The sequence below is a fragment of the uncultured Imperialibacter sp. genome (assembly GCF_963974565.1).
Classification (GTDB): Bacteria; Bacteroidota; Bacteroidia; order Cytophagales; family Cyclobacteriaceae; genus Imperialibacter; species Imperialibacter roseus.
The window spans coordinates 1-53,642 of the sequence record NZ_CAXBCJ010000030.1; the positions used below are offsets into that span (position 1 = coordinate 1).

The window sequence follows — 53,642 nt, forward strand, 5'->3', positions numbered from 1 at the left end:
AAAAGTCCCGTAGGGACGGAACATGGGTAACACCACCGGTGGCACCCCAAGCAGGTCTGCAAGTGCCGTAGGTACGGCATATAAAAGCACCAAGGGTACGGAGCCACTAAGACACCAAGGCGCAAAGAAAAGAGAAAGGTTGAACACTTGAAGAAGTGTTTCAAGGCGCATGAAGACACAGTACCTAAACTCAAAATGCGTAAGAAGAAGCAAGAATACTTTACGATAGACAAAAAAACTCTGACCACCGCAGAGAAAGGGAGACCACAGAGAAAAGTCCCGTAGGGACGGAACATGGGTAACACCACCGGTGGCACCCCAAGCAGGCCTGCAAGTGCCGTAGGTACGGCATATAAAAACACCAAGGCTAAGGAGCCACTAGGACACCTAGGCGAAAAGAAGTGAAGAAGACTAAACCCGTGAAGAAGTATTTCAAGGTGCGTGAGGCACGACACCTAAACTCGAGATAAGTAAGAAGAAGCAAGAAGACTTTGTGAGCGACAAAAAAGAAGAGACTATGGCCACCGCAGAGAAAGGGAGGCTACAGAGAAAGAGTCCCGTAGGGACGGAAAGTGGGTCACACCTACGGTGGCAACCCCCAACAACACTAAAAGTACCGTAGGTACGGCATATTAAAACACCAAGGCTACGGAGCCACTAAGACACCAAGGCACAAAGAAGAGAGAAAGGTTGAACACTTGAAGAAGTGTTTCAAGGCGCATGAAGACACAGTACCTAAACTCAAAATGCGTAAGAAGAAGCAAGAATACTTTACGATAGACAAAAAAACTCTGACCACCGCAGAGAAAGGGAGACCACAGAGAAAAGTCCCGTAGGGACGGAACATGGGTAACACCACCGGTGGCACCCCAAGCAGGCCTGCAAGTGCCGTAGGTACGGCATATAAAAACACCAAGGCTAAGGAGCCACTAGGACACCAAGGCACGAAGAAGAGAAGAAGACTGAACCCGTGAAGAAGTGTTTCAAGGTGCGTGAAGACACCACACCTTAACCTAAAGGTGTGTGAAGATACAGCACCTTAACCTTTGGGTGTGTGACGGCAACGCACTCTAACGTACAGCCAAAAAAAATCCCGACAGGTGTTGACCCATCGGGATTGCAAGTAAAGAGGTGAGTAATTTAGATTGAAGTGTCAAGGTAAAAAGACTACCGCACACTTCAAAGACAATTATCAGTGGCTTAGCGTGTCAGTGCCATCAAAAGATCATGCTCAGTGATGATGTGCACCTTATTCGTCTCATCTCTCACCAACAGCGCCTTATTGTCCTTGTTGATCAGAGAAGAAAGCACATCGACGGTGTTGTCCATGCCTACAAACTGAAACGACGGATCCATTACCTCACTTACAGGTTTGTCCTTAATGCTCGGATCCTGGATCAGGCTATTGAGCAGCTTGGTCTCGTGTACACTGCCTACAAAATGATCTTTATCCGCCACCGGAAGCTGTGAAATGCCATCGATATTGAAAACGCCAATCACATCGCCCACTTTCATATTCTTGTTGACTGTTGTGAGTTTGGTATAGCCATTGCGGCGTTTGATGATGTCTCTGGCGGTTGCAAAAGTTCTTTCCTCCAGGAATCCATGGTTGCGCATCCATGCATCGTTATACACCTTACCCAGATAGCGTGTCCCGTGGTCTGGCAGAATGATCACCATGACATCGCCGTCTTTCAGATGCTCTTTTGCATACTCAAGCGCTCCATATGCCGCCGAGCCACACGACCAGCCCACAAAAAGTCCCTCTTCCCTCGCCAGGCGCCGGGTCATGATCGCCGCATCCTTGTCTGTTACTTTCACAAAATGATCGATCGTTGAGAAATCCACATTCTTAGGCAGGATGTCCTCGCCAATACCTTCCGTGAGGTAAGGATAGACTTCATTGGGGTCAAAAATGCCTGTCTCTTTGTATTTTTTGAACACTGACCCGTAGGTATCGATACCTACTGTGACAATATCTGCCTTTTGCTCTTTCAGGTATTTGCTCGTTCCGCTGATGGTGCCGCCTGTGCCCACACCAGCTGCATAGTGCGTTATTTTACCGGCTGTGTCTTTCCAAATCTCCGGTCCCGTTGACTCGTAATGAGCCTTGTAGTTGGAAAGATTGTCGTACTGATTGGGGTAAAGCGAGTTTGGAATCTCTTTGTTCAACTTTTTCGCCACAGAGTAGTACGACCTCGGATCGTCGGGTTCTACATTGGTGGGGCAAACGACCACTTCCGCCCCTACGGCTCTCAGGATGTCTATTTTTTCCTGCGACTGCTTGTCGGCCATGGTAAAAATGCAACGGTAGCCTTTGGCAATAGCGACGAGAGCAAGGCCCATGCCCGTGTTTCCGCTAGTGCCCTCTATAATGGTGCCTCCGGGCTTGAGCAGGCCTTCCTTCTCCGCATCTTCAATCATTTTCAATGCAATCCTGTCCTTCACAGAGTTACCAGGATTCATGTACTCGACCTTCACCAGAATGGTGCCTTTTATGCCCGCCGACACCTTGTTCAGCTTCACCAAAGGGGTGTTTCCTATGGTCTCAACGATATGATTATAGTAGTTCATCAATTTTGGATTTGTTGAACAAAGTTAGGCAAAACTCATCGGGTTGCGAAAAAGAAATCGGTAACAAATGGTTAAATTGGATAGCGGCACGTGCTGTCTGCTCATTCTTTATATTTGCATACAGAAGCGACAAATATGCGACAAACTTTGACTATCGCCGTGGACTTTGACGGCACCATTGTAGAACATGCTTACCCAAAAATTGGCAAGCCCATCCTGTTTGCTGTAGAGACACTCAAAGCACTGCAAAAACGCAATCACCGGCTAGTGCTTTGGACAATTCGGGAAGGCAGGTATCTGGAAGAAGCGATCGCCTACTGTGAAAAACAAGGCCTCACCTTTTATGCTATCAACGAAACCTTTCCCGGCGAGGGGTTTGAGGAAGGACAAAGTAGAAAAGTGAACGTGGATCTTTTTATCGACGACCGAAATATTGGCGGACTGCCTCCCTGGGGCGAAATATGGAAAATGATTGAGGGGGATGAGATGGAAATGGCTAAGGAAGCTTCAAAGAAAGGGTTTTTGCAACGAATTTTTGGCGGGTAGTGGTGAACCTACTCCCTCAGGGCCCATTGCAGGATACCCCAAGGGGATTCTCTTATATACAAGCTTATCATGAAACGATATCCTTTTGGTGTCTCTCGAAGAGGACACCGAAAGGGTTGGATAGCGCTGATGCCCTTTGTGAGATACATGGAGCAGGCTACTGTAGCCTTCTCAAGCATAAGAATGAAAAGTAGTGAGACTATCTCCCTCAGGGTCCCTACCGGAGACCCCAAGGGGAAGTGATGTAGCTAACTCCCTCAGGATCCCTGCCGGAGACCCCAAGGGGATTTTTCTCCAAACAACCTTATCCCGAAAACCATATCCTTTTGGTGTCTCTCGAAGAGGACACCGAAAGGGTTGCCTAGCGCTAATGTACTTTGTAAGATACAAGGATTGGACTTCTGTAGCCTTCTCAAGCCTGAGAATGAAAAGAAGTGAAACAATCTCCCTCAGGGCCCCTACCGGAGACCCCAAGGGGAAGTGATGTAGCTAACTCCCTCAGGGTCCCTAGCGGAGACCCCAAGGGGATGGTTATCCGAACAAGCTTATTGAAAACGACACCCTTTTGTTGTCTCTCGAAGAGGACACTGAAAGGGTTGGTCAGCGCCAATGCTCTTTTTCAGATACATGGAGCAGACTTCTGTAGCCTTCTCAGGAATGAGAATAAAAAGTAGTGAGACTATCTCCCTCAGGATCCCTACCGGAGACCCTAAGGGGAAGTTTTGTGGAGGCTCTCCGATCACAAGAGTGCAAGAGGCACAAATAGGGGCCATTACTGCACAAAAAAAGGTCAGCGTTGTGCTGACCCTTCATTCCAGTATTTTTGTGCGACTATCCGGTTTTATCTCCTGCGGCCTACTTTGTAGTTGCCTCTGTATCTTGATGAAGCGCTTCTTCTGCGGCCTCTTGGCTCAAAGCGGAGGTTCACCTTCAACGACACAATCGGGCCAGTAATTGACACTGTTTCCACAGTAAAGCTATTTGGATCTTCTGTAACTGTCGAAAAGGCCTGCTTATAGCTCCCTATCGGAAATCTGCCCTCAAGTCCAACATCTATATAGTTGGTTACATTGTAAGATACCCCAACCAGTGGGTAAAACGAATTGGCCCGACCTGTGTCAGAGCCCTCTTCGTCAAGGCCTGTATTGGCACTTCTTTTATAGGTTCTTTGGATAAAGTTGATCGAGGCTCCTGCACCCACATATGGGAAAATTTTGTCTTTGGAGAGTGTTTGGAATTCATACAAAAAGTCCAGCGATACCGGCATGATCTTGATCTTCAGGTACTCCTCTCTGGTGAGCCCTCCAAGGTTGATGGGCTCAGATTTGTCGCTGGTAGAGAATTGCCCCACAGAAAGTCTGCCAAAATAACTATCATACACCCGGAAACCCACACCTCCACCATAGTACAAACCCCCACCCAGCTTCATATCGAAGCCAGTTAGATAGGAGTCATTGTTCCAATAGCCGAGTGAAGGCTTATAGTATCCTCCTTCCACATTGAGGTAGGTAAGTGAGGCCTGCCCAAAGGCAGCCTGCCCCGCAAAAATAAAAAGCACTAGTAAGGCTGGTATAAATCCACGCATACATTTAAGAGTAAGTGGTTTCAATATCTTCTTATCCATTTCGAATCTAATATCAATCACCTCCAGAGGCTCCGCCCTGGTTGTGGCAAGTGTTCAGGCCATCGTTCAACCGATCCGTGGCGGCTTTGACAGCGGTGTTTCTCAATGCATTTGCCTCATTCGTCATCCTCGTCTTTGCAGCGGCCGCTTTCGCCAGGTTAGCTGCCAACTGGTTGGAAATAGCTGTTAATTCGAGGTTAAGCAGCAATGTACTGTTGTACAAATCGATGGCGTAGATCAACGTATTCAGTATATTCAACAATTCAATCTCAGCTGGAGTAAAGACAGTAGAGCTGGCTATGCTGGCAGCAAAAGCATCGTACTGAGCCCTAAACACCAGGTTTCTTTCTGTGTAGCGGGTGTTTGCCGCTGCAATGCTGGTTGTACGCAGGGCAATAGCCGCTTGAATATTTTCCGAATCTTTGTTACTGATCAACACCAACTGGGCATTGTAGGCTGAGTCGATCTCAGCTACAGTCGTATTGTACGCCCGTCGTGCTGCTGCCTCGCAATCAAGCTCTAAGGCATTTACTGCAAATACTTTCGTTTCGATTAACGGAACTGTAACTTCTAATGTCCGGCCCCCATCGTTCAATACCCGGCCACCAGTAGGCAAAGTCATGGTTGGCACAAGCGGAGCCAGCTGAGGATAGTCTTTCAGCAGCCCCTGAATAGAAGCGATCAACGATATCAGGTTACTGTTGGGGTCGCTCACGCCATTTTTTATTTGCGTAGGCAGTGAGTTGACATTCAAGCCTTTGACGGCGTTCTTTTGAGAGGTTGACAGCGCCTGAGTCAATGCTGTGAGCTGGTCTCGCACCGCCGCCAATGCTGCAGGGTTGGTGTTAACATTGGCCAGATTGCTACCGAAGGCTGTTTGGCCATCTGTGTTCATGCTCCCCGGTGTGATATCATCGGGCGTTACATCTTCCAATGTCACATCACCAACATCAATCCCTCCAGAAGGAAATTCGTAATCAAAATTAGGTACGGGTCCTACGATCTGCTGCTCGCAGTCCGAAAAAATAAGCAGCATTGCCACCAGTACCGAGCCTTTTAAAAGTATTCGTTTCATTGACTTTGAATTTTGACCCAAACTGACACCCCTACCGAAGAACAATTGGTTGAGCCAGTTGATAATAACAACTTTCAATGCGCAATTTACTAGTAATTTGCTTCTTAAGTTGCAATCTTATCGGATAAATTATAATATTTTAAGTAATGATAATAAATGATTTTTAATAAAAGAAGGATGCAAAGCCCTAAGTGACCTGTCTGTTTGCCGGTACTTCATCAGGCTTTCCCCATCGTTTTGGTTGCGAAGGTATTCGTAGGTGAATAGAAATTGGTTAGCCGGGCGCACCTGAAGGTATTTGTTTTTATAAAATGCTTTTGGAAAAAGTGGCATGGCCCATTGTACCCCCCCGTTGAAGCCTCTGGCAGAGGCTGTCATGTACAGCCCCATCTCATTGTTGCCAAACTGACGAAACAACTCAATTCTGGAACCATAATCCTCGTAGAGAAACCGTTCGAAGGAAACCTTCGTCCAAAGGTCGTGCTGTGGAAAGGAATGCATCCACCAAACTCCTCCGCTTACATACTCCAACGGTTCCCGGTACAGCACCCGATCCTCGTAGGCATAGGTAGCGGATAAAGTGGCTGCTACTCCAAAATAATTCCTTCCTGCCCTGATGACATAGTCAACGCTGGCTCCATACTGCCTGTTGAGGAAGGTACCGGCGGAAGCAACGAAAATGTGGTTAGGGATAAAAGATTTGGTATAACTCAGGCTGATCTGACCCGGCCTGCTGCTGAAACCGAAGCGGCTTTCAAAATCGTTTTGAATGGGGAATATCCATTGCACGTCGGCACTCAGCCCAAAAGGTAACAAATAATTGATTTTGGGGGCCAGCGCCAGCTGCGTGCGAAATATATCGAACTCGTCACCAAATTCAGCAAAAACTACCGGAGCAACAGAAATATCGAGTTTATAGGGCCATCCCCCAGCAACCGATGGCTTTATTCTTCTCGACGGCCTATCATTGTTTGTAGCGGCCGTCACATTGCCGCCACTCAGTGTGGTCCATGGGCTGCCATACCACATCAGCGTGAGGGCTACCGTGTCTGACTTTGCCACCCAATCAGGCAGTTCATTGAGTAATACCACCGGATTGCGGTGCAGGCGGTACTCCAAAGTATAGTGCCCTCTTCCCTGCTCGTCTTTGAAATATTGAATGTTCTCCGCACCTTTGGATTGCAACAGCTCTCTGAGGGAATCAGCAGGCTGGGCCAGCGCCTCCGAAAAGGCAAAGAGCGTAACCAAACCTATTGTGATAAAAATACTGTTTGCAAAAAGGCGCATGAAAATTGGATTTCTACTCACAAGTATACTGCTTTTTGCAGGAACCCTGCGCCCCTGCCTGGCACAATTTACCCTTACCGGGCAGTCGGGCAACTTCCTCGTGCCGGAAGCCCGGGTGATTGGGGACAAGAAAATAGCCTTTGGCAGCAGCTTCAACCCACAAAAAGAGGCCCTCATTCTTTATCCCAATAGACGAGGGACGCACGAAATTCACAATTTTGTGACCCTTGGTTTTCTCCCATTTATGGAGCTTACTTTTAACCTCACTCCTATCCTTGAAGCTCCCCTGGACTATGGTATCGGCGATCGTTCCGGGAGCATGAGGTTCCTGCTCAAAAAGGAAACCGATAAGTTTCCAGCTTTGCTTTTCGGCATGTATATCCCGCTGGGCACGAGCAATTTTGTGGATTCCAACTTTATTACCGGCACCAAGCATTTTAAGCTGGGTGTTAAAGATTTGACAGTTAATCTTGGCGTAGGAATTCCCTGGGTTTTACGAGCTACTATTAATAGAGGTTATCACTTTAGTGGATTTGTAAGAAAAGAGAATGACTACCAGGTAGGCGTGTTTGGTTCGGCCAGGTTGTCCCTAACAAAATTTCTGCTAGCCTCGGCTGAGTATGAATCTCGCAATGTGAATGTGGGCCTGATAGGGAAGCTCTTTCACGACAAATGTTCTGCCAAGTTTTATACTCTTAACTTTCAAACAGTGGGCATTGGGGTGAGTTATAGTGGGGTGGTGAAGTGATAGGATGGGGTCGGAAGACCGGAGACAGAAGACCGGAGACGGGAGGAAGGCGTCGGTACGGCGAGGGGCATTTTGAGTTGGGGCCGTCAGACGCCCAGGGCAGCGAAAGGTTAACGACAGAGGGGGAACAGGAGTCTATGGTTGTCAATTCAGAATGTTTCGACGAGTGAGGAAGTGAGGAGCGGGGGAACGGAGTCTGGAGACGGGAGAAAGACGACATTCGGATATTCGGACGCTGGGGTGGTCAGACAGTCGGATGCTCAGACAGGGGTCGGGAGACGGGAGACCGGAAACGGGAGGAAGGCGTCGATACGGCGAGGGGCATTTTGCGTTGGGGCCGTCAGACGCCCAGGGCAGCGAAAGGTTAACGACAGAGGGGGAACAGGAGTCTATGGTTGTCAATTCAGAATGTTTCGGCGAGTGAGGAAGTGAGGAGCTGGGGGAACGGAGTCTGGAGACGGGAAAAAGACGACATTCGGATATTCGGACGCTGGGATGGTCAGACAGTCGGATGGTCAGACAGTCGGATATTCAGACAGGACATGTAAGTGAGCAGTGAGCAATGAGCAGTTGAAGAACGAAGTTAGAAGACAGAAGAAAGACGACATTCGGATGTTCGGACTGTCGGATATTCAGATTGGAGATGGAAGTGAGCAGTGAGCAGTTGAAGAACGAAGTTGGAAGACAGAAGACAGACGCTCGGATGGTCGGACAGTCGGATATTCAGACAGGAGTCGGGAGACAGGAGACAAGACCAAGAAGCGGCGGTACAGTGGCGGCCCCTGATAGTCAAATGCTGAGAGGGTAGGTAAAGCCCCACAACTTCATCATTAAACATACGCCAGGGTTGATAGCAGCTGCCTTACACAAGAAGATCAGTAACGGGCAGCCCCCTATAAGATTGCCCGACTAATTGGCGCTCAAAGCCCGACGGCCATTGGGGTATGACAGGCGAATGCCTGCTGTGGGGGCAATGGTTTGGCTGATGAAGTCCTTGAGCCTGGCTACCAGTTCGTGTCCTTCCAAATACACCCTTTCTTCTTTCAACTGCTCCAGGAAGGCGAAAACCCCCTGGATGTCGAACTCGGGCATTTTCGTAATCAGAATCTGTGGGTGGTGAGTGACTATGTGTTCTTCCGTTTCGTAGTGAAGTTCTTCATACAGCTTTTCGCCATTTCTCAAGCCAATAAAGTGGATCTCAATGTCTCTTTCAGGCTGCAATCCCGACAGTAATATCATTTTTCGGGCCATGTCAACAATCTTCACAGGTTGCCCCATATCGAAGGTGTACAACTCTCCTCCCTTGCCCATCACGCCGGCCTCCAGCACCAAATGGCACGCCTCAGGTATGGTCATAAAAAAACGGGTAACTTCCGGGTGCGTGATAGTAATAGGCCCACCCTCGTTGATTTGCTTTTCAAACAAAGGAATCACTGATCCGTTTGATCCCAACACATTACCAAAACGGGTAGTAATAAAGCGTGTATTGGAGTTGTTCGTTCGCTGGATACACTGCACATATACCTCTGCCATCCTTTTGGTCATGCCCATTACACTGCTGGGATTGACCGCTTTGTCAGTGCTGACGAGTACAAACTTTTCAACATCGTACTTACAAGCCTTGTCTACCATTATCTTGGTTCCAAATACGTTGGTTTGAATGGCTTCGGTAGGATGATCCTGCATCATCGGCACATGTTTGTAGGCCGCAGCATGGTAAATAACTTCTGGCTTCTCGTCCCGAATGATCCGATCAATCCTGGCTTCATTCAACACACTGGCCACATAAGGTACTACCTTTGTGCGGCTCTTCGTGGTTTGTTGCAGTTCGTAGTTGAGTTCGTACAGCGGTGTTTCAGCCTGGTCTAATAAGATAACCTTCGACACATGGTTGAGTACCAGTTGACGGGCTATTTCACTACCAATCGAACCTGCGGCACCTGTCACCATCACTACTTTTCCACTCAACTTCGATTGCAGGTTCTCGGTTCTCAACTGAATGGGCGCCCGTTGCAAAAGGTCTTCGATTTTGACCTTTCGAATACTTTTCGCTTCCAGTTGTCCATTGAACCAGTCTTTTACCGGCGGTGTTTGCTTCACATCCACCTTGGCCCGAAGGCAGTATTCCACCAATTGGTTTTTCTTTTCAGACGGCAGATTAGGAATGGCAATGATCAGCGAGTCAATTTTGTTTCTCTCCAAATAATCCGTTTCCAACACGTTGCCATCAATCACATGAACTCCCTCCAGAAGTTTACCAATTTTATTGTGATCGTCATCAAGAAAAGCGACCAGCTTGTAGTTGACACGAGCGTCCCTCATCAAAGAGCCCTTTGTTAACATACCCGTAAGATCCGCTCCGTATATGACAACCCTTTCGTATTTCATATTCCCCTTTACCAGGCGGAAATACACTATTTTCACAAAGAACCGGAGGCTGATTAGCAAGATGACTGTTAAAAAGAAATGAAGGGCTATCGTAGAATAGGAGAATCTCCTGATCAGTTCTCCGCCTCCATTTTCAGCCATCACTCTCAATAAAATCATCAAACTGCTTCCTAAAAATGCAGCTCCAAAAACCTTGATCGCATCTGCCAGGGAAGTATGCCGGATAATCCCTTTGTGCGACTGGAACATCAAAAAACTTAGCAGGTACATAGGAATTACCTGCAAAGAAAAGTAATAAATTGTTTGTAGGTTAATCTCACTCAACTTGAGGTTTGACACAATGAGGTAGGCAAATGGTATAGCTACTACTACAATCATCAAGTCAATCGCTAATATGAGCCAGTGCGAGATGAACTTCGAAGAGTTGCTAATAATGAACTTTCTTAACATATGGCTTAGTCGATCATTCTCCCCTTAACATTGAAAAGGGAGATAAAGATACAAATAATACTTTGAATAGTTCAATTATCCAAAAAATAATGAGGCAGTTGCTACAATGCCTCAAAGGTAAAGACTCAAAAAAAATTGCCCTAGAATGCTCAGCAACAGGTTTTACAGTTTCAATCAATGGTAGGCATACAGGCTGACACCAGCTGTTGAGCGGCAAAGATCGGATGAAGAGTACATATTACAATTAAAAAACTATTAAAAATTTGTTTTTATTATAAAAAAAGGCGCTTCGATACAGGTAAATAGAAATTTTCAGTTTCAAATACTCACCTCATTGCTAAAGAATGACTATTGACACTCAGATAGTCAGATGGTCAGACAGTCAGATGGTCAGATGTTCAGATGTTCAGATGTTCAGATGTTCAGATGTTCAGACAGGAGACGGGAGACAGAGGTCGAAAGACGGGAGTTGGGTGGTGTGCAGTGATATTCGCACGATCAGACAGTCAGATGTTCAGACAGCCATACAATCGGATATTCAGAACGGCGGCTCCAAGGTGATTTAAAAAAACTGCTCTTTCCGGAGCCCGAGCTAAACCTTTAAATATACCACCCTGATAACCTGTTTTAGTGTGTGCTGTTCTTCCCTTTCTTCATTACCCGATGAATAGCCGTGATCACTTTTTGTTTTTGCTGCCCGGTGAGGTTGGATCCGGAAGGCAGGCAGAGGCCATCTCTGAAAAGCCGCTCGGACGTTCCGTTCAGGTATTTTGGCGCCCCGTTGTACACAGGCTGCATGTGCATAGGCTTCCAAAGTGGGCGACATTCCATGTTCTCTTTCTCCAGGGCCAGCCTAATATCCTCTCTGCTCACTCCTTCTCCTTTTTCCGGATTTACCAATACAGTGGTCAACCACCGATTTGACAAATGGCCGGAAGGCTCAGGAAGAAATGAAATACCCGGGTAGCCGGACATCTCTTCTCTGTAAAAATCATAGTTGGCTCTTCGCTGTTGCACCCTTTCTGCCAAAACTTCCAGCTGTCCTCGCCCAATACCGGCGCAGATATTGCTCATGCGGTAGTTATATCCCACCTCGGTGTGCTCATAGTGGGCGGCAGGCTGGCGTGCCTGAGTGGCCAGGTAGGTGGCTTTCTCCACCCACTTCTTTTGAGGAGACAGCAATGCGCCCCCGCCGGAAGTAGTAATAATCTTGTTGCCATTGAAAGACAATACGCTGATGTCTCCCAAACTACCGGTGGGCCGGTCTTTGTAAGTGGAACCAAGGGCCTCGGCCGCATCTTCTATCAGGAATATATCATACTTGTCGGCCACTTGCCTGATTTCATCTGCTTTGGCTGGCATGCCATACAAATGCACATAAATAATGGCTTTGGGCTTTTTCCCCTGTTTGACTCTGTCTATTATCGCTTCCTCCAATAAACTTGGATCCATGTTCCAGGTAGCCGCTTCGCTGTCCACAAACACAGGTGTGGCGCCCTGGTAGAGAATGGGATGCGAAGACCCACAAAAGGTAAAAGACTGACAGATCACTTCATCGCCACGCTCCACTCCCGCTATGATGAGCGCCAGGTGAATAGCTGCGGTGCCTGAGCTAAGTGCTGCTGCAGGGATGCCCACCAATTGCTGAAGGGACGCTTCAAAGGCATTCACGTGAGGCCCCAGCGGCGCAATCCAGTTGGTATCGAAAGCTTCTTTTACATAGTTCAACTCATTGGCACCCATGTGCGGAGAGGAAAGCCAGATTTTTTCGGAGGGGTTTGACATGGTTGTCGGAAAACGGATAGTTTTAAAAAATCGCTCAAAGGTAGTGATTGTTTTGGAAGAATGAAGACGGGTGACCGAAGACCGGAGACGGGAGATCGGAGACGGAAGACCGGAGGCGGGAGGCGGGAGACAGGAGACAGGAGACGGAAGATGAAAGGAAGGCGTCGGGACGGCGAGGGGCATTTTGCGTTGGGGCCGTCAGACGCCCGGGGCAGCGAGGGGATAACCGCAGAGGAAGAAGAGGAATCTTTGGCTGTCAATTCAGAATGTTTCGGCGGGTGAGAAGGTGGGAGACGGGAGAAAGACGACATTCGGATATTCAGACGCTCGGATGTTCAGAATGGAGTCGAGAGACCGAAGACAGGAGACAGGAGACCGAAGACCGGAGGAAGGCGTCGGTACGGCGAGGGGCATTTTGCGTTGGGGCCGTCAGACGCCCAGGGCAGCGAGGGGTTAACCGCTGAGGGAGAAGAGTCGATGGCTGTCAATGCACAAAGCTTCGACAGACCAGGAAGTGAGGAGCTGGGGGAACGGAGACGGGAGGAAGGAGACATTCGGATATGCGGACGCTCGGATGTTCAGAAAGGAGTCGAGAGACCGAAGACGGGAGACTGGAGTCGGACCGAAGGCGTCGGTACGGCGAGGGGCATTTGCGCTGGGGCCGTCAGGCGCCCGGGGCAGCGAGGGGATAACCGCTGAGGGAGAAGAGGAATCTTTGGCTGTCAATGCAAAATGTTTCGGCGGGTGAGAAGGTGGGAGACCGGAGTCGGAAGACCGGAGACAGGAGAAAGACGACATTCGGATATTCAGACGATCGGATGTTCAGAATGGAGTCGGGAGACCGGAGTCGGAAGACCGGATCGAAGGCGTCGGTACGGCGAGGGGCATTTGCGTTGGGGCTGTCAGACGCCCAGGGTAGCGAGGGGTTAGTCTCTGAGGGAGAAGAGTCGATGGCTGTCAATGCACAAAGCTTCGACGGATCAGGAAGTGAGGAGCTGGGGGAACGGAGACGGGAGGAAGGAGACATTCGGATATTCGGACGCTCAGATGTTCAGAAAGGAGTCGAGAGATCGAAGACGGGAGACCGAAGACGGAAGGAAGGCGTCGGTACGGCGAGGGGCATTTGCGCTGGGGCCGTCAGACGCCGGAAAGGTTAGTTTTTTGCTAAAGCCCCTGAGAGGGTGACCCGCCTACGCCGGAGATTTCGGTCTGGAAACACTGACAGGCCAATGGTTATGGCAGGTAACCCTGCTGGGCCGAAGGTTTCGGCGGGTAACCCGCCTTCGCTAAAGCTTCGGCGGGTAAAAAAAAATCCCGCTGACGTCAGCGGGATTCAGGTAACCATGGTTAAGGACTTCAGGTACTTCATGCAGCTTGATTTGGTTCAACATCAGCGGGCAACACGAGTTTGTCGTTGTCCACCTTTACGAACTTCGCCAAAGAGATTTGATCCTTTAGCTCATTGCCAGGGGTAAACAGGATCCTGATATTTCGGATGCTGTATACATTTACCTCCTCAGGCAACTCGTGCCCGGTGCTGCTGATACCGATGCTGAACTTACCCAGCGGCCCTAGTTCGATGGGTCTGCCATCGAGCAGGTATTCCGGGATGAGCTGAAGAAAGGTTTCGATGACCGCATATACATCAGCCATGTTGACGGTGCTTCGTGCCCATATCGCTTTAATGAACTGACGCATCTGAACCTGACGGTCTCTCTCGATGGCAGCATAGTACTTGAATTGTCCACCTCCGGCCACTCCCGGCTCGGCACGGCGAACTGTTTTAAATTGAATTGACATAATTGAAAATTGTTTAAAATGTGAAACGAAAATTTAAGTTTGAGCCGGGTACCGGCGGCTCAGTGAGGAGTGCATTGTTCTTCGAAATGAGGCCTCAAAAGGAAGGTGAATTTACTCTTCGTGTACACTAAAAAACATTTCAATATTGATGCCAAAAAATTCTCTCTCAGGAAAAATTTGGAGAAAAATATAAATTATTTTCACATACGTTATTTTTTATTTGTGAATCGAAGGAGTTTTAGCATTTAATTGCCTTTTTGTTCACCCATTTACATTTCAATCGATTGAACTACCAATATATCCTGAAAATTAATTTTCATTCATTTTGATGTATTAGGAAATTTATGTGCCTGCTAGTTATAGAAACGGATTAATTAATTCAATGAGAATTAATTGATCGTCGCAACGTTGGTGGGGTTAGTAGGGCACCGGAGGGCGGCGGTGTGACATGGCAGAATGAAGGGAAGAAGTGGAGTCGAGTTTGCTGGCCGAACAACCTCACCCCGTTCCCCTCTCCTTAAAAGAGAGGGGTGGCATCCGTGACAGCTAAAAGATCTCATCAGCTTACAACCTTCTGACCTGCTACTACCCTATGCACAACGTCATTCCGCCGGGAGCCAACGGATTGGCTCGGGCATTGACGATTGTTCGGCGACCGGAGGAATCTACGGTCTCCGATGCAGACTGTCTCAAAATCTTCATCTGGCTAACACGCCTCTCATCAGTTCGCTGCTTTTAGTGGGGGATGGTGACTCCGCCAGCTGGCGGATCACCATGACGTTGTGGTCATGCAACGGCTGGTTTGGGAAGCAGTGCAGTAAGGCGTGGTGCCCACAGCGATAGCTGGTGGCAATACCTCGGTGTGATGGGAAGGTTGGAGGCTGAGAAGAAACACCTCACCCCAACCCTCTCCTCATAGGAGAGGGCGAATGACCTTCAGTGGTATAAAGCCAGCGCTACCCCTACACCCCTAAGCCGGGCACGGCATCAGCATCAAGTTAGCGGGGCAGACTTTCAGATGTTCTGATTGTTCGGACGAGTCGGATGTTCTGATGGTAAGGAGCGGAGATTAATTTAACCGCAGAGAACACGGAGGAAGCTACGCCAAACATGAGTGTCAACTTCGCTTGCTGAAGTATTCTCCTCCCAGTTTTTTCGGTTTGCGGCTTTGTGTGAGGTGTATAAAAAAAACCTCAAAATGAGGCCAAAAATGAGCGGATTGAAAAACATAGCTATAATTGATGTCAAACATAGCTAACATTGGCCTGAAACATAGCTATAAATGGAGGCAAACATAGCTATGATTGGGATGAAACATAGCTAGAATTGAAGTGGATTATAGCTATGATTTGGGAAGGGGGTGAAAATGAGGTAAAAGAAGGCTGAAATAGATGACCCTCCCGGGTCGGATGGTTCGGATGTTCGGATGTTCGGACACTCGGATATTCCGATGGTTCGGACTGAAGGATGGTGAACCTGGCTAAAGCTTTGATTGACGGGTCGGATGTTCAGATAGTTCGGACTGGGCCAGGAAAGGGCAAGAGCCTAAGTGAACAAAACTTTCGGCTGACGACAACACAGGCTGAAGCCTGAGATGTTGGCCCGCAGTGACATCAGGAGTGCTGAGGAAAGAGTCCCATAGGGACGACATATGGGTAACACCAAAGGTGGAACCCCCATCATGGAGCGAGTGCCGTAGGTACGGCATATAATAGGACCACGAAGGCGCTGAGGCGCAGAGGAAGGGTTAACCACAGAGGAGCACAGAAGGGCGCAGAGAGAAGAAAGAGAGGGCAGGCTGAAGCCTGGAGAAGGTGATTCTACAGCTCCTGATGTTCCGATGGTTCAGATGGCAGGACGTTTCGGACACTCGGATGGTTCTGATGGTTCGGACTGAAGGACGGTGAGCCTGGCCAAAGCTTTGGTTGACGAGCGGACTTTCGGATGATCCGGACACTCGGATGGTTCGGATGGCAGGCTTGCGGAGACGAAGTAGCGCAAAGAGTCCCATAGGGACGACACGTGGGTAACACCATAGGTGGCACCCCACATAATAGAGCGAGTGCCGTAGGTACGGCATATAATAGGACCACGAAGGCGCTGAGGCGCAGAGGAAGGGTTAACCACAGAGGAGCACAGAAGGGCGCAGAGAGAAGAAAGAGAGGGCAGGCTGAAGCCTGGAGAAGGTGATTCTACAGCTCCTGATGTTCCGATGGTTCAGATGGCAGGACACTCTGATGTTCGGATGGTTCCGACTTTCCGAAAGTCTGAATGTCTACAACAAAACCCACCTGGCCCAGAGCATACCAAGGTACTCGTGCATGACGAGTTCGGTTTTTTTCAGGCTGCTGGTGGACGGTAAAAAATCAAATAGCGTTAATCGGATTTCTGTTTTGATGAGGTGATTGGTGGGGGCGGCAATGGGCTGCAAACCCCTGGCCTTAAACAGCATCATGGCCCGGGGCATGTGGATGGCATCGGTGGCTACGACTACCCTACTGCTTTTGCCAAAGCGAGCTGCAAATTTCCCAGCTTCCTCCCAGGTATTGAGGGCTCCTCTGAGCTGGAGGGTATCCGAGGGCGGCACGCCCAGAGCCAGGGCACCCTCTGCTATCGCTTGTGCCTGGTTGATCTTTTGACGAACCAGACCGGCCGAGCCGGCTACTTTGGCATTTGGTAACTGTTGGTAAATGCGGACAGCCTCAACAAGTCTGCCTAAAGTAGTTGTGCTCAACCGGTTCAAGGGAGGTAGCTTTTCGTTGTAGCCATACCCCGCTCCCAGCACAATAATAGGTATCGGTTTATCAGAAAGCGTGAGCTGACCCGGATCACATGCCGGGTAACTGCTTTCCAGATGACGGATCAGGTAGTTGGGGACGAGGGATGTGGAAGCGGCAAAAAAAAGACTCGCTGACAGAAAGAAACTTACCAGGGCACTCTTTTTCCTGCCGTTAAAACGAAAAAAAACTCCCAGGAGCAGGAGTAAGATGGAGATGAAGACCGGGTGGATGAAATAGGTAAGGAGGGCTTTCACAGATGGGGTAGTGATCGGATTGATCCGCTATTTAGTTTGATGGTGCAGAATAAACTGAGCTACTTTGTTTGTGAATACCCTGGCACCGGTGCCATTAAGGTGAGCCGGATCGGCAAACCATTCCGGGTGTGCTAAAAACTCGGGAGACTGATTCAGCATTAGATGCGGTATCCGATTTGATTTCAGTATTTTTGTCAACTCTTCATAAACACCTTGTTCACTCGTCTGGATCCGAAATACTGGCGAAATTGTCACAATCAGTTCAACATTATTTGATCTGGCAACATCTATGAATCTTTGCAAATAGGTTAATTTGGTGGAATCAATTTGATAGTCTATTCTCTCCAATTCCTCTAGCCCCCCCTTCCAATTTCCATTTAAAGGGTTGTAGCCCTTGTCTATTTTGTAAGGAATCGTGTAACTCCCTATGAGTTGAGCCAACTTGGAATTGTACCTGAAAAGTCTTGATTGGACTTTCAACACCTCTGAAAACCCTTGCATCGTAATTAAAGTATCAAGTGAATGTACTTTTCCGTAATAGGGCAGTAGCTGATTGAGGGCATCAAATCCAAAATCGCTTGAAACCGTTAAATCCTTTCCCGAAAGATCTAAAATTATTATTTCTGGTTTATACCTCTCTAAGATACCGGTTAGCACTACATAGTGGTAATAGATTCCCTTACCATCCATACCAGCATTAAATGCTGACATATTTAGACTGTCTTGCAAAAGGTAAGAAACAAAATGATGCCTGGCCTTGGAAGACCCCATAGCGATGAGTTTTTCGTTTGATTCTGACATTACATAATTAATGTCATGAATATCCCCGTAAGGCGCTTTAAAAAAGTAACGCTGAAAAACAGGAGAAAGGCCTTGATCCACTAAGAAAAGGACTGCGATAATTAAAACAGCTTTCGCTATGAATGTAACGCTCTTACACACTGCTAGAATTGAAAGTAAATAAATTGACCTCCGTCAAAAACGCCGATCAGAAGGATCAGAAGTGAAAGGCAGACATAAGCAAAGAACCTGACTGGATAATGCTGCTTCCATATGGACACTAGCCTGGGAGCAAATTCCTGAATTGCCTCAACTCCCACTAAAACCAAAACGCCTACAAACAAATAAAATAAGGTCGTTTTGTCGAGAAATACGGTGGTTTTCAAATGAAAGAAGCTTCGGAAGATAAGCAAAGCATCACCTATGCTATTGGCTCTGAAAAACACCCAAGCGATCATTACCAGTGCCATGGTGATCACATAATATATGAATCGCAGCAGGGGCTGTTTTGAAGGCGTATTGGTTTTGAAAAACTTTTCTACTACCTGATAAAAGCCATGAAGGCCGCCCCATATCACAAATGTCCAGTTGGCTCCATGCCATAGTCCGCTAACCACAAACGTAGTAAAAAGATTGAAATAGGTGCGGGCACTGCCCTTCCGGTTGCCGCCCAGGGGGATGTAGACATAATCCTTGAACCAGGTAGAAAGAGAGATGTGCCACCTTCTCCAGAAATCTGTGATGGTGGGAGCAAAGTAAGGGCGCCGAAAGTTGATCATTAGCGAGAAACCCAATATTTCGGCACAGCCGATGGCGATTAGGGAGTATCCGGCAAAGTCGCAATAGATCTGAATGGCGAATATGAACGTAGCCAGTATAAAACTTAGACTTGTGTGGAATTCCACATGATTGTAAATAGCATCGACATAAATAGCGGCCCTGTCGGCGATCACCAGCTTGATAAAAAAGCCCCACAGTGCTTTTTGCATGCCCGAGGAAATATTGTCCACATCAAAGATCACTTTCGACTTAAATTGTGGCAATAAATTCTTGGCTCTTTCAATGGGGCCTGCCACCAGCTGAGGAAAAAATGAAACGAACAAGGCGTAAATACCAAAGTGTTTTTCTGCCTTTATTTCACCCCTGTACACGTCAATGCTGTAACCCACCGCCTGAAAGGTATAGAAGGAAATACCCACCGGCAAAAGAAGGTCGAGATTTGGTACCGGCCATCTTATGTGTAGTACAGTTAGACCATCATACACTGATTGGTTGATGAAATTGAAATACTTGAAAACAAATAGAATGGAAAAGTTGATCAGCACACTCAGATACAAGTAAAACTTCCTCTGTTTGTCCTTTTCTGACTTTTCTATCCCCAGTGCAAATAGATAGGTGGTAAATGTCGAAAAAAGAATGAGAAGAGCATAAACGGGCTTCCAGTTCATGTAGAAGTAGTAGCTTCCAGCTAAAAGAAGGACCCAACGGAATTTGTGGGGAAGCTGGTAGTAAACGATCGTAATCGCAAAAAAGAAATAAATGAAGTGGAATGAGTTAAAAAGCATCCCTAGCGCTCAGTTTCAGAAAAAACATTATATCCTATTTTCGTTAGGAGCATTTATCGAATACGATTCAAATAGAAGCCCAAACTCCTTTCAGGACAATGACGAATACTAATTGAGCATTTTCAGCCACGCACAAAAAAATAGTGCCGTGAAATGGCTTGAAGCATCGGTCAAGATTCACTATATAGATCAATTAGTCTAACTAGGACATAACAACTTTCAACTCTGAAGAAACTTTACTCTCTTAAGAGTTTTTACTTTTCTTCTAACTTTTTCTATTGGGCCATCAATAAATTTTATGGCGAATACCGATACTAAAAAAGTTAAAATTAGGGCTGCAAAAAAGTTTACAATGCCTTCCACCTCCCTATTAAGTAATGGCTTTCCCCAAATCAACATTGAAACTGCGAATCCAGCTTGCCAATGAAACAAATAGATCGGATAGCTGAAATCGCCAATGATTTTATCCATTTTTTTTGTCAGAACCGCAGGTCTTTCATTTATCAAATACGCGACAATAAATGCGTTTAAAATATAGTTAAGATACAAACTTAAATTTTCGAGCAAGGAACTACTAAAGTTTTTTGCCACCATAGCAATTCCTGCATTAACAAGTAGCATTCCAAACAACGAATAAAAATTCAAAAGTTTGGGGTTTTCTTTGAGAATTTTTGTGATCTGATTCCGCCTATGATATATCAATGCACCTAATGAAAAAGGAAGGCTGCCGGCAAACACGGTGCTATATCTGTAAGCGTAATCTAAATTCAGAAGATAGGTCAAAGTGAAATAAAAAACACCAAAAACTAGCCAAATTACTGTTCTCTTTTCCGTTTTCGATACTCCCAGGGCAATCAAGAAGTAAAAAATAAGTTCAACAGTCAGAGCCCATGTTGGTGGTGATAGTCTGGGTGAAACACTGCCTGGAAACCAATGCAAATATATTAATGAGAAGTTTTGAAAAATTGCTGAAAAAGAATTTGGTAGAAATATAAATTGCCTGTATTGAGAGGAGGATTCTTCGCCCCAATACATAATAATCAATATAGAAAGGAACAAAACAAACCAGTAAATAGGAAATAACCTAAGGATCCGATTGATAGCAAAAAAGATTTTGCCCTCAATTCTATAGCCATAAGAATTGTGCATCACAAATGTCATTAAATAACCACTCAAAATAAAAAATCCATGAACGGCATAATGCCCAATAATCGTAAGGTTTAAAAGGTGGTGCGCAACTACAAGTAAGGCTAGAAAAGTTCTGTAAAATCCAAACATACCATTTATTGTGTGGGGTACTCTGTATTTAAATTTAAAATAGCAAAATAACTCAACTCACTCTTCTTCTCTTCAATTTAGCGGGGACACCGTATGCGAGTGAAAAGGATGGAATATCAGAGGTGACCATACTATTTCCACCTATTACTGAATATTTCCCAATCACCACGCTTTGACGGGTAGAGACTCCTATGCCGATATCTCCGCCTTCTTCGATGGTGGTATGCCCGGCCAAATTTACTCCCGGCGCAAGGCTTGACAAGCCGCCTACTGTGGAATGATGACCTATCGAACAATTCAAATTCATGACCACGTGTCGATCTATTGAGGAACCATAGTTAATACAGCAGCCAGGGTATATAATTGCGCCATCTCCTACCGAGACACCTTTTGAAACCCAAGCATGTTTCGAAATCATCTTCGGGAATTCATAATGTCCAAGGTGCGCTATCTCATCCAAAATCTGCTTTTTAATCTTCGGGAAAGCGATCCCTATTACGACTTCAATTGATCCAAAAGAGCCAATTTCAGATACAGGCCCAAGCACCTTAAACCCACAAAAAACGTTTCCTATTTTTGAGGTATCATCATCAAGAAATCCAATTAACTCACCTCCAGGATAGTAGTCATCTAAGTTCATAGCCAAATGCCCACCAACACTACCTGCGCCTATTATTACTAATTTCTTTGAGGAGTCCATTAATTGTTACCGTTAAATGGCTCCATTGGCCTGCAATCGGATTGATTGACTCCTTCCCGTTTGACTACTTTTGCGAACGTCATGAAAAGTATTTCCATGTCTAAATAAAAAGACAAATTTTCCAGATAGTGAATATCCAGCTCGAATCTTTTGTGCCAGCTTATACTATTGCGGCCATTCACCTGGGCCCATCCGGTTATACCTGGTCGGACCTGATGTCTGCGTCGTTGATCTTCGTTATAAAGTGGAATATACTTGAAAAGTAACGGCCGTGGGCCGATCAAACTCATGTCCCCTTTTATTACATTGATTAACTGTGGCAACTCGTCCAAACTCAACTTCCTGATCACTCTTCCAGCCTTTGTAATTCTTTGATTATCGGGTAAAAGAACTCCTAGTTCGTCAACCTTATCATTCATTGTTTTGAATTTGATAATCTCAAAAGCCCTTTCGTTAAGACCCGGCCTTTCCTGGAAAAAAAATATTCTTCTTTTGTTCTGGAAAAACAGTATGACTGCAATAATAACGATCAAAGGACTCGCTATTAATAGCAACAATGCAGAAAATAGCACATCAAAAACCCGCTTAAAAATCCGCCTGTACATTTTCTATCCTAGTGCGCTTTATCACGTATCCCTCTCTCCACCATCTCATTCACCAGCTTTCGTCTTTTCCCTGACGCCAGTAATGGAATTTCACTCACATATTCTACGCTAAAATCAGCGTCTGCTCCCAAATAGCTCTTAAATTCTTTGACGAGATTTTCTTCTCTTGCAAATGACCCATCATGGTTAACTTTCAAAAGATATTGCTTTGAATCCCTTTGTATTAACTGATATTGCAAAATCTCGGTATATTTCCACATGTTTTTATACATAATATAAGAAGACACGATGCCCCCTCTGGTATCATACAAAACATCCAATTTTCTCCCTTCGATCTTATCAAAATAGAGATTTAGACCAGCTTCAGCCGAAAAGGCACCTATGTCTCCGGTATCATATCTAATCAGAGGCATAGCATAATTATACAAGTCAGTCACCACTATCCTTCCCAATTCCCCGGGTCTAACAGGTTTATCTTCGTTTGGAGCCAATATTTCAACAAAATAACTGGCAGTATTTACAAGAAATTTTTGATCACAACCCGGGACTTGTTGAGCTATTATTCCATTTTCAAGATTAGAGTAGCGGGAAAACACCTCAGCATCAAAATACTTTTCCAGCGTGGTCTTCACATAACTATTAAGCGATTCAGACATAGTTATGATTGAGCTAACCCTGGTTTTAACCTTCTCTTTGTAATTCTTTTCCAAAAAACGACACACCAACTCCAATGCGGAAACGTATCCAAGAATGGCGAAAGAAGTCCTGCTTTTCTCCATATTGGAAATTATTTTGGATATTTGCACTTCATCCAAGTGGATCACGTCTACCGGCTCCAGGTTTTGAAGCCAGTAGGTTAGTGGTGATTTCATTTTTTCTTTGGCCCATATTTTCAGATATAGTAACCGATCTCCCACTTTAAACCCCGCTCGTTCAGCGAAGTATATCGTATCAGCAGTATTTCTCAGCTTCTTTCTACTACTGTGAAGAACCTTAAATGGTGTGCCTGTCGAACCACTCGTCACAACTTGCTGAAGTGCACTTAACTTGTATTCTTTGCTTAAGAAAGCCTTAAAATTATCTCTAATAATGTTCTTGTTGAGCACTGGAAAATCAGCGATGCCGTCCGAATTAGCATAAGGTGAATAGAATTCAGTAGTTCCACAAGCATGATCCAGCAATTGACGCAATCGCTCATTGCCAACACCGTACATTTCCGAACCTTCTCCGATTGTGAGAAGTCTTTGAACGTCTTTAACCTCTGATTTGACCTTTCCCCCACGAAAAGTGTCTAGTAGCCAGAAGAATGTCTCTCTCAAAGTACTCATAGTGAATTAATTAGCTTTGCCACTTCACAAGCCCAAGTCTCGCAAAAAGCCTCGCTATCCCGGCACGTTTTTTCAAAAATTCTGTCTTTACCTTATTCCTGATAACATGCTGATGGTTTTCGTATATCGGAATAAGCGCTTTCTTTCTCCTCTGGGACTTAAAAAACTTAATATATGGTTTATGAGTTAAATTATAGTAGGGAGAATGTTGCTTTAATAGTTCTGAGTCTTCAAATGGCCTCGATTCTACTAAATCTAAATAATGGTGACCACCTTCGTATCGATATTTAAACCAATGACAAAATGCCCTATTTGATATTGGCTCATACTCAAAGGCCATTTGTAAAGATGACCATTCAGGAAATGTTAATTTTCCATTGACAAATGTAGAATTAGGGATGAAAAAATTTCCCAGTCCATAAATAATATACCCATCCCCGTAGGCCTCCCCTCCCTGCACACAATGGGAATGAGCCCCCACCACAACATTGGCCCCGTTGTCAATTAACGCTTTGGCGAAGGTTCTATGAGCCGGAAACGGTAAAGTTTCAAGGTCAAAATTCCAATGAAAAAAAATCGCAATTGTCGCTGAAGGGTCATTCGAGCGAGCTGTTGAAACAGATTCAAGAAGATTCCTTTCATTTATTTCGGACAGATAGACTCCCGAACTGGGGTTTTTCTGATGGTACAGTAAAAAGTCCCAACAAGCATTAAACAACATAGTGTTCACTCCCCCTTGCTCGAAGACAATCGGACTTGCTGCTTCCTTCGGCGACCTTCCCGCCCCCCCATAGATAATCCCTTTCCTGGTCAATAGCTCAACAGTTCGGTCGAATTCCCCAGGTAAATCGAGCATATGGTTATTCGCCAGCCCCACAAGCAACTTGCCATTGCCTTCTGCCAAAACATCCAAAACACTGGGGTGATTGAAGAGAATTGGCGTGTCTGTTGTCAGCCTTGCCGTTTCAGATATCATCCCTTCAAGGTTAGCCACTATACTTTTGTTTTTGAACACTTGAGGATAACGATTGAGTATCATCCCTAGATCATTACTGCATCTAATATTTGGCGATGCTATATCTCCAACAAAAAGCATCTAACTATTTCTAATTTGAGACAAACTTGACATCATTTCTGCTGTACTCATAAACTCCACATCTGGCCACAGCTTAACAATTCCTCTCAAGAGCTGCTTCAACTGCGCCAACCCTTCCTCTCTGTTTTTCGAGTCGATATTGCCACAAAAATTTACTCTGTGAGAGCTAATATTCGCAGGCCTATTAAGCATAAAAGAATAACCAATTTGCTCCAAACAGTATGCGACCCAATCAATAGATTTGTTACTATTAGGCTCAAAAATGCAATTTCTTACCACATAGCGTTGTTTGTTAGAATTTGACTGCCCGGTATAATGAAACGACTTTTTGTACAAACCTTCGCCCTGGTGTTCCGTTTTGATCATGGGCGCATCAATGTAGGATATCCCTTTTTCTCGGAGCGCTTTGTGTAGCACCACATTCTCGCTCATAGTAGGAGAAGTAAAGTGTTGAGACTTTACCCCAAATACATTTTCAAAACATCTCAAGCCATCTTGAATAACAGATTCAAGATGGCTATTTTCTTCATATTTATCGAAGGAAAACGCTGCCGGATAGGTGATGTCGTTAAATGGAGTGGACGTAATACTAGTGTACGATCGGTTCCTAAAGCAGGACAAAACCTCTTTGTCTCGACGCTCTAGTAAGAACATGAGCAATTTGATATTCAAATGCTCCCTTCCATGAAATTCCGGAACGATAAGCTTTTCAGTGATCCCCTGTTTCCACAAATCGAAAACACCCGCATAGCCGCTCAACTTTGAAAATGTATCAGGAAGAAGCTCGTATCTATACTCCTGATAATTCTCCCTTTCCATAGCCTCGAAATCAATATTTGCCGGTAACGAAAAGGCTGAAAACACGGCATGGTTACCATTAACGTCCTTCACAGATGACAAGGCATCATATAACCCCATCAAGTCATCTTTATTTTCGAGAGAATCATAATAGTCAAACCTGTTCGTCACGGGCAGCCCATCGCTATCCATGTTTAACCGGGCCTGTTTCGAGGCGACTCTTACATTTCCATAGTCATCAACTGAGAGAGCCACAATCTTTCTTTTGGTCTTCCAGCCAATAGTGTTCTTTAGAAAATACTTTACTTTTTGACTATACCTCACCTGTGATATATTTTTTAGCATAGTTGTCGGCATTCCTAATCGTAAACTCTTTTGAGGCATTTTTTGAGTTTTTCGCTATCACTTCGAGAGCGCCTGAATTATTTTTCATTTCAATTATCCATGAAGCAATTTCCGATACACTGTCCATGGTAAAGCACTTGCCATTTTGGTACTTATCGACATGTCTGGCTATTTCGGAGTCGAGGGATGCAATGCACAGAAGGGGCACGCCAACCGCCTGAAGATTGTAAATTTTACTTGGAATACTTACATGTGCCGTTTTTTCGTCCAGAATAACAACACCAAGATCGGCACTGCCTAACGAATAGTTGATCAGATGATCAGGTTGAAACGGGAGAATCAAACAATTTTGGAGCTTTTCATCCTTTATTCTTTCCTGTAACGAATAAAACTTCTCCCCTCTTCCGATAATTACAAATACCAGATCCTTTTCTGCGACAAGTACGTTAGCAATATCGAGCAGTATTTCAGTATTATGAGTGTATCCAATATTTCCAGAATACTGTACAATGAACTTTCCTTCTAACTCATTCTCTTTGATAAAGGGATTTTTTTGTTTGTCTTCCTCCACCAGATTGGTCAAGCCTGACCAGTTGTGGATGACATGGATTCTCTCGGCATTGACATATTGAGCTACCAAGCACTTCATGCCTTCCGCAATCGTATATATTCTATAAGCTTTTGAGAATAGTAAATTATTCCACTTCACCCACCTCCGATATAGAAAATTAGTTTCTTTTACCCCATAGATACTCAATACATCGGGATAAACGTCGAAGATCAGCACCGAAAATCTATTAGGCAAAACTAACGACAAAAGGTAAGCGAAAGGAGGAATCGTAATGTAGAAGATTTCGAATTTTCTATATTTGGTGAGTAGCAGGAAGTAGATGCGAAAAGTCGCCGTCAGCCATGTGAAAAATTTCCTGGCAGCACTTCTTCGATCATACAAATTGATCTTCGACCATCGTACACTTGAGTCAATCGCTATATCCTGCTCTCGAATAATGCCAGAAATAAGTGCGACTTGCTCAAACTCATTTGTTTTAACAAAAGCGTTAATTATATCGATGGTTAAATAACCACTCGCTTGGTTAATGAATACAATTTTTTTCTCACTCATATCCGTCAACACTTGCCGTTAAAATTCTGGTTAAGGCTATACATTAAAAACTTCCGCAAAACTTTCGGCTGCCCGCTTTATCCTTTGATCATAGGGCTCATAGATAACCTTATCGAAGTCTGTTCTCTCGAAATTGTCGTTCATCAGCGAGGCAAGTGCATTTAAGTCGTGGGGGTCGAAAAACACGCCCCAGTCACCTAGCTGTTCGATATTAACGGCAAGATTGGAAGCGATTACAGGAGTCTGTAAAGAGATAGCGTCTTCGATTACAGTGCTCCAGCCTTCAAAGAGGCTCGGTTGGATAACAGCCTGTGCATATCTCATTAGCGTCAGTTGCTCCTGCCGGGACAGTACACCCAAAAAACAAATTTGATCTTTCAAATCATGTTGTTCCATCAGCTCCTTGAGTTCAAGGACATGTGGTGCAGACGAGTCATCCGGGAGCTTTCCTGACATGGCGAGAAAAGGCTTCTTTCCTTCTTTTTTTAGTAAAGCCAACGACTCCAATAAAACCTTATGATTCTTATGTTTATGGAACTGATTGGATACCAAAAAGTACTTTTGTGGCAAGCGATGCTGCCTCAACAGATCTTCCCAGCCAGAAAAATCAAACCTATCTACTACAGATGCGAAATGAAAAATATGAACATTGACATCCGGCTTTACTTTGAAAAATTTTTTGAAGTCGTTTAATACCGATCGACTGGATAACACTAAGTGTTTGGTGTTCTTGAGAATTAAACGAATTCGGGCATCACGTTCCATAATTTTTCGATTGCTGAAAAACTGTGGGTAATGCTTGTGTTGCAAATCGGCATACCAACATACTTCTTGAACCTTACTTCCAGATTTGACAGGGAAGTCATGCATTGGGAAAACGGCGTCTAATTCATACTGCTTGCAAATAGGCTCAATGAACTTATTACTTCCAGATAGCCAAGAAGTAATATACCCTTTATAGATAGACGGGAACTCCCACTCAACAGCCGTTAAATGGGGGTATTCAATTTCATCTACAAACTTTTTTAAATCCTTTCGGTAAAACAAGACAACCTCCGGTTGCTTATCATCTTCAAGCCAATTCAGAATTTTGATAGCATTGAGTATGTAAATGACACCACCCATCCATTTCGTGCTGAAGTTGTAGACAACTCCTATCCGTTTCCTGCTATTTTTTTTCATCTTACCAGTTCTCCACCAAATCCTTCACTCCCCTGGCGAGGTCCCATTGCGGTTCCCATCCAGTTACTTCCTTAAGCTTATTTACATTGGCGACCAAATGCATCCTATCAGTCTTTCTCACCTTATCAGGATCAACTTCAATACTGATCTCCTCTCCAATTTGTCCGGAAAACTCCTCCACTACCTCTGTAACAGCATACTCTATGCCTCTTCCCAGATTAAAAGTATCATACCCTAGATTTGGTATTTCCAGCAATGCTTTGACTGCATTGGCCATATCATGCGTATGAATGAAGTCTCTCTTAGGCTCAAGGTTGCCCAGCCTGATTGTCCTTACTCCCCGTTTTAGTTGTGCTTCGATTTCCGGTATAAGGTGAGGGTTTGTCTCATTCGGTCCGAAAGCATTAAAAAATCTACAGACCACAGTGTCGACTCCAGTGAGCAAATGATACTCTTTGCAAAGGTGTTCACCGGTCAATTTACTTAATCCATAAATATCCAGCGGGCCGGTAGCATCAGTTTCAGAAACTGCATGATCGTAGATGGGATACACTGCAGCCGTTGAGGCGAAAAAGACTCTTTGTACACTCTTGGTTTGCCTTAATGCATTAAAAAGGTTCATGGTTCCTCTGATATTCACATCGGAAGACTCGAATGGGTGGGCGTTACAATAGGGAATAAAATGAATAGCTGCCAGATGCACTACTATTTCAGGCATCAATCTGCTAACTAACTGATTAATAGCCTCAGCATCTCGCAAGTCAACCAAATGAAATTGACTATCGGGGATATCAAGAAACTCCCTATTCCCAAAGGACAAATTATCCAGGACATGTACTGTGTGTCCTTCTTGCTCAAGAAGAGGGACAATTGCTGATCCAATGAATCCCGCACCCCCAGTAACTAATACACGCATTTTTCTTTTGTATTTAAAGTAATAAATAGTTTGATCAGGCTTTCAATGGAGAATAATTTGGAGCATTTCCCCAAATGTTAACGCCGTCCCACAAGCATGATCAAATAATTCTGCTTGTCAGTTCATTAAAAAGACCAGAAGCAGCTTCAAAGGATTTTGAATTTAAAACCTCATCTTCAATCTTTCCCTTGAAAATATCTCGTTCCTTATTTGGCAGGCTAGAGGATTCTGTTGTTTTATTTTTCTCGGCAAGTTTCATTCGGTGTCTGTAGTTAAGAATCGAATTGTTCAATTGTTGCTGAGAAAGACCTGACTCAAGTTCCAAAACAGAAAAAACTTGAGTTACAAATCCCGCTGTATTGTTCGTGAGACTTTCGAATGACAAAAGCGTCAAGTCATTCATTTTTTCTTTCACAAAGGAATAATACTTAGTATATCTTTGTACCAACGCCTCAATTTCTTCTGTAGTGGCAGCCTTGTTCTTTGTGTAGATAAAGGACGATACCGCCTGCAATGGATTTCTGATAATCACTACGGTTTTTATTCCAAGCTTGAGAGCTATTTTCAAAGCTGCCTCGCTGTGCAGGTGGTGAGCCCAAACCAGCCCAGGCACTAAGTCGCTAATTAAACCAACATCATAGGTGTTACCAGATCTTGGATAGCCATCAAAATAAAGTTGATCCCCTTTGGCTGGCAACCTTACCTTGTCTCCGCGGAAAGCTCGAACCAAATAGAAGTATAGTTTGAATGCAATCGGCTTACTCAGGAAGAAATTTCTGATCATTTTATTTTATAATATACAGCCTAGTAATATCAACAGTTTCTATTCCGGCCCCAAAGATCAGAATTTTGCAATGTTAGGAGACAGTAAAAAATCGTAATATTTTTTTCCAATCGTTTCTATGCTATACGGTGCCATACTCTCCCTAGCATTTTCACTCATTTGTTGTCGGAGGTTCGAGTCATTGACCAGTTCCTGAAGCTTTGCGGCAAACACTTCTTTATGAAAAAGTGGTATCAGAAAACCATTGTATCCATCTCTTATCATTTCAGATGGCCCAGCCACGCAGTCATAACAAACCACAGGAAGCCCGGAGGCAAGCGCCTCTCCTATCACGTTTGGAAATCCCTCGGAAGAAGAAGTGAAGGCAAAAATAGAAGAAGTCCGATAGAACTGATCCACATCTGATCTCTTACCAAGAAACTCAACGCAGTCTGCGACACCCAAAGTACTAGCTAGTTCTTTCAACCTTGCCATGTGACTTTGCTTAAGGTGGTCTTCTCCGATTAATATTAATCGCCATTCTTTGGCCTCAAGCGTAGCAAAAATTTCAATCAATTGGTCCTGATGCTTGCTTTGTATGAGCCGACCAACCATTAATATATCTTTTTTTCTTAGGCTTTCATCTAAAGGAATCTCTCTAATAGGATTTCCTATCACCCGGAGGTGTCTAGGTTTATACATTTTCGAGTAAATCTCTGCTGCGATATGAGTCTGAGCAATTACTCCAGTAGCACCAGGATAAAGCCATCTTCTCAAGCGATCATGAATTTTACCCAATGACTTGTCAGGCTGGCTTCGATCGGACACAAATACGTGAAAAGGTAATCCGAACAGCGCAATTAAAACAAATGAATTCCAAAGTTCGCCAAAACTTAGGACAGCGCATGGAGCCAATTTCTTAACTTTCGACCGCAAGAAAAAGAGCGTCCGAATCGTAGAAGCAGCTCGGAATTTGTTGTTAAAGGCAAAAGGAGGAACATGTAATTGGACATTGGGAGGCACAGGATAAAAAACTTCCCTGTCAACCCCATAAAGCACTAAATCAACAGAAACAGATTCTTCCTTACCAAAATAGTTTGCTAATTCAGTCATAACCCTCTCCATGCCACCAGCTTGTAGCGAGTGGATAACTAAACAAATCCTTCTAACAACCATGTTCACTCAATTACATCCACTTCTTATGCCACATCTGGAACATCAACAGTTTCCAAATCAAAGGTTGGTAGTGGAGCTGTCCCTCCATAAATTGCCTAACAATCGTTCTAACAAATAACGGTTTGAAGATCCCCTGTTGCCTTATTTCTTCCTCATTAAAATATTCCTCAATGAGGTAACTCAAATCCTTTCTGAGCCATTGGTAGATTGGTAAACTGAAGCCTGCCTTTGGTCGATCCATCATTGAAAATGGCACATGTTTATGCACAATTTCTTTGAGTATCCTCTTTGAAATGGCGCCATCAAATTTATAACCTAGAGGCAGGCTAGCGGCAAACTCAACTATTCTATGATCCAAAAAAGGTTCTCTTCCCTCTAAAGAAACTGACATCGTCGCCCGATCTACTTTTGTCAGGATGTCGTTTTGAAGATACATATTGTAATCAGCCGCCATCGCAATCTCTATTTCGGAGGTAAATCCTTCAGCCTTAAAATCATATCCAGTATGATATCCGTTCGAGGTATCAATCAACAGCTGAGCTTCATAGCGAGCTGGCAAACTCCGCATTCGTCGAAATAGGTCTATGGCCTGCTGTTGCCTATCTGTGTTGAGGGCCTTGCTGAGGCCGTCTATTTTATGCTGTAGCGCAATGTTTTTGGAGGGGATATATTTTTTAACCAAAGACATCAGCGCTTTTGAAGGTGGTTTTGCAAACCCTGGGATGCTATTCAGCATTTGAAGCTTCATTGACAAAGACCGATAGTCATCATAACCAGCAAATATTTCATCGCCAGCATCTGCCGACAAAGCCACTGTAACTTGTTCTCTCGCTATTTTGCTGACCAGCATTGTTGGTATTATAGAGCTATCAGCAAAGGGTTCGTCACAGTAAAACGGGATGCTCGGGATAATTTCCTGTGCCTCCCTGGTATTGCAATAATAAGATGTGTGGTCAGTACCCAAAAAAGTGGCTGTCGCTTCTGCAAAGGGCGCTTCGTTGTTACCTTCATCAAACCCGATGGTAAAAGTCTTAAGCCTGTCTGTTCTGTCTTTGGACAACAAAGCGGCTACGGCTGTGCTGTCATATCCACCACTAAGAAAGATTCCCACAGGCACGTCCGCCACCATCCTGTATTCAAAGGCAGACTGTAGCAGGCTCTCTAATTCGGTCGTTGCTTCATCGTAGCTCAAAGAAGCTTTAGGCTTCTTGTAAAGAGAAAATACATCCCAATATTTTTCCAGTTGAATGGTCCTGTCCTTAAGTGAAAAAATTAACCAGTGACCAGTGTCAAGTTTATGTGTATGTCTAAAAATGCTATAAGGGGAAGGGACATAGCCATAATTTAGATAAAGATTGACCGACTGGCTATCAATTTCTTTTTCGAACAAAGGATGTTGGTGAAACGCCTTTAGTTCTGATGCGAAGAGAAAAACTCCATTGTTATGATAATAATAAAACGGCTTCACCCCTGCCCTGTCTCTGCAACAAACAAGTTCTCTGCGTGCCGAGTCCAAAATAACAAAAGCAAACATCCCAATAAAACGAGTTACTGATTGCCGGCCCCATTCATCATAGGCGTGCAGAATTACTTCAGTATCCGATTCAGAAATAAACTTATGGCCAGCTTGTACCAAAGCTTCTCGTATCTCTTTATAATTATAGATCTCGCCATTGAATACAATACTTAAGTGCTGGTACACCATGGGCTGATGCCCGCCATTTGAAAGATCGATGATGGAAAGTCTTGCTTGTCCCAAGCCAATCACTGCATCGTCAAATCTACTAATGGAAGTGCCGCTGTCATCGGGACCTCTGTGATGAAGTGAAGCCACCATACGACGTACTGTGTCGGCTGACCTATCGGTGCTAAATTCTATGAATCCTGCTATTCCGCACATGATCTAAATTGAAAGAAACCGTCCATATTTGATCATTTGACAAAAACATATTCATTTATTCCATTTGTACTAGTAGTGGTGATCCCGATTAACTTCAGATTATGAAATTCAAAAAAGAAGTCAACAATATATTGAGGTGAAGCCACCTCAAAGGGTAATCCACCGATCCAATCTACCCAGTCATGATAAATTGACATTCCACGCAGCTCTTTATATCTGCTGTATCGTGAAAACGGATTCTTAAATCGAAACACGTCGGAAAGTGACATACGTAGCACCATGTATGAAATGTATGCAGACAGGATTAATCCCCTCATAATGAAGTTAGAGTTGTATGACTCCTTTATCTTTCTCCAAAAAATTGATTTTCGGCCTTGATCGTTATAGATCCCAATAAAAAAAGTTCCATTTTCTTCTAAGGGCAGCGTAGCGTTGTGAAGTGCCTTGATCATATCGCCCGTATGATGTAAAACTCCCCATGAATAAACATAATCATACTTACCTAACCCAAGCATGAATTCTTGATCCAAAACAGAGCCTTCTGCAATCGCCCAATGCAATGAACTATCGCCGTACTTATCTTTTAGAATATTAGCACACTGCACAGAATTCGGGTCAAAATCCAGAGACATTACTCTAGCGCCTAACCTATGTGCAGCAAGACTAAATAGTCCACTACCACATCCGATATCCAAAAATGACTTGCCATGCAGGTTATCAACCCTCAGCATCTTCTTTAGCGACTCCGTGGCTATAGTCAGTCTTTCTTCTGAAAACCCCTTTAAAAAACTATTCCAATTTTCCCCAAATGAAAATCGCCTACCGTCTTCTATTTCCTCATCAAATGTGGATTTTTTCATTTCTCTAAATTTATTTTGTCTATTTCAATACCTAACTCATCCGAAGACATAAACTCAACATCTGGCCAATTTTCCTTTATTTTTTTCAATAACTTTGATAATAAAAGAAGGTTTTCTTCTCTATTCTTTGGGTTCAGTTGTCCCATGAAATTGAGCCTGTGAGAGCCAATAATGGCAGGCTTCTTCCAAGCGAAGGCCGAGCTGATTCTCTTCAGACATTCTGAGACCCAGTCTACATCAGGGTTGATTGATGGCTCAAAGAAGGCGTTTCGAACCAAATATCTTTGGTTGTGCCGATTTCTTTCACCCAGGTAATGATATACGTTCCTGGTATCTTGGGTGGATCCAAGTATTGGTTGAAATTGATTTCTTATACCTTGAATGTAAGATATGCCATTATTTGATAGCTGAGCTTCCAATTCCTTTCCCCAAATATAACAAGGCGCAATGAATGACTTTGACTTAAATCCCCAAATATCATAGAATAGGTCTAGCCCTTGTTGAATAATCACCGCCAAATTAGATAGTTCGCTTTCTTGTATGAAATTGAATGCGTCCATATACTCCATTTTGTATACAGGGTGATCCGACACATGGGGGCTGTACATTTCTAAATCGAAAACTGTACGTACTGGCGTATCATTCCGTTGCAGCGCTTCCATCCATCTGGCGACATTTAAGTGCTCTCTCCCGTGGAATTGGGGCTGAATAAACCCCGCCTTCATCCCCTGTCTATATAATGTTAAAACTTGATCATGTGCCGGATAGCGTTCCAGAGTCTTTGTAAATGGTTCATGGAAATAACTCGAATAGCCGGATTCCTTAATCCTCGTAAAATCAGGGTTTGCAACTATGTTATTGGCAGTGATAACCGGAGGCTTTCCATTTATATCCCTGACCTGATCTAACACCTGAAATAGATACATCAAATCATCATTGGACTCAAGCGAGTCATTTCGATTATATGGACAGCTATCAACTGGGTATCCTTTTTTCACTAATTGATGGAACGCCTTGTTAGAAGACATTCGGACAGCTCCCCAGTCATCCGATTCGATAACAACAATCCTTCTGTTGGTCCGCCATCCAGGTAGGTTTGAAATGGAACTAAGTAACTTTTTCGGGCGAAGGGATAATCTCACGACTGATTAAATTATGACGAAACGAATAAAATTGATTTGCAGAATAATCTACTACTGTAATTAGTTAGTGTAATAGTTGTTTGATTCTGCTGAGCATACCGAACAATGTCGTGTAAATCGGATAATATCTGTGCAGCATTCTATTCTTCCCGATTAGCCTAAGAAGAACACTCTTGAGGTCATCGGCCATCAGAGATTTTGACATTTCAACCGTAAAATCATATTGTCTGTTTTCCAATCCAACCTTGACGGCAAGGCGTGCCATATTGCTAAACATCTTCTTTTCAGCTTGAGGGGAAAGCGGATATTTGATTTGATAATAATTCAGTATCTTCATCCCCTTTTCATACCACACCTGAAACCTTTCAAAATCACTAGAGTTCGACAATGAATTTGAGAGAACTCTGTAGTGACCGGTTACCTTATCCAAAAAATGAAATTTTGTGTGCCTTGCCATTTCAGGCCACAAAAAAGCATCGATAGTTGTTAGCTTATTTTGCAGGCAAAACTCAAAGTCAACGAACTTTTCAAATAACTCTCTGCGGAAACAGACCGTCAACGGCACAATCGGATAACTACCCATGAGGATTTCTTCATACAACCCATGTCCCTCCTTATCGGACTGATGCAAATGAGTATTAAGTTTTAAAGTACCATTTTCAAAAAGTGAGCAACTCCGAGTGTGAACAAGACCTATTTCGGGATTGGCTTCCAAAATATCCACCTGACTTTGGAGTTTTAGCGGGTCGGTCCAATAATCGTCTCCCTCTAGGATGGCAATGTATTTGGCCTTGCAAACCTTAAAAAGCGCCCGATAATTCTTCACTAAGCCAGCATTCGCATTAGGTCTAAATACTGTAATCTTATCTGGATATAGCTGAGAGTATCTAAAGCAAATCTCATAAGTTGCATCCTCTGACCGGTCATCTCCGATTAATATGTTAAACGGGAAAGAGCAAACTTGTGACAACACGCTTTCGATGGCCCCCTCTATATATTGCTGCTGATTGTAGGTGGGAACTATCACGTTAACCAAGGGTAGCGGCAGTTTCATCTCACTTGAAAAAGTCAATTATTGGGAAATCTCCCTCTAACATAAATCCAAAAGTCACCAGATTGCCAAAAACACTCGCAACCCCAATAAAATCCATCCCTCGTCGGAGCATTACAACATTAGTGATGATCAAAATCACAATCACAGGCACCTTGACCAAATTAAAGGTCATCGCTGTGCCACACTTTGAAACAAAGTAAATAAAAAAGAAAAACGCTACTAAATTCGCTAACATCAAAAACCGACTTCCCTCTGGTAAATAAACCATTAAGTTGACCATTGAATAAAACAACAGAGAGAATGAAAACACTGACTTTAAATTACCTGACTCCTCCGTAAGTTTCCTTTGCCAATAAAAGGCAGAAGAAAACAGCAAAAAAACAACAAGCTTTACGAAGTCGTTATAATAATACACATACCAGTTCAACCGCATGGTAAGCGATTCTCTTTGGGCTATCCAATCGGCCGATGAGTAGGAAATCAGTTTTTGGGATATTGCTGCGGGCAAATTAGGCCGCAATCCACTTATGAAACTCAGGTCTACGGTAGAAATAACAGAAGTCACTAAATAGAGTAAGAAAAATAGTTGAATTCTATCTCCAAATAGCCTGTAAAACAAGAATATTAACAAAGGAGCTATCAAGCTGAAGTGAATAAGTGCCGAAAAAAACATGAAAAACACCCCTTTGTAAGATTTTCGATACACAAAAACATTTAGTACTCCAAAGAGAAAAACGTGCATCGCTGTATTAAAGCGAAATGCGTTTACGTTCCAAATGGGAACCGTTAAAAAAAAGGTCACAAACAAACCCCACCCGATTACTGTCTTTTCAACTCCGACATCTCTTAAAATAATCCAAATATTTCTTGAGTAAAAGAAACCAAAAAAAATAGAAAATACAGCATACAACACTCGGGAATCTGTGGATACTTTTGCAACCAGATATGTTAACAACGGCTGCACAAAATCTGAATACTGCTCGAACTTGACCAGCTGGGTTACAAAGTCCCAAAAACCCATGTCGGCACTGGACAATTCAAGCATCCACTGAACGTATCGATTTGCATCGACTTGATCACTCGGAATTACCATTGTATAGCCAAAGAAAATGCAATACAGCCAAAAGATGTTTTTAGCCCAAGGTACATCCTTGTATCTAAGTGCAAAAATCATCGAAATAATTGGCGAAATTAAAAAAATGCCTATTAACCTCGGGAAAGAAGAATTTTTCACACTTTATTTCTATGTCCTTTAATAAACGACAATGATATTCTCTTCAATTCGACGTATTCATCCAGGTTTTGCAATTCAAAGACTAAAAGAAAAACTAATAGAAACGTAAAAACCTGAACAACAAGCATCAAGGAATAAGTCAAGCTAGTCAATGACCAAAGAAAAGTGCTTCCAGCTACTACTGAACATGACAATAGATATGGAGCTATGTCATACATTTGCTCTTTTACTGAATATTTCACTAATCTTCCCGAATAGGAGCTATTAACGTATGTTGCTATAATAACCATAAAAATTCTAACAACCAGCATTGTTACTACTCCAAAATAGATTGCGCCCAAAATGCTTGGCACCAATAAAACAATCTTTATCACCTGAAGCTTCAAAACCAAATCCGACCTACCTTTAATGTTCAGGATATTTAGGTTTGTCAAGTTCAATGGCAAAAAAATACTACTGATGCAAAGTAGTTGTAAATACAAGATAGAGGTTTCCCACCTAGCGCCAAGCAGGATGTGAATCAAAGGTTTCGCCACTGAAGCAAGTCCCGTTAGTAAAAGGAAAGATACGAAGAATGTCATCCTTGATATCTTCTTAATATTCAGCAACATAAGATCCTCCTGATACTTGATGCTAGCTAGCGCCGGAAATAGTACTTTTGAGAAAGCAGTGGATAAATTGGTTGTGACCATCGCATTAAACTGCTCTGCCCTTGTAAAGTAACCTAATGAGGAAGGCGAAAAAAATTTGCCCAGTACCAAATAGTAAATGTTATACTGGAAAGTTGCTATTAGATTAGACAAAAGTATTTTATTGCTGAATTTAAACTGTTCTTTGAAGGCAACAACTGAGAAAGAAAAAGATGGTCGCCACTCCGCAAACATCCAAATTAGCATAGCGTAGATGAATTGACGCAAAAGTATCTGATATACTAAACTCCAAACGCCAAATCCCTGATACGCTAAGAAAATCCCGAAGACACCACTAACCAGCGACCCGACTACCGATGCTATAGTTTGTTTTTTAAAGTCAATTCTTCGAGAAAGTATAGCAATTTGAACTATAGAAAAGGAATTTATTAAAATCACAAGGGCCAATACCCTAATCAAGTCAACTAACATCCCCTCATTGAAAAATAATGCAATGTAAGGAGCAAAAAACGCCAGCAGCAGATAAATTACAACGGAAAGGCATACATTATAGATAAAGACCGTGTCATAATCTAGGGCAGTGCATTTCGTTTTTCTGATTAAACCAATGCTTAGCCCTCCATCTACAAATGTGTTAGCGAAAGCGAAAATTACTGTAGTCATCCCGATTAGGCCAAAGTCTTCGGGAGATAGTATCCTCGCTAATATTATCCCTATCACAAAACTTGACCCACTACTAATGATTTTTTCGGTCAAATTCCATCCAATCCCTGAAATCGACTTCTTCTTAAGCGACATTAGCTATTCCAAGTTTCCTATCTACTAAGGTTAGCATCTTGTCGTTTTGCTACATTTACAAAGACCTGCAACGCTAGTCGATAAAAGTCTACCAATTCAACTTGTGAATTCTACCATAGAAAAGATCATCTACCGCATTCGAGTGAAACTTTATTCCATTAGGCAAATAATTTTTTATTTTCCGAATATCACCGGAATCATACTCAATCTTATTGGACACATCCACAGAGTCTTTGACAACAACGACAGAGATGTTATAACCATAACAAAGCACTGACGCATCTTTACAGTTAAACCCTGCAAGCACTAACCGATATAGGAGCAGGCCTGCATTCCAGAGCGACACATGACCTCCAACTATAACGTGTTTGAGTGGTGGAACTGTTACTGCGAGTACTCCCCCTTCCTTCAAATTATTGTGAGCGTTGGTCAAAAACCGTTGAACATCCACTTGGTGTTCGAGCACATGGCTACACCAGAGGCAATCAAATTGCGTTTCAAACTTATGCTCATTAAAGTCGGCCACAATACACTCCTGATCCCCACGCTTCTTTTTAAAGTACACAGAGTCACCATAATCAATGGACGTTACTACTTTTCCTGCTTTTAGGAAAACGTCGGAATGTAAGCCCTCACCCGAACCTACGTCTAAAACTGTTTGAACTTCAAAGTCATTTATCACTTTATACAAAGCCTGACCAGCAAATATATCAGTGTAAGCCTTGGGTAACTTCGGTATTGGCTGGGAGTCTACAGCCATAAACTCAATTTTTTCTGCTATCAGGCCCAAACCTTTAGATAGATTTTTTAGAAATCTATGTTTTAATCCTATTTGTTCTGTTGTATCCATTTTTGGATTTATTTTTAATAATCATCTACTTAACCTCAATTTTGGCCCAGCTCATATCATATCCATAGGCACTCCAAGTATTGTAAGTCAAAGCGCAAATTCTATCAAATACTGGTTTGCCAATTTTCTTGTATTTATCTGTTGAGTCAACAGATATGGGTTTTGATAAATCTATTTTACCATGCCCAATAGTGCCTTTTTGATAGCTAACATGGGATTCTAGCATACTTGGATAAAATTCAATATCTAACTGTAGCAAAAGTCTTCTTAGTTCGGTGTCTGGATCAGCAACAAACCTTTCGTAGTAAAGAATCGGAAGACCTAGTTCGCGCAGAGGGGCCATTCGACGATTGTAGAAGGCACAAAACAAAGAGGAAAAGTCTAGTAGATCCAAGTATTGAATTAGGTCAGTATCAACATCAATCGCCCACTTCATAAATCGGACAAAATTATACTCGTTGTCTATCTTATCCTGTTTTGTTGGCCTGAGCCAAGTCCTCACTTTACGCTTAAGCAATGTGATAAACCGCTCATCTATCTTGTCAAAGCAGACAAGACTTGCAAAAATTGAGACTGGATTCCTTACCAAAACAAACCCTCGAAACGGAAACTTATGTTCCCATACTCCCTGCTTGACAAAAAGTATGCTTTTCCCATCTAGTTTTAAGTCCTTTATAATGGGATGGTCAATTTCTATTTCAGTCTCGGGATATTTCTTAAAATACTCAACCCTCGCTATTTCGTCTTTGGTGTCTTTCTCATTGAAATTAGCAATAACATGGATATTGGGATGTGCAAGGAAAGTTCTTTGTAGTAAAGTCTCACCAGACCTTGCCATGCTAGCCATATGTATTATCGGAACTCGCACCACTTTTTCTTTTTTTATCATATACTGTCAGTCACACAAAGGCCAAACCCATCTCCCCAAATGTCCAAAGACCTGAACTTCCCTGGTGTTCTTTTGCATTGATTTAAGAACCAAAAATGTTGTTTTATTTATTCGACGATAACAGCATCATAAGTCGGTCTTATATGTAAGCTATTTCGTTACGATAACAAAAAGCTTCAACCCAATTTATTCGATGGGTCAACAACAGTTTGATAATTGTTAACCCCCATGCCAATTGTTCGCCGAAGTAGAGTTTTCATTTCCTTATTCAAATCATCAATATTCCTACTTTTCAACGACTCTATTATCCTATAAAATGAATCCTCATCGTAAAACCTGTCTTCCAATCCTTCAAAATTCAAGTTCTCATCCTTTCCATATCTCAAACTAATCAAGTTATAATACATACATTCATAGTATGTCACTGTGTTGAACGTTATGGCAAAATCGTATAAACCACTCTCAAGAAGTTCCTTTATAGTCATACCACGATCCAAAAATTTTAAATTTCTACAATTGGTGACACTTGGAAAATCAAGAATGGAAGAATTGGGATGTGGCTTCACATCAAATTTCACTGATGATTTCGAGGCAATTGTATCCAATAAGACCAAAAGCTTTGAAAAAGGCTCATCATAAAAGTTGAACCCCCCCAAAACAATGCATCTTTCAAAGGAGGTGTCAACATTAATTGATCGCTTCGGATATTTGGGATTTCCCACGATGTAAATATGATTATGGTCCCAATTAAAATCTCTGATCAAATCTGCTTTTGTGGACTCACCAAACGGCAAAATATGTTCTGCACATATGCCTTCCCCGTTTATAATATCATTCGGAATTTGGATTCTATACCTCCCGAATATCCCGTGAAAAATATGGTAAGTATCCACCCCCATTTTCCTTAAAAAAAGTGTCATCAGTGCCTCGATCCCAACAGCACTATTGAATGGGATGTACTTCTTGTTGACGACATCATAACCCCTAAATGCCTTGTCCATTTCATCTACTTGATTGGCAAAGTACATGGCCTTAAAAACCAAATAAATCTTTTGGCTCCAACTAAATTGTTTTAAGTATTGGTTCGAAAATATATACAAAAAGAAAAATCTAAACGCCTTCAAATTCGGAATTAGGGTTTTCTTATGGGGGTTGATCTCAACTTTGACAGAACCTTTGACAGCATCCAAAATGCTGTCAACTAATTCGTTGTAATCCTTCCTGCCAGCAAATAGGGTAGACAAAACTATGTCGTTCATTTTGAATGCTGCTAAGAACTTTCTAGCATCGATTCGAAGAAACAACAACAAAAACGCATACTTTATCCCCTGAGTCCGCTTCGATAGCACTAAATTTATCAAATCGTAGGAAAGTGGCTTGGCTAGATCAATCCCTTTATAATCATATCTCAAAGACTCCTTAATCTTGAGGTAAGTTTGGTAGTCGTCGTAATTGTCTGTTGACTCGAAACTCATCTATTTGGGGTGGCCATTAGTCTCTCCGCTATTTCCAGGTCTTCTGGATTATCGATGTCAATTCCTTCAATGTTGTCTACCTCAACAAAGAATGGCTTTTCACCAACCCTTCGCTTACCCTCTTTCCACACTTCCTTCTTGAATGCAAAGAAAGCACTGGTTTCAACAAGTATAGGCTCCAGGTCTTGTGTCCGTGGCACGTCGTCCAATGAATAGTTTAATGGCTGACCCTTGTACCAGGTAAATGTTTGGATTTTCTGCACAGCAAGGGCTGAGTCATATCCTCCACCAACCACATGTTCGACGGCTGATTCTATAGACGACGTTTTAGTAAAAGGTGAAGTGGTATGGGCCAAAATGTAAACATCTGCCTCTACTGAGTTGCAAAAAGCCTCATAAATCTCTCCTCCTTTGGTAAGATCACCATCTAATTTTGTATCTCGCTTCAAAAAGATCGTCCCTTTCGGTAGCTCAGGAACAATGTCTTCCGAACTACAGTAGGCATATACTTCGTCAATCCGTTCTACCTTTAGCAAGGCTTCAAATATGTAGGTCAGCAATGGCTTGCCACCCAGCAGTATTAAGTTCTTCCCCTTAATCCTCTTGCTGTTCAGCCTAATTGGAACAAAAGCAACTACCTTCATCCGATATTTAGTTATAGGTTGGTATCATTTATTTCTACAATCCCCATCAATTCTTTAAGCTCGTTGGTTACAAGCAAGGAATGTAGGTTATGCAATTTCATTAAGGCCTCAATTTCTGAAATACTGGCCTCTATGCCAATTGCCTTCGGGGCTTTAGTCATAATGTCAGCTGCAGAGAAATCAAACACTTCCTTTTTATATTTCTCCATGTTTCTTCTAATGTCTCCATCTGTTACCAAGCCTATCACTTTGCCGTTTTCAACCACCACAGACAATCCCATCTTTGTTCTTGTGATTTCAAAAAGAATTTTAGTGATGGAGTCCTCAGGTGAAACTATTGGCAATTCCTCCGTTCTCATGATATCTTTGGCCTTGCAAAGCAACTTCCGCCCCAAGCTTCCGCCCGGATGAAAACGAGCGAAATTTTCTGGCTTGAAGTCGTTCACTTTCATTAATGTAATGGCCAAAGCATCACCCATTGCCAAGGTTGCAGTGGTGGAGGAAGTTGGTGCCAACGAAAGCGGACAAGCTTCCTGCTTGATGGTTAAGAGGAGATGAATATCAGAAAACCTAGCCAGTGTTGATTGTGCATTGCCTGTGATCGAGATAACTTTGTTTGAATTGTCCTTAAAAAACGGAAGAATCTTAAGTATTTCATCTGTTTCGCCGGAATTAGACAGCGCTAACACGGTATCATCCGGTGCCACCATCCCCAAGTCACCATGGTAGGCTTCGCCGGGATGCATAAAAAAACTACGTGTGCCAGTGCTGGCAAGTGTGGCAGAAATTTTCTTTCCAATAATGCCTGACTTACCCATTCCTGTCACTAACACCTTCCCTTGCGATGCAGCGATAGTTTGAACCGCCATCTCAAAGTCCGGTCCCAGGTTTTCAATTTGATCTAAAATAGCCTGCGCTTCAATTTCGAGCGCTTCTTTGGCCGTCTTCAGAATATCAGTCATCATTTTGTTAGCAGGCGTTCAAGGAGGCCCTCAAACTTATCCAAATAATACATATTAGGGCCATCACTTAGTCCTTTATCAGGATCCGGATGAACTTCGAAAAAATACCCAGAGGTACCGAAAGCCTTAGCTGAGAAGGCTACAGGCTCAATGTACTCCCGGTTTCCACCGGTGGTAGATCCACCCGAAGGTTTTTGAACGGCATGTGTGCAGTCCATGACAACAGGCACTCCAAGTGACTTCATAACCGGAATATTTCTAAAATCAACCACCAAATTGCCATAACCGAAAATGCTACCTCTTTCTGTTAGTAAAATCTCATCATTGCCGGATTCTTTAACCTTCTCAACTGCATATTTCATATCCGTTGCAGCCAGAAACTGTGCTTTCTTTATGTTCACAATTTTACCCGTCTTTGCTGACTCAACCAATAGGTCAGTTTGCCGGCACAAAAAGGCTGGTATTTGTATGATGTCAACCACTGCCCCGAGTTGCTTCGCTTGCCAACTTTCATGAATATCAGTTGTCACCGGCAAATCAAATTCCTTTTTTATCTCAGCCATCCAACGCATTCCTTCCTCAATACCTGGCCCTCTGAAAGATGATATAGCAGTTCTATTGGCTTTATCAAACGACGATTTGAATACAAAAGGAATATTAAACTTACCTTCCAGACGTTTTACTTCCTTTGCCACCGTCCTCAGTAGCTCATAGCTTTCCATCACACAGGGTCCTGCAATGACAAAAGTTTCACTATTTAGTCTTCTATATAAACTAGTTGTTTCCATTTAGATTATTATACAATTTGAATGTGCTTTTTATCAATAATACAGCTTATACCAATTAACAAACTGTTTCACCCCTTCCTCGAGTGAAATCTTGCTTTCATACCCCACTACCTGATTAAGTGCCTTAGTACTGGCCCAAGTCTTTCCAACATCTCCCGGCTGCATGGGCATCATGTTCAAAATGGCATCTTTACGCAATTATTTCTCGAGGCAGGCAATAAAGTCCAAGTCTTGAAGGCAAATCATGCGTGTACCCTGTATAATTTTGATTGTCTTTTTCACTCCGCAATATATATGTAAAATAGAACCCTTCCATTTGCCTTCATTTCACGGGGTAAACCCCGCCAATCCTGTTACTAGAATTTTGCACATTGAGGAGTTGAGTATTTGAGTATTTGAGGCATGTTCAGACGGTTCGGATATTCGGATGTTCAGACGATTCGGAGTGTCGGATCGTCGTTTATTAAGCAATTCTTCCCTTGTCTTCAACCCTTCATCTTTTTACGATACCCTCGTTGCATTCATTGTAGCTGTTATCCTTCTGCAAGGCGCTTAAATGATTTTTTAAACTTATCAAGGATCTCTTTCTCAAGTATACCGAGTTCTAAAACTATGTCACCCCTTTGAATGGTCACTATTCGGTCAACACGTATGATAGATTCCACTCTTAATCCATTCTTCTTAGTAGGATTCACAGGTATCTGGAAATCATTTCTCTTTTCTGGCACTACCGAACTTAACGCACATAGAATAATGTCTTCAAACTCGTCTTTTGTAGTGGTGACGACCAGGGCTGGTCGCAATTTTCTGCTCTTTAAGTCGGAAAATGGGAAAGGAATCAGGACAATACTACCTGTTTTCATTCTTTGGGTCAAGGTCGTTGTAGATATCTTCCCTTGGATCTGTCCAGAATTCCATGTGCGGAGAGTTCAATGTCATTTCTCTCACCTCTGAGTGTTCATCATTTTCCAAAAATGTAATGATTACATTCTTTCTCCCCTTAAATGGTATTTCTTCTTCAGGACGTATATTCCCTTTTTCGTAAATGCCTTTGATAGAAATCATATTGTTGTGTTCTTCTGAAAATAAATCTACGAATTTCTTTAACGATTTGTTCGGACGGTTCGGATGTAAAAGACATTCGGATGGTTCGGACTTTCGGACACGATTTCGTTAGTGATGAACAGATTGCCGCAGTCGCTGATGATTGTGCTAAAGAACTAAGTTTATTTTGCTCCCTCCCGCCAGTGGTCGGGCACGGCGCAATGACGGACATGATGGTATTCATAATCCTCATTTAATCATTCCTGGAGTCGGAAGACAGGAGACTGTAGACCGAAGTCAGAAGGGATTCGTGGAGCCCGGTGTTCAGCGTCTTCATTGAATCATTCTTTTCATAGTTCGAGACGCCCTAAAGATGTTCCAAGTCGTTTTGATCTTTGGCACGATTGGCTGCCTTCTTAGCCTTTTTTAAATCTTCTATGCCTAGCACGCAAACCTCCAATTGATCAAGTGCCCTCCATTCGACATTTCTGTAAGCCTCATCAAATATTAACCCTTTGACAGCAGTCAGAATGTCGATAGCAACTGGTGGTCGGCCAAAACTGAAGACATCCAGGTCTGTTCTAAGAAAATTGTCCAGCGTCATGTCAAACAAGGGTAATTGGAAACAGGCAAATGCGCTTTTTAAGCGATCGTAATTTTCTTTATCCTGCCTTACCCATATGTCCATGTCACCCGTGGTTCGGTGGTAGCCATGGAGAATAACTGAATATCCCCCTATTAACATATAGTCCACCTTATGTTGATTCAGGCAACCGATAAACTCTTCAAAATCCTGGTTAAAGATGCTACCCATTCCTTTTCTTCATCGAGAACACATTCTTATCCATTGGAGGAAAGCCAGTTTCCAATAACCCGTAGGCCGAAAGGATCAAGTAGGTGGCTGCTTTCAACTTTTCTTCGTCACTTTTCGACAACCAATAGGCTCGTTGATCATCTGCTTCAGCGAAGGACTGGATTCGGAAGGCGGTTTTGTCGAGGCGGAAGGATGGTTCGGACGATTCAGACATTCGGATGTTCGAATGGTCAACCTACGCTAAAGCTTTGGTCGACAGTCCAGCCTTCGCTAAAGCTTCGGCTGGCAGGTCGGATATTCAGATGGTTCGGACTTTCGGATAGTTCAGACTGTCCGAGTGTCGGAATGTCTGAGTGTCCGAACGTCCCAATTTTGGTCAGAGTCCTCATTGAATCATTCTCGGAGTCGGAAGACAGGAGACCGTAGACCGAAGTCAGGAGCCATCCGTGCAGCCTGGTGTTCAGCGTCCTCATTGAATCATTTCTTTCATAGTTCGAGACTGCGGTTCGAATGTTCGGACGGTTCGGATTGTCTGACTGCCCGAGTGTCTGATCGTCTGAGTGTCGTTCCCGTCTAAGCATCAGTCCAGCAGCCATGCCGGATAGTTTTCGTGATTGATCACCTTGGTGGCTTCAACAGGATAGGCATTTAAAAACGTTTTCGGAAAGCGTGCACTGGCCTTAGCATCCCACTTGAATTCAAAAGCAGCAACATTCCCATCTGCTTCTTCCAGGTAATCAATTTCCTGCTGCTGGGTGGTTCGCCAAAAATATCGATGTCCATAAAACCCCTGGTAGCTCATCTTTTTCCACCTTTCGCTTATCAAATAGTTTTCCCAAAGCGCTCCTTTGTCTGTACGGTTTTCCAGGGGGGTAAAGTTTCCAATAATGGCGTTGCGTATACCATTGTCGTAAAAATATACTTTACGGCTTTTCTTTAATTCATTGCGTATGTTCCTGCTGAATGCCCCTAAGCGAAACACGATATACGTTTTCTCAAGCAAATCAATGTAATGTTCAACCGTTTGCTTGTCTGCTCCCACTACCTGAGCAAGTTCATTGTAGCTGACTTCATTGCCAAGTTGTAGTGCCAGTGCTTTTAGCAAGGTGGATAGCAAGACTGGTTTCTTGATCTTCTCGTAGGTTAATAGGTCTTTGTAGAGATAGCTATCCGACAGCAATGAGAGTTTTTCCTTTTCTTCACCAAGCGAAGTGACCACTTCAGGATAGCTACCATAAATCAGTCGGTTTTCCAGGTTTCCGGTTTCCTCAAATGCGTTGGCATGCGCCGCCATTTCACCAAAAGATAATGGGAACATTAAAAACTCATATTTTCTTCCAGTCAATGGTTCGTTGAGTGAATTGGCCAACTCAAAAGACGAAGAGCCTGTGGCCAATACTTGTACTTCTTTCAAATGGTCGACCATCAGTTTAAGTGTGAGGCCTATATTGTCGATGCGTTGTGCTTCGTCTACCACCACCAACCTTTTTCGACCGATTAGCGATTTTAGCAAGGATAAGCCCGCTGAACTCAAGCGCACCCTGTCATTTGCATCATCGCCCGACAACCAAATCATGTCATCTTTATAGGGTGACACAATCTGTCTGACCAGCGTTGTTTTACCCACTTGTCGCGGCCCCATGAGCAATATTGCCTTTCCTTTGAACAGGCGGGATTCAATACGCTGTTTTAAGATTCTCTCGATCACCTCCCTAAAATACAATAAATTTAGATTTCAATCTCAATTTATTATGATATATCGGTGTTACGATCTAATAATATTATGTTTTTTAGACTTATCAACCTATGCTAAAGCTTCGGCTGGCAGGTCGGATGGTTCGGACGAGTCGGACTTTCGGATGTTCGGACGGTTCGGAGTGTCTGAGTGTCGGACCGTCAGGTCGTCTGAATGTCCTTATTCTTTTCAGAGTTCTCATTGAATCATTCTCGGAGTCGGAAGACAGGAGACCGTAGACCGAAGTCAGGAGCCATCCGTGCAGCCTGGTGTTCAGAGTCCTCATTGAATCATTTCTTTCATAGTTCGAGACTTGAGATTGCGGTTCATTGCGACAGATTACTGCGGACAATGAAGGATTCCATTCTGGCTTTGGATATGGTTTCACGCTCACTTCAGGGAGATTCTCACGCTCGTATCAAATGCAGGCAATCGATAGCATTCTTTCAACTCGCTCCCGCCAAAAGGCGGACAGGCAGAATGACGTTCTAATAAAAATGATCGTCACTTCGACGATTTATATTTAGACTGATACCATTCATAAACCAGTTCAAGTCCTTCCCGGAAGCGGACGGTGGGTTTGTAGCCCAGTAGCTTCGTGATTTTGTCGATGCTGGCTTTGGAATGCTTTACGTCGCCGGGGCGTTCGGGGCCATATACCGGCTTGAGGTCTTTCCCTGTCATTTGCTGTAGCATAGTGATCATTTCATTGAGGCTGATCTGATCGCCGCAGGCGGTGTTCATTACTTCATGCTGCTTTAGTTCGGGTAACAGCATGGCCCTGATATTGGCTTGCACGGCATTTTCTACAAAAGTAAAGTCCCGGCTGGTTTGCCCGTCTCCATTGATGGTGGGCTGCTTGCCTTCCATGAATGCCTGGCAGAAGATGGGAATCACTGCTGCGTAGGGGTTATTGGGGTTTTGGTTGGGGCCAAATATATTGAAGTAGCGAAGGCCGATGGTGTGAAGGCCATAAGTTTTACTGAACACGTCACCGTACATTTCGTTCACCGCCTTGGTCACGGCATAGGGAGAAAGGGGCTTGCCTTCGTTGCCTTCTACTTTGGGAAGGTTCGGGCTGTCGCCATAGGTAGATGAAGAGGCGGCGTACACCATTCGCTTTACGCCTTTGTTGTCTTTCACTGCCACCAGCATGTTGAGGTGACCAGCGATGTTTACTTCATTCGAAGTAACAGGGTCTTTTATCGAGCGGGGCACGGAGCCCAGGGCTGCCTGATGGGTCACGTAGTCCATTCCGTCGACAGCTTTTTGGCAGGTAGTCAGGTCACGGATGTCTCCTTCAATGAATTCGAAATTAGGAAGAGTCATGAACGCTTCGATGTTTTCGAAGTAGCCATTGCTCAGGTTGTCGAGCACCCGCACGTGGCCTGCTCCGTAGCGAAGTAAGTACTCCGCAATGTTGGAGCCTATGAAGCCAGCGCCTCCGGTGATAAGGAATTTTTTACCGGAAAGAGGCTCTTTCTGAAATGGCGTGTTGTATAATTTGGTGTTCAAGAGATATAGATTAAAGGACGGTTCAACCTACGCTGAAGCTTCGGTTGACAGGTTCGGTCTGTCTGACAGGCAGCGGGTCGTTTTATTGCTGTTCAGTAGTTCTTGACATTCCGGTAGTCTGACAACATTGACTCTTGGAAAAGGAATTTGCTTTAGCACATTTAGATGTTTGTCATGACTGACTATGTGATCGGCCCTGACCAGCCACAGCACAATCTACAAATTTATTGTCATCAGGATCATCGTTAATAAGGTTCCATCTATAGAAGGGTGTAACCAATTCAACATTGGGAAATTCTAGTAGAAACTCGAGCCGCTCTTCCGATAAACTACTACCATACTTGTCGATGCATTTTTCAATATACTCAGTTAGTATTTCGGTGCTGACCAGAAGAATAAATTTTGATCCATAAATGCTTGAAATACCCACCAATATTTGTGCTTTGGTAAAATCGCTACTGAAAAGACATTTGTATCCAACACAATCCGAGGCCTACTGTCCATCTTCCTCAAGCCAATTGTCGAGATCTTTGTTGGTTATCCCATTTTCTTTGGCAGCTAGCTCTACTTTCTGTGTGAACCTATCGGCAAAAAATTTGCCCAAGAAAAGTTTCAACCCTTCCATCTCCTTTGGAGAAGGGTTAAATGAATAGACTTTCAAAAGTTCTAGCTGAAGGGTAGTCAATTTATCGTCTGATAGATTCATGAGGTAATGAAAATAGCTATATTATCTGGTAACCTCAAGCGCACTTGCCGGGTTTTGACAATGCCTGACGATGACGTTTTCTGGCGTGAAGTAAAGAGGGCGCTCTTGTGTTGGCGGATAGAGCGACCTCTTTACTCAGATACCGATGACGTCCTCATGGTGATTCATGCATTCCTTTTATCAGAGTCGGCCATCGATTACTTCCTTCGGTAAAATTCCTTTCACATCGTACACCACCCCATTGTCGGAGACGAGGGAGCGGATGTCGAGCTGTGCAAATTCTTTGTGGGCTACGGCCAGTATGACAGCATCAAATTTTCCTTTCGGCAGCTCGTTCAATATGTCTATGCCATACTCCGCTTTTACCTCAGCACTGTTGGCCTGTGGGTCGAAGATGATGGGCTCCGTGTGAAAAGACTTTAACTCGTTGATAATATCGATGACCCGGGTGTTGCGTACGTCGGGGCAGTTCTCTTTGAACGTAAAGCCCAGCACCAGGCAGCGGGCGTTGAGCACCGACCTTCCTTTGCGCACCATGAGCTTCACTACTTCTTCAGCCACGTAGCCACCCATGCTGTCGTTCAGCCTGCGGCCAGCGAGGATAATTTCTGGATGGTAGCCCACTTCCTGTGCTTTTTGTGCCAGGTAGTAAGGGTCTACGCCAATGCAATGGCCGCCCACCAGCCCTGGCTTGAAGGGCAGGAAATTCCATTTGGTGCCTGCTGCCTGCAATACTTCGTGTGTGTCGATGCCCAGTTTGTTAAAAATCTTGGACAGCTCATTTACAAAAGCGATGTTGATGTCTCGCTGAGAGTTTTCTATCACCTTGGCGGCCTCGGCCACTTTCATAGAGGACGCCTTGTACGTGCCGGCGGTAATCACCTTGCCGTACAATCCATCGATGAACTCTGCTGCCTCCGGCGTGCTTCCAGAGGTTACCTTAAGAATTTTTGCCACTGTATGCTCCTTGTCGCCGGGGTTGATCCGCTCAGGGCTGTAGCCTGCGAAGAAGTCTTTATTGAATGTTAGTCCAGATGCCTTTTCCAGCACAGGCACACACTCGTCTTCGGTGACGCCAGGATAAACAGTGGACTCGTATACTACCACCGCACCTGGTTTCATCACGCTCCCAACCGTTTCGCTGGCTCTGATGAGGGGCGTGAGCACTGGCCTGTTGTGCTTGTCGGTGGGGGTAGGTACCGTGATGATGAATACATTGCAGCTGGCCAGGTCTTCTTTGGAAGTGCTTACTAAAAGGCCTTTGCCTGCAGAAAGCTCTTTCGACACAACCTTTTGAAGATCAGCGTCGCTTACCTCCAGCGTATGGTCGTGCCCCTGGTTGAGTTCTTTTACCCGAGCCTGGTTGATGTCAAAACCAACAGTAGGGAATTGTTTGGCAAATTCAACGGCTAGCGGAAGGCCTACATAGCCCAGGCCAATGAGACCTATTTTAGGGTTGGAGGGGAAGTTGGTCATGAGATTAACGATAGCGGATATGAAAATACTTATTTAAGGTAATGGTTCTGTTTTTCAAAGGTATGTGAAGGCGCATCACCCAAACACTATTGTTTTTAGGGTGTGTGAAGACACATCGCCCAAACTGTTGTATGTCAAAAGTGTGTGAAGACACGCTGCTCTAACGGTATTATGTCTAAGGTGTGTGAAGACACAGCGCATTAACGGCTTTCTTTTTGTAACACCTATTTTGATCGACAGGCGACTCGTGTAACCAGTGTCTGACGGTTCATTGGCCGTGCCGACACGTACCCCCTCCTTTCAGTGTCCTCTGCGAGAGACACCAAAAGGAGGGGTTACTCATCGGCGGACCAAAGGAGTAGCAAAGGCTTGCGGTTCAGTTCGGATTTTACGTTATCCATTTCTAATAGGCTGAAAATGCTATAGTTGATCTTTCTGTGAATAAGCTGTTCTGCTTTGGCCACCAAAAGGGATAAGTATTGTGTATCGATAGCATCACCTACAATCACCATGTCAATATTGGACGTATTTTTCCCCTCTGCCAGCTCGTTGATCAGGTACACACTGTGCAGGTTGCCCAACTTGTCGACTACCTTTTCCACAAGGACATCGAGCCCCAGGTAGTTGCGCACGAGCTTATTGAGCTCGCTGAATAGTGGGTGCTGTTCGTTGGCAGAGTATACTTTCTTATTGCCTTCCAGTTCTGCTCTCAACAAGTTAGCCCCCTCAAGCCTATTGAGCTCCAGGCGGATGGAGTTGGTGCTTTCGCCAAACTCTGTCTCCAGCGACCGCAAATACGACCTGCTACCCGGGCTCAGGAAAAACCTGACCAGTAGTTTGATGCGTGTTTTGGATGTGATGAGTGTGTCGAGCAAGGGGAGTATTTGGATGTTCAACCTACGCTGAAGCTTCGTTCGACAGGTCAGATGGTTCGGACTTTCGGATGTTCGGATCCGTCTGAATATCGGACTGTCCGAGTGTCTGACTGTCTGACCCGTCTGAGTGTCGGATAGTTTGAGTGTCCGCATGTCGGACAATCTGACTGTCCAGCCTCCGGCACAGCTTCGCCTCCTCAGTCACATGGCGGCGACTTCAAAAAATTAAATTATACAGGCCCGGCGGTTTATTGGCGGGCATAAAAATGTTCTACCGCAGCTTTTGTAAATGCACGGCAGGTATTTCGGCCCGGATCACCTGGCCCAAAGACTCAATGTGCAATATGATTTTGTTACCCTGCCTGGCGATGCATTCGCCTTCCATACCCTTAAAAGCGCCCCAATCTACTTTCACTTTTGCTCCGTCTTCAAAAGTGAAATTCAGTTCTGATACCTCGTGATTGCTCACCTCCTGCGTAAAAATCCCGATCGCTTCAATTTCGTTCTGTTTGACAATAGCGGGCTTGCCCAACCAATACACAAAATTAATGACACCGGGCGTCTGCAGGATGGGCACCCTTTCCTCTTCAGTGGCCTGGATAAAAACATAGGATCTGAACAGGGGTTCTTGTACTTTCTTTTTTCGGTCGCTCCACTGCTTCATCGTGGTAACGGTGGGGCAATAGCTCCGAAAACCATGCTGCTTGAGGGTTTCCGCCACTTTCTTCTCGGCCCTGGATCGGGTGTATAGTACGTACCAATGACTGGGTGCTGGCATAATGAGTAGAAATACTACTCAAAGGTAGGAAGCCGGATGGACATGTCATATTTTTTTTAGCACAATTCGAAGGGGCGAGGAGGAATTTCTGATTAGAGATTTGAGATTATTGCTGATCAAGGAGAGGCTGGAATTGGGAGATAGTCGGATATTCGGACAACAGACACGGTACCTTAACGGTCATTTTCGTAGCCACGAAGGCACAAAGACGCAAAGGTTGTGACGATACATAGATGGGAAATCCTTTGGCGCACTTTAGGAGACGGGAGACAGGCCGACATTCGGACGTTCGGATGGTCGGAATCCTTTGGCTCCCTTTAGGGGCGCCTGGCTTGTGGTGCTGGGTGGGGGAAAACAAAGGATTGAAAGCGTTTAGGAGATGGTTGAAGAGAAGGAAAATCAGTAGTAACCCTCCTTTCAGGACGTTCAGACAGTCGGATATTCGGACAACAGACACGGTACCTTAACGGTCATTTTCGTAGCCACG

At 43.9% G+C, this 53,642-nt stretch carries 50 protein-coding genes; 5 read left to right on the forward strand and 45 right to left on the reverse strand.

Going from position 1 to position 53,642, the window contains the following annotated elements; genetic code table 11:
- Nucleotides 1–1,200 precede the first annotated feature (1,200 nt).
- Entirely contained in the window at nucleotides 1,201–2,574 is a 1,374-nt protein-coding gene (locus tag AAC052_RS26255; protein ID WP_317488102.1) for a cystathionine beta-synthase, read from the reverse strand.
- Nucleotides 2,575–2,709: 135 nt separating this feature from the next.
- On the opposite strand from AAC052_RS26255, the gene AAC052_RS26260 reads away from it, so the two are divergent.
- Nucleotides 2,710–3,120: a hydrolase gene (locus tag AAC052_RS26260; RefSeq protein WP_339816117.1), complete on the forward strand. Its 411-nt coding sequence runs from the start codon at nucleotides 2,710–2,712 to the stop codon at nucleotides 3,118–3,120.
- 69 nt (nucleotides 3,121–3,189) lie between these two features.
- Nucleotides 3,190–3,363, forward strand: coding sequence for a hypothetical protein (locus AAC052_RS26265; protein WP_339816118.1), 174 nt, complete (start codon nucleotides 3,190–3,192; stop codon nucleotides 3,361–3,363).
- A 598-nt stretch (nucleotides 3,364–3,961) separates the two neighbouring features.
- Here AAC052_RS26265 and AAC052_RS26270 read toward each other — a convergent pair.
- The 3 genes from AAC052_RS26270 to AAC052_RS26280 all read right to left on the reverse strand — a co-directional run bounded on the left by AAC052_RS26270 (nucleotide 3,962) and on the right by AAC052_RS26280 (nucleotide 7,106).
- On the reverse strand, nucleotides 3,962–4,705 hold the full coding sequence (locus AAC052_RS26270) for a hypothetical protein (RefSeq protein ID WP_339816119.1): 744 nt from the start codon (nucleotides 4,703–4,705) through the stop codon (nucleotides 3,962–3,964).
- Between the two features lie 52 nt (nucleotides 4,706–4,757).
- Nucleotides 4,758–5,819, reverse strand: a complete 1,062-nt coding sequence (locus AAC052_RS26275) for a hypothetical protein (protein ID WP_339816120.1) — start codon at nucleotides 5,817–5,819, stop codon at nucleotides 4,758–4,760.
- Nucleotides 5,820–5,948: 129 nt separating this feature from the next.
- Nucleotides 5,949–7,106 carry a hypothetical protein gene (locus AAC052_RS26280; protein WP_339816121.1) on the reverse strand — a complete coding sequence of 386 codons (1,158 nt, stop codon included), beginning with the start codon at nucleotides 7,104–7,106 and terminating at the stop codon, nucleotides 5,949–5,951.
- Between AAC052_RS26280 and AAC052_RS26285 the strand changes: the two genes are divergently transcribed.
- Nucleotides 7,105–7,854 (forward strand): hypothetical protein, encoded by a 750-nt coding sequence (locus AAC052_RS26285; protein ID WP_339816122.1) that lies wholly within the window; start codon nucleotides 7,105–7,107, stop codon nucleotides 7,852–7,854. The two genes, AAC052_RS26280 and AAC052_RS26285, sit on opposite strands and share 2 nt — an antisense overlap.
- Nucleotides 7,855–8,763: 909 nt before the next feature.
- Here the strand turns inward: AAC052_RS26285 and AAC052_RS26290 are convergent.
- Nucleotides 8,764–10,692, reverse strand: a complete 1,929-nt coding sequence (locus AAC052_RS26290; RefSeq protein WP_339816123.1) for a nucleoside-diphosphate sugar epimerase/dehydratase — start codon at nucleotides 10,690–10,692, stop codon at nucleotides 8,764–8,766.
- Nucleotides 10,693–11,319: 627 nt separating this feature from the next.
- On the reverse strand, nucleotides 11,320–12,477 hold the full coding sequence (locus AAC052_RS26295) for a DegT/DnrJ/EryC1/StrS family aminotransferase (protein ID WP_339816124.1): 1,158 nt from the start codon (nucleotides 12,475–12,477) through the stop codon (nucleotides 11,320–11,322).
- A gap of 60 nt (nucleotides 12,478–12,537) precedes the next feature.
- Here AAC052_RS26295 and AAC052_RS26300 point away from each other — a divergent pair, with 60 nt between their 5' ends.
- A complete protein-coding gene (locus AAC052_RS26300; RefSeq protein ID WP_339816125.1) occupies nucleotides 12,538–12,759 on the forward strand; it encodes a hypothetical protein in 222 nt (73 codons plus the stop codon).
- Between the two features lie 382 nt (nucleotides 12,760–13,141).
- Here AAC052_RS26300 and AAC052_RS26305 read toward each other — a convergent pair whose 3' ends face one another.
- The gene (locus AAC052_RS26305; protein ID WP_339816126.1) at nucleotides 13,142–13,438 is read right to left on the reverse strand and encodes a hypothetical protein; all 297 of its coding nucleotides are present in this window, start codon (nucleotides 13,436–13,438) and stop codon (nucleotides 13,142–13,144) included.
- Between AAC052_RS26305 and AAC052_RS26310 the strand changes: the two genes are divergently transcribed.
- Nucleotides 13,438–13,662: a hypothetical protein gene (locus AAC052_RS26310; protein WP_339816127.1), complete on the forward strand. Its 225-nt coding sequence runs from the start codon at nucleotides 13,438–13,440 to the stop codon at nucleotides 13,660–13,662. The genes AAC052_RS26305 and AAC052_RS26310 overlap by 1 nt on opposite strands.
- A gap of 180 nt (nucleotides 13,663–13,842) precedes the next feature.
- Here AAC052_RS26310 and AAC052_RS26315 read toward each other — a convergent pair whose 3' ends face one another.
- From AAC052_RS26315 to AAC052_RS26500, 38 genes are all read right to left on the reverse strand, one after another.
- On the reverse strand, nucleotides 13,843–14,277 hold the full coding sequence (locus AAC052_RS26315; protein WP_339816128.1) for an HU family DNA-binding protein: 435 nt from the start codon (nucleotides 14,275–14,277) through the stop codon (nucleotides 13,843–13,845).
- 2,275 nt (nucleotides 14,278–16,552) lie between these two features.
- Nucleotides 16,553–17,311: an ElyC/SanA/YdcF family protein gene (locus AAC052_RS26320; protein ID WP_339816129.1), complete on the reverse strand. Its 759-nt coding sequence runs from the start codon at nucleotides 17,309–17,311 to the stop codon at nucleotides 16,553–16,555.
- A 27-nt stretch (nucleotides 17,312–17,338) separates the two neighbouring features.
- Nucleotides 17,339–18,253 carry a hypothetical protein gene (locus AAC052_RS26325; RefSeq protein WP_339816130.1) on the reverse strand — a complete coding sequence of 305 codons (915 nt, stop codon included), beginning with the start codon at nucleotides 18,251–18,253 and terminating at the stop codon, nucleotides 17,339–17,341.
- A 2-nt stretch (nucleotides 18,254–18,255) separates the two neighbouring features.
- Entirely contained in the window at nucleotides 18,256–19,656 is a 1,401-nt protein-coding gene (locus AAC052_RS26330) for an MBOAT family O-acyltransferase (RefSeq protein WP_339816131.1), read from the reverse strand.
- Between the two features lie 219 nt (nucleotides 19,657–19,875).
- Nucleotides 19,876–20,934, reverse strand: coding sequence for an acyltransferase (locus tag AAC052_RS26335; RefSeq protein ID WP_339816132.1), 1,059 nt, complete (start codon nucleotides 20,932–20,934; stop codon nucleotides 19,876–19,878).
- Nucleotides 20,935–20,986: 52 nt separating this feature from the next.
- Nucleotides 20,987–21,634 (reverse strand): hypothetical protein, encoded by a 648-nt coding sequence (locus AAC052_RS26340; protein WP_339816133.1) that lies wholly within the window; start codon nucleotides 21,632–21,634, stop codon nucleotides 20,987–20,989.
- Entirely contained in the window at nucleotides 21,634–22,239 is a 606-nt protein-coding gene (locus AAC052_RS26345; protein ID WP_339816134.1) for a sugar transferase, read from the reverse strand. The genes AAC052_RS26340 and AAC052_RS26345 overlap by 1 nt, the downstream gene beginning before the upstream one ends.
- Nucleotides 22,240–22,247: 8 nt before the next feature.
- Nucleotides 22,248–23,567, reverse strand: a complete 1,320-nt coding sequence (locus AAC052_RS26350) for a hypothetical protein (protein WP_339816135.1) — start codon at nucleotides 23,565–23,567, stop codon at nucleotides 22,248–22,250.
- A gap of 10 nt (nucleotides 23,568–23,577) precedes the next feature.
- The gene (locus AAC052_RS26355; RefSeq protein WP_339816136.1) at nucleotides 23,578–24,561 is read right to left on the reverse strand and encodes a CapA family protein; all 984 of its coding nucleotides are present in this window, start codon (nucleotides 24,559–24,561) and stop codon (nucleotides 23,578–23,580) included.
- A gap of 102 nt (nucleotides 24,562–24,663) precedes the next feature.
- Nucleotides 24,664–25,806 (reverse strand): hypothetical protein, encoded by a 1,143-nt coding sequence (locus AAC052_RS26360; RefSeq protein WP_339816137.1) that lies wholly within the window; start codon nucleotides 25,804–25,806, stop codon nucleotides 24,664–24,666.
- Nucleotides 25,775–26,929 carry a glycosyltransferase family 4 protein gene (locus AAC052_RS26365; protein ID WP_339816138.1) on the reverse strand — a complete coding sequence of 385 codons (1,155 nt, stop codon included), beginning with the start codon at nucleotides 26,927–26,929 and terminating at the stop codon, nucleotides 25,775–25,777. Before AAC052_RS26365 ends, AAC052_RS26360 begins: the two co-directional genes overlap by 32 nt.
- A gap of 36 nt (nucleotides 26,930–26,965) precedes the next feature.
- Nucleotides 26,966–28,111: a glycosyltransferase family 1 protein gene (locus AAC052_RS26370; RefSeq protein WP_339816139.1), complete on the reverse strand. Its 1,146-nt coding sequence runs from the start codon at nucleotides 28,109–28,111 to the stop codon at nucleotides 26,966–26,968.
- A 1-nt stretch (nucleotide 28,112) separates the two neighbouring features.
- Nucleotides 28,113–29,027 (reverse strand): GDP-mannose 4,6-dehydratase, encoded by a 915-nt coding sequence (locus AAC052_RS26375; protein WP_339816140.1) that lies wholly within the window; start codon nucleotides 29,025–29,027, stop codon nucleotides 28,113–28,115.
- Between the two features lie 100 nt (nucleotides 29,028–29,127).
- Nucleotides 29,128–29,811, reverse strand: coding sequence for a sulfotransferase domain-containing protein (locus AAC052_RS26380; RefSeq protein ID WP_339816141.1), 684 nt, complete (start codon nucleotides 29,809–29,811; stop codon nucleotides 29,128–29,130).
- 57 nt (nucleotides 29,812–29,868) lie between these two features.
- Nucleotides 29,869–30,966, reverse strand: coding sequence for a glycosyltransferase (locus AAC052_RS26385; RefSeq protein ID WP_339816142.1), 1,098 nt, complete (start codon nucleotides 30,964–30,966; stop codon nucleotides 29,869–29,871).
- Between the two features lie 10 nt (nucleotides 30,967–30,976).
- Nucleotides 30,977–32,866: an asparagine synthase (glutamine-hydrolyzing) gene (asnB, locus tag AAC052_RS26390; protein WP_339816143.1), complete on the reverse strand. Its 1,890-nt coding sequence runs from the start codon at nucleotides 32,864–32,866 to the stop codon at nucleotides 30,977–30,979.
- 32 nt (nucleotides 32,867–32,898) lie between these two features.
- Nucleotides 32,899–33,726, reverse strand: coding sequence for a class I SAM-dependent methyltransferase (locus tag AAC052_RS26395; RefSeq protein WP_339816144.1), 828 nt, complete (start codon nucleotides 33,724–33,726; stop codon nucleotides 32,899–32,901).
- Entirely contained in the window at nucleotides 33,723–34,868 is a 1,146-nt protein-coding gene (locus AAC052_RS26400) for a hypothetical protein (protein ID WP_339816145.1), read from the reverse strand. The genes AAC052_RS26395 and AAC052_RS26400 overlap by 4 nt, the downstream gene beginning before the upstream one ends.
- Before the next feature lie 64 nt (nucleotides 34,869–34,932).
- A complete protein-coding gene (locus tag AAC052_RS26405) occupies nucleotides 34,933–35,922 on the reverse strand; it encodes a glycosyltransferase (protein ID WP_339816146.1) in 990 nt (329 codons plus the stop codon).
- A 1-nt stretch (nucleotide 35,923) separates the two neighbouring features.
- Nucleotides 35,924–37,156 (reverse strand): EpsG family protein, encoded by a 1,233-nt coding sequence (locus AAC052_RS26410; protein ID WP_339816148.1) that lies wholly within the window; start codon nucleotides 37,154–37,156, stop codon nucleotides 35,924–35,926.
- Nucleotides 37,153–38,604, reverse strand: a complete 1,452-nt coding sequence (locus AAC052_RS26415; RefSeq protein WP_339816149.1) for a lipopolysaccharide biosynthesis protein — start codon at nucleotides 38,602–38,604, stop codon at nucleotides 37,153–37,155. Before AAC052_RS26415 ends, AAC052_RS26410 begins: the two co-directional genes overlap by 4 nt.
- Nucleotides 38,605–38,692: 88 nt before the next feature.
- Nucleotides 38,693–39,454: a class I SAM-dependent methyltransferase gene (locus AAC052_RS26420; RefSeq protein WP_339816150.1), complete on the reverse strand. Its 762-nt coding sequence runs from the start codon at nucleotides 39,452–39,454 to the stop codon at nucleotides 38,693–38,695.
- Between the two features lie 25 nt (nucleotides 39,455–39,479).
- Nucleotides 39,480–40,343 carry a hypothetical protein gene (locus AAC052_RS26425; RefSeq protein WP_339816151.1) on the reverse strand — a complete coding sequence of 288 codons (864 nt, stop codon included), beginning with the start codon at nucleotides 40,341–40,343 and terminating at the stop codon, nucleotides 39,480–39,482.
- A gap of 176 nt (nucleotides 40,344–40,519) precedes the next feature.
- Nucleotides 40,520–41,602, reverse strand: a complete 1,083-nt coding sequence (locus AAC052_RS26430; protein WP_339816152.1) for a hypothetical protein — start codon at nucleotides 41,600–41,602, stop codon at nucleotides 40,520–40,522.
- 212 nt (nucleotides 41,603–41,814) lie between these two features.
- Nucleotides 41,815–42,462, reverse strand: a complete 648-nt coding sequence (locus AAC052_RS26435; protein WP_339816153.1) for an acylneuraminate cytidylyltransferase family protein — start codon at nucleotides 42,460–42,462, stop codon at nucleotides 41,815–41,817.
- An 11-nt stretch (nucleotides 42,463–42,473) separates the two neighbouring features.
- Nucleotides 42,474–43,427 carry a KpsF/GutQ family sugar-phosphate isomerase gene (locus tag AAC052_RS26440; RefSeq protein WP_339816154.1) on the reverse strand — a complete coding sequence of 318 codons (954 nt, stop codon included), beginning with the start codon at nucleotides 43,425–43,427 and terminating at the stop codon, nucleotides 42,474–42,476.
- The gene (kdsA, locus tag AAC052_RS26445) at nucleotides 43,424–44,212 is read right to left on the reverse strand and encodes a 3-deoxy-8-phosphooctulonate synthase (protein WP_339816155.1); all 789 of its coding nucleotides are present in this window, start codon (nucleotides 44,210–44,212) and stop codon (nucleotides 43,424–43,426) included. Before kdsA ends, AAC052_RS26440 begins: the two co-directional genes overlap by 4 nt.
- Nucleotides 44,213–44,745: 533 nt before the next feature.
- Nucleotides 44,746–45,075 carry a type II toxin-antitoxin system PemK/MazF family toxin gene (locus AAC052_RS26450; RefSeq protein ID WP_339816156.1) on the reverse strand — a complete coding sequence of 110 codons (330 nt, stop codon included), beginning with the start codon at nucleotides 45,073–45,075 and terminating at the stop codon, nucleotides 44,746–44,748.
- Nucleotides 45,062–45,277, reverse strand: a complete 216-nt coding sequence (locus tag AAC052_RS26455; RefSeq protein ID WP_339816157.1) for a hypothetical protein — start codon at nucleotides 45,275–45,277, stop codon at nucleotides 45,062–45,064. The genes AAC052_RS26450 and AAC052_RS26455 overlap by 14 nt, the downstream gene beginning before the upstream one ends.
- Before the next feature lie 346 nt (nucleotides 45,278–45,623).
- The gene (locus AAC052_RS26460) at nucleotides 45,624–46,070 is read right to left on the reverse strand and encodes a hypothetical protein (RefSeq protein WP_339816158.1); all 447 of its coding nucleotides are present in this window, start codon (nucleotides 46,068–46,070) and stop codon (nucleotides 45,624–45,626) included.
- Entirely contained in the window at nucleotides 46,063–46,284 is a 222-nt protein-coding gene (locus AAC052_RS26465) for a hypothetical protein (protein WP_339816159.1), read from the reverse strand. The genes AAC052_RS26460 and AAC052_RS26465 overlap by 8 nt, the downstream gene beginning before the upstream one ends.
- Nucleotides 46,285–46,300: 16 nt before the next feature.
- Nucleotides 46,301–46,666: a hypothetical protein gene (locus AAC052_RS26470; RefSeq protein WP_339816160.1), complete on the reverse strand. Its 366-nt coding sequence runs from the start codon at nucleotides 46,664–46,666 to the stop codon at nucleotides 46,301–46,303.
- Nucleotides 46,651–47,778, reverse strand: a complete 1,128-nt coding sequence (locus tag AAC052_RS26475) for an ATP-binding protein (RefSeq protein WP_339816166.1) — start codon at nucleotides 47,776–47,778, stop codon at nucleotides 46,651–46,653. The genes AAC052_RS26470 and AAC052_RS26475 overlap by 16 nt, the downstream gene beginning before the upstream one ends.
- Before the next feature lie 531 nt (nucleotides 47,779–48,309).
- A complete protein-coding gene (locus AAC052_RS26480) occupies nucleotides 48,310–49,320 on the reverse strand; it encodes an SDR family oxidoreductase (protein WP_339816161.1) in 1,011 nt (336 codons plus the stop codon).
- A 493-nt stretch (nucleotides 49,321–49,813) separates the two neighbouring features.
- A complete protein-coding gene (locus AAC052_RS26485; protein WP_339816162.1) occupies nucleotides 49,814–50,026 on the reverse strand; it encodes a hypothetical protein in 213 nt (70 codons plus the stop codon).
- A gap of 180 nt (nucleotides 50,027–50,206) precedes the next feature.
- The gene (locus tag AAC052_RS26490) at nucleotides 50,207–51,502 is read right to left on the reverse strand and encodes a nucleotide sugar dehydrogenase (RefSeq protein WP_339816163.1); all 1,296 of its coding nucleotides are present in this window, start codon (nucleotides 51,500–51,502) and stop codon (nucleotides 50,207–50,209) included.
- A 335-nt stretch (nucleotides 51,503–51,837) separates the two neighbouring features.
- Entirely contained in the window at nucleotides 51,838–52,398 is a 561-nt protein-coding gene (locus AAC052_RS26495; protein ID WP_339816164.1) for an ArsR family transcriptional regulator, read from the reverse strand.
- Between the two features lie 250 nt (nucleotides 52,399–52,648).
- The gene (locus AAC052_RS26500; RefSeq protein WP_339816165.1) at nucleotides 52,649–53,155 is read right to left on the reverse strand and encodes a UpxY family transcription antiterminator; all 507 of its coding nucleotides are present in this window, start codon (nucleotides 53,153–53,155) and stop codon (nucleotides 52,649–52,651) included.
- Nucleotides 53,156–53,642: the final 487 nt, after the last annotated feature.

What these genes read in the sequence shown, in the direction of transcription:
- AAC052_RS26255 (WP_317488102.1), bottom strand. Translation starts at nt 2,574, where the DNA reads ATGAACTACTATAATCATATCGTTGAGACCATAGGAAACACCCCTTTG.
- AAC052_RS26260 (WP_339816117.1), top strand. Translation starts at nt 2,710, where the DNA reads ATGCGACAAACTTTGACTATCGCCGTGGACTTTGACGGCACCATTGTA.
- AAC052_RS26265 (WP_339816118.1), top strand. Translation starts at nt 3,190, where the DNA reads ATGAAACGATATCCTTTTGGTGTCTCTCGAAGAGGACACCGAAAGGGT.
- AAC052_RS26270 (WP_339816119.1), bottom strand. Translation starts at nt 4,705, where the DNA reads ATGCGTGGATTTATACCAGCCTTACTAGTGCTTTTTATTTTTGCGGGG.
- AAC052_RS26275 (WP_339816120.1), bottom strand. Translation starts at nt 5,819, where the DNA reads ATGAAACGAATACTTTTAAAAGGCTCGGTACTGGTGGCAATGCTGCTT.
- AAC052_RS26285 (WP_339816122.1), top strand. Translation starts at nt 7,105, where the DNA reads ATGAAAATTGGATTTCTACTCACAAGTATACTGCTTTTTGCAGGAACC.
- AAC052_RS26280 (WP_339816121.1), bottom strand. Translation starts at nt 7,106, where the DNA reads ATGCGCCTTTTTGCAAACAGTATTTTTATCACAATAGGTTTGGTTACG.
- AAC052_RS26290 (WP_339816123.1), bottom strand. Translation starts at nt 10,692, where the DNA reads ATGTTAAGAAAGTTCATTATTAGCAACTCTTCGAAGTTCATCTCGCAC.
- AAC052_RS26295 (WP_339816124.1), bottom strand. Translation starts at nt 12,477, where the DNA reads ATGTCAAACCCCTCCGAAAAAATCTGGCTTTCCTCTCCGCACATGGGT.
- AAC052_RS26300 (WP_339816125.1), top strand. Translation starts at nt 12,538, where the DNA reads ATGAAGACGGGTGACCGAAGACCGGAGACGGGAGATCGGAGACGGAAG.
- AAC052_RS26310 (WP_339816127.1), top strand. Translation starts at nt 13,438, where the DNA reads ATGCACAAAGCTTCGACGGATCAGGAAGTGAGGAGCTGGGGGAACGGA.
- AAC052_RS26315 (WP_339816128.1), bottom strand. Translation starts at nt 14,277, where the DNA reads ATGTCAATTCAATTTAAAACAGTTCGCCGTGCCGAGCCGGGAGTGGCC.
- AAC052_RS26330 (WP_339816131.1), bottom strand. Translation starts at nt 19,656, where the DNA reads ATGCTTTTTAACTCATTCCACTTCATTTATTTCTTTTTTGCGATTACG.
- AAC052_RS26335 (WP_339816132.1), bottom strand. Translation starts at nt 20,934, where the DNA reads ATGTTTGGATTTTACAGAACTTTTCTAGCCTTACTTGTAGTTGCGCAC.
- AAC052_RS26340 (WP_339816133.1), bottom strand. Translation starts at nt 21,634, where the DNA reads ATGGACTCCTCAAAGAAATTAGTAATAATAGGCGCAGGTAGTGTTGGT.
- AAC052_RS26345 (WP_339816134.1), bottom strand. Translation starts at nt 22,239, where the DNA reads ATGTACAGGCGGATTTTTAAGCGGGTTTTTGATGTGCTATTTTCTGCA.
- AAC052_RS26350 (WP_339816135.1), bottom strand. Translation starts at nt 23,567, where the DNA reads ATGAGTACTTTGAGAGAGACATTCTTCTGGCTACTAGACACTTTTCGT.
- AAC052_RS26360 (WP_339816137.1), bottom strand. Translation starts at nt 25,806, where the DNA reads ATGCTAAAAAATATATCACAGGTGAGGTATAGTCAAAAAGTAAAGTAT.
- AAC052_RS26365 (WP_339816138.1), bottom strand. Translation starts at nt 26,929, where the DNA reads ATGAGTGAGAAAAAAATTGTATTCATTAACCAAGCGAGTGGTTATTTA.
- AAC052_RS26370 (WP_339816139.1), bottom strand. Translation starts at nt 28,111, where the DNA reads ATGAAAAAAAATAGCAGGAAACGGATAGGAGTTGTCTACAACTTCAGC.
- AAC052_RS26375 (WP_339816140.1), bottom strand. Translation starts at nt 29,027, where the DNA reads ATGCGTGTATTAGTTACTGGGGGTGCGGGATTCATTGGATCAGCAATT.
- AAC052_RS26380 (WP_339816141.1), bottom strand. Translation starts at nt 29,811, where the DNA reads ATGATCAGAAATTTCTTCCTGAGTAAGCCGATTGCATTCAAACTATAC.
- AAC052_RS26385 (WP_339816142.1), bottom strand. Translation starts at nt 30,966, where the DNA reads ATGGTTGTTAGAAGGATTTGTTTAGTTATCCACTCGCTACAAGCTGGT.
- asnB (WP_339816143.1), bottom strand. Translation starts at nt 32,866, where the DNA reads ATGTGCGGAATAGCAGGATTCATAGAATTTAGCACCGATAGGTCAGCC.
- AAC052_RS26395 (WP_339816144.1), bottom strand. Translation starts at nt 33,726, where the DNA reads ATGAAAAAATCCACATTTGATGAGGAAATAGAAGACGGTAGGCGATTT.
- AAC052_RS26405 (WP_339816146.1), bottom strand. Translation starts at nt 35,922, where the DNA reads ATGAAACTGCCGCTACCCTTGGTTAACGTGATAGTTCCCACCTACAAT.
- AAC052_RS26415 (WP_339816149.1), bottom strand. Translation starts at nt 38,604, where the DNA reads ATGTCGCTTAAGAAGAAGTCGATTTCAGGGATTGGATGGAATTTGACC.
- AAC052_RS26420 (WP_339816150.1), bottom strand. Translation starts at nt 39,454, where the DNA reads ATGGATACAACAGAACAAATAGGATTAAAACATAGATTTCTAAAAAAT.
- AAC052_RS26425 (WP_339816151.1), bottom strand. Translation starts at nt 40,343, where the DNA reads ATGATAAAAAAAGAAAAAGTGGTGCGAGTTCCGATAATACATATGGCT.
- AAC052_RS26430 (WP_339816152.1), bottom strand. Translation starts at nt 41,602, where the DNA reads ATGAACGACATAGTTTTGTCTACCCTATTTGCTGGCAGGAAGGATTAC.
- AAC052_RS26435 (WP_339816153.1), bottom strand. Translation starts at nt 42,462, where the DNA reads ATGAAGGTAGTTGCTTTTGTTCCAATTAGGCTGAACAGCAAGAGGATT.
- AAC052_RS26440 (WP_339816154.1), bottom strand. Translation starts at nt 43,427, where the DNA reads ATGATGACTGATATTCTGAAGACGGCCAAAGAAGCGCTCGAAATTGAA.
- kdsA (WP_339816155.1), bottom strand. Translation starts at nt 44,212, where the DNA reads ATGGAAACAACTAGTTTATATAGAAGACTAAATAGTGAAACTTTTGTC.
- AAC052_RS26450 (WP_339816156.1), bottom strand. Translation starts at nt 45,075, where the DNA reads ATGAAAACAGGTAGTATTGTCCTGATTCCTTTCCCATTTTCCGACTTA.
- AAC052_RS26455 (WP_339816157.1), bottom strand. Translation starts at nt 45,277, where the DNA reads ATGATTTCTATCAAAGGCATTTACGAAAAAGGGAATATACGTCCTGAA.
- AAC052_RS26460 (WP_339816158.1), bottom strand. Translation starts at nt 46,070, where the DNA reads ATGGGTAGCATCTTTAACCAGGATTTTGAAGAGTTTATCGGTTGCCTG.
- AAC052_RS26465 (WP_339816159.1), bottom strand. Translation starts at nt 46,284, where the DNA reads ATGTCTGAATCGTCCGAACCATCCTTCCGCCTCGACAAAACCGCCTTC.
- AAC052_RS26470 (WP_339816160.1), bottom strand. Translation starts at nt 46,666, where the DNA reads ATGGCTGCTGGACTGATGCTTAGACGGGAACGACACTCAGACGATCAG.
- AAC052_RS26485 (WP_339816162.1), bottom strand. Translation starts at nt 50,026, where the DNA reads ATGAATCTATCAGACGATAAATTGACTACCCTTCAGCTAGAACTTTTG.
- AAC052_RS26490 (WP_339816163.1), bottom strand. Translation starts at nt 51,502, where the DNA reads ATGACCAACTTCCCCTCCAACCCTAAAATAGGTCTCATTGGCCTGGGC.
- AAC052_RS26500 (WP_339816165.1), bottom strand. Translation starts at nt 53,155, where the DNA reads ATGCCAGCACCCAGTCATTGGTACGTACTATACACCCGATCCAGGGCC.